The organism is Streptomyces flaveolus (genome assembly GCF_000716535.1).
GTDB classification, from domain to species: Bacteria; Actinomycetota; Actinomycetes; order Streptomycetales; family Streptomycetaceae; genus Streptomyces; species Streptomyces flaveolus_A.
On record NZ_JNWV01000007.1, the window covers coordinates 111,273 to 168,518 of the forward strand.

Here is a 57,246-nt window from a genome sequence, read left to right on the forward strand (position 1 = left end):
CACCGGCTCCTCCGCGGCCGTCGGCATCACGACGGCCCTTCAGTTCCTGCCGATGCTGCTGTTCGGTCTCTACGGCGGCGTCCTCGTGGACCGCCTGCCCAAGCGCCCCGCCCTGCTGGTCACCCAGACCGCGATGGCCGTCACCGGTCTCGCGCTCGCCGCGCTGACCCTCTCCGGCCACGTCCAGGTCTGGCACGTCTACGTCGCCGCCTTCGCCGTCGGCCTCGCCACGGTGGTCGACAACCCGGCCCGGCAGTCCTTCGTCTCCGAGATGGTCGGGCCCGAGCAGCTCCAGAACGCGGTCAGCCTGAACTCGGCGAACTTCCAGTCCGCCCGCCTGGTCGGCCCCGCCGTCGCCGGCCTGATGATCACCGGTGTGGGCACCGGCTGGGCGTTCCTCGCCAACGGCCTGTCCTTCGCCGCGCCGATCGCCGGCCTGCTGCTGATGCGCGCCCGCGAGCTGCACGTGGTCGAGCGCGCACCGCGCGGCAAGGGCCAGCTGCGTGAGGGACTGCGGTACGTGGCGAAGCGGCCGGAGCTGATCTGGCCGATCGTGCTCGTGGGCTTCATCGGCACCTTCGGCTTCAACTTCCCGGTGTGGCTGTCCGCCTACGCGGACGACGTCTTCCACGCCGGAGCCGGTGCCTACAGCCTCTTCAACACCCTGATGGCCGTCGGCTCCCTGGTCGGTGCCCTGCTGGCCGCCAGGCGCGGCACGGCCCGGCTGCGCGTGCTGATCGCCGCCGCGCTGGCCTTCGGCACGCTGGAGACCGTCGCCGCGGTGGCGCCGTCGTACTGGCTGTTCGCGCTGCTCATGGTCCCGATCGGGGTCTTCGGTCTGACGGTGAACGTCACCGCGAACACCGCCGTGCAGATGGGCACCGACCCGGCCATGCGCGGCCGGGTGATGGCCCTGTTCATGATGGTGTTCATGGGCGGTACGCCGCTCGGCGCGCCGGTGGTCGGCTGGATCACCGACACCTACGGCGCCCGGGTCGGCTTCGCGGCCGGCGGTGTGGTGTCGGCGGTGGCGGCCGCGGCGATCGGCCTGGTCCTCGCCCGCATCGGCGGCCTGCGCCTGTCGGTGGGCTGGCACCACGGCCATCCGCGGGTCCGCTTCGTGCCGCGCGAACGGGAGCAGCTCGCGACCGCCGCGTGAGCCTCCCGGCCGCACAGGTGCGGCAGCCGGGCCCGGGCCGGCCTCGACGTCCCCGGTCTGAAGGGCACGCCCGATGGTGCGGGCCTCCTGGGCGAGCCAGGTGCCGCCGACGACGGCCCAGGTGGCCGGCGGAGGTCAGCGCGGCGGAAGCGGTGCGGGACGGGCGTAGGGCGCGTGCGGTCAGCGCGCCGAGGGCGACGGCGCCGCCGGCGCACACGGCGGTGTGCAGGGCACCCCGGCCGCGGTGGTCGTGGTCAGCGTCCGCCCGGAGGGTCCTGGTCGACCCTCCGGGCCAGCACCTGGCCCGGCCAGGCGTCCGGGCCGTGGGTGTAGGTGTGCGTCGGGGTGAAGCCGTTGGCCTCGTAGTAGGCGACGAGCCCGCGGTCGTCGCCCGCGTAGCAGTCCACCCGGAGCAGGCCCACGCCGGCCCGCCGGGTCACCTCGGCGGCGTGCGTGAGCAGCGCGCTGCCCACGCCCCGCCCCTTGAAGCGGCGGTCGGAGGCGAGCCAGTGGATGTACCGCTCGGGTTCCCCGGGCGGCGGGAGGTGGGACAGGTAGGCGCCGGGCCCGTCGGTGAGGGTGAGCGTGGCGGCCGGCACGCCGTCCACCTCGGCGATGTACGTGGTGCCCTCGTCCACGGCGCGTACGACCGCCTCGACGGTCCTGGTGTGCTCCGACAGCGGCTCGGTGCCCCACTGGCCGGTCCGTCCCTGTGAGACGAGCCACTCCACACTGCTGTCGAGCATGCCCAGTATCGCGGGCAGGTCGTCGGGGCCGCCTTCTCGAATGGTGATCGCCATCGGCCCATCATGCCCGCCGGGGTCTGGGATCGTGAGGTGCATGAGACTCTTCGCCGCCGTACTGCCCCCCGGGGACGTCGTGGAGGAACTCGCCGCGGAGGTGGCCCGGTTGAGGCGGCTACCGGGTGCCGACCGGCTGCGCTGGACCGCACGCCCCGGCTGGCACTTCACCCTCGCGTTCTACGGCGAGGTCGCCGAGGACGTCGTACCCGCCCTGTCGGACCGCCTGGCCCGAGCGGCCCACCGTACGGCCCCCTTCCCGCTCGCGCTCGCGGGCGGCGGCCAGTTCGGCCGGGGCCGCGCGCTGTGGACGGGCGCCCGGGGGGACGTGGAGGCGCTGCGGCTGCTGGCCGACCGGGCGGAGGCGGCGGCGCGGAAGGCCGGGGTGCCGATGGGGGAACACCGGCGCTACAAGGCCCATCTGACGCTGGCCCGCAGCCGGGACGCGGTGGACGTACGGCCGTATGTGACGGCCCTCGCGGAGTTCGCCGGCGGGACCTGGACCGTGGCCGACCTGGCGCTGGTGCGCAGCCGTCTGCCGGCGTCCGGGGTGCCGGGCGAGCAGCCGCGGTACGAGGTGGTCGAGCGGTGGGCACTGGGCGGGGCCGGTTAGTCTCGCATACGTGGACCCGAAAACCCGGAACCGGATCATGGCCGGTGCGCTTGTGTTGATGTTCGTGGTGGTGGCCTTGGCGTCGGCTGTCAGGTAGCCGTCGGGGGGTACGCCCGGGGGGCGGCTGCGGGCCGTCCTCGGCCGGTCGCGCCCTCGCGGCGGGGCCGCATGCCGCATGCGGCCCCGCCACCCCCTCGGGGCGCTTACCAGGCGAACGCCTCCGGCGACGGGCCCGTGCCCGGGAAGATCTCGTCCAGGCCGGCCAGCAACTCCTCGCCGAGCTCCAGCTCGACCGCCCTGAGGGCCGACTCGAGCTGTCCGGCGGTGCGCGGGCCGACGATCGGGCCCGTCACGCCGGGGCGGGTCAGCAGCCAGGCCAGGGCCACCTCGCCGGGTTCCAGGCCGTGCTTGTCGACCAGGTCCTCGTAGGCCTGGATCCGCGCGCGGGCCGCCGGGTCCTTGAGGGTGTCCGCGGCCCGGCCGGAGGCGCGGCGACCGCCCTGGACCTCCTTCTTGATGACCCCGCCCAGCAGGCCGCCGTGGAGCGGCGACCAGGGGATGACCCCGAGGCCGTAGTCCTGCGCGGCCGGGATGACCTCCATCTCGGCACGGCGCTCGGCCAGGTTGTACAGGCACTGCTCGCTGACCAGGCCGATGGTGCCGCCGCGGCGGGCGGCGATCTCGTTCGCCTGGGCGATCTTGTAGCCGGGGAAGTTGCTGGAACCGGCGTAGAGGATCTTGCCCTGCTGGACGAGGACGTCGATCGCCTGCCAGATCTCCTCGAACGAGGTGTCCCGGTCGATGTGGTGGAACTGGTACAGGTCGATGTGGTCCGTCTTCAGCCGCCGCAGGCTGGCGTCCACCGAGCGCCGGATGTTCAGCGCGGAGAGCTTGTCGTGGTTGGGCCAGGCCTCGCCGTCGGCGGCCATGTTGCCGTACACCTTGGTGGCGATGACGGTCTTGTCGCGGCGGCCGTCGCCCTTGGCGAACCAGTTGCCGATGATGGACTCGGTCCGGCCCTTGTTCTCGCCCCAGCCGTACACGTTGGCCGTGTCGAAGAAGTTGATGCCCGCGTCCAGCGCCGCGTTCATGATCGCGTGGCTGTCGGCTTCGTCCGTCTGCGGACCGAAGTTCATCGTGCCGAGGACGAGTCGGCTGACCTTGAGTCCCGTGCGTCCGAGCTGCGTGTACTCCATGGTCCACCAGCCAACGGCTTGGAGTGCGCTCGAAGCAAGAGCGCCGGGGCAAGCGCTGTCGGGAACGCGCGCCGGGGCCGGCGAGGGCGTGCCTGCCCCGGCACGCGACGTACGAGCCGTTCAGCTCGACAGGTCGCCGAACATGCCGGGGTCGTAGGAGCCGCCCTGGTTGTGTACGAGCACGCCGAGCCGGTTGGCCGCGTTGATCATGGCGATCAGGTAGACCAGCGCCGTGGTCCGCTCCTCGTCGTAGTGCTTGCGCACCTCGGCCCAGGTCTCGTCGGACACGCCCGGGTGGGCGTCGGCGATCCGGGTGCCCTCCTCGGCGAGGGCCAGCGCGGCTCGCTCGGCCTCGGTGAACACGGTGGAGTGGCGCCAGGCGGCCACCAGGTGGAGGCGGACCGCGGTCTCGCCGGCCGCCGCGGCCTCCTTGGTGTGGAGGTCGACGCAGAAACCGCAGCCGTTGATCTGGCTGGCGCGCAGCATCACCAGTTCCTGGGTGGACCGGGGCAGCGTCGACTGCATGATCCCGAGGCTGACGTCGGCGAACCGCTTGCCGAGCTTCGCGCCCAGGTCGTTCTTCATCAGGTTGAGACGGGGTTCCATGTCGTGGTCCTCATCGGAAGGAGTCGGTACCGCGCCACGTCGTCGGCGCGGCGTCCTGTCGACCACGAGATGCCGGCCGGCCCGCCGGTGTGACAACGGCGGGTGTGTGACCCACGCCACCCCCACCGCCGGGCCGACGTGGTGTCGGAGGGGTGCCGTAGGGTGCGCGCAGCCGCATCACCCCTGGAGAGTCACGTGTCCGTCCCTGCCCGGCTCCGTGCCGTCGTCCCCGCACTCCTGCCGTCCGCGGAGGCGGACGTCCCCGAACTGCTCGGCCCGCCGGGCCGCCGCCTGCTCGCCCAGCGCGGCGACGACGCGCTCTGGGTCCAGCCGCTGGACGACGCCTTCGCGCCGGCGGGGGACCGGGTGCGGCTGCCCGCGCCCTGGCCGCGCCGGCGCGGGACATGGGCGGTGGCGCCGGACGCGAGCCTGGCCGTGTTCGCGGGCGTGCACGCGGTCCGGGCGGTGGAGCCGTCGGGGGCGACGCGCTGGGAGGTCCGGCACGGCTGCTGGTACGGCGCCTGCCGCGAACAGCACACGTCGTACGAGGAGTACGGCGACCGCGCCGACCACCGTTACCCGGAGGGCGGCTCCGCCGGGTTCTCCGTGGACGGGGCGTACGTGTGGGCGCACCTACGCGCGCCGCTGGCGGTGGGGGAGTTGGGCCCGGACGTCGTCGACGAGTGGCTGCTGCTGGACGCGCGGGACGGGCGGGTGCTCGCGCGGGCCGACGCCGAGGCCGCGGCGGCGGGCAGCTTCCATCTGCCGCACCCGGTGGATCCCGGACAGATGGGGCTGAGCATCGGGGAGGGCCAGGACGGGGCGCCGCTGCGCTGGGGCCGCTGGGACGGGACGGAGCTGTCCGTCCGTCACGTCGCGGGCGATCTGACCCTGATGGGCGTGAGCCCCTCGGGCGAGCGGCTGCTGACGGTGACCCACGACCAGGACACCCTGGCGGTCCGCGACACCGACGGCTCGGTGCCGGAGGGCCTGGAGTGGGACGCCGGGACGGCCGTCCCCCGGCACCCCGAGGCCGAGCCGGACAACGACGAGGCGCTTCCCTACTGGGACTGGGCGGGCGGCTTCCTCGACGGGACGACCCTGATCTGCTCGACCGTCGAGGCCGACGAGGAGTGGGGGGAGGGGCGGCACTGGCTCCTCGGCATGGCGGGGGCGCGCACACCGGTGGAGGTCGACTACCCGGTACCGGTCGGCATCCGGCCGCCCATGGCCACCCTGGGCGACGGCAGGTGGGTGACGCCGGCGGACTCGGGGGAGGCGTTGTACGTGTGGGAGCGGGGTTAGTCGCGGGGGAAGTCGGCGGTCCTGAGGGTGAGGCCGAGCGGAGTTGTCGTGAGGTCGGCGTCGGTGCCGTAATCGACGCGCATCTCGCAGGTGTACTCGCCCTTCTTGGGCTCCGTGTACACATGGCACCTGCCCTGGTACGGGTCGGCGACGAGGTATACCGGGACCCCTGCGCGAGCGTACGCGGTCTTTTTGGGCCCGTAGTCGTTGTGGGCCGTCCCCTTCGAGACCACCTCGGCGACGAATTCCACGTCTTCGTGACGCCAGCGCCCGTCGTCGTCCCTCGCCGCGCCTTCGCGCAACTTGGCCACGTCGGGGCAGAAGCCGTTCCCGTTGCCGGGGAAGTCGATGCGGACGTCCGAGAAGACGCGCGCGGAGCGCCTCCCGAAGCGGTCTTCGAGCGCCCAGAGGATCTCGCGGATGGTTTGCCAGTGGACGTCCCGCTGCGGCGTCATGAAGACATCGCCCCCCACGACCTCGACCTTGTAACCGTCGGGGACGGGCATCCGCTCAAGCCGCTCGAACCACTCGTCCAAGCGCGTGGTGTTGGCATCAGCCATCTTGATCTCGATCCTGTCTTCCAGGACGGTCATCGTGGCGCTCCTCCCCGGCCGCTCCCCGGAAGAGTGCGGCCGCGCGGTACAACGATACGTACCCCGGCCGGGACGCGCCGGAATCCGGTCGAAGCGATCAGGCCACGTACACCCCGCCGACCCCCCACGCCTCCCGCATCGCCCCCGCGAACGCCTCCGCGATCAGGTGCTCCCCGCGCGCGTTGGGATGCGTGCCGTCGTAGGTGTCGGTGTGGATGTCGTACCCCTCCGGCGGCGAGGCGAGCAGGAGCGGTGAGCGGGGTTCGTCCAGGTCGGCGACCGCCTTGGCGAGCAGCACGTTGAACCGGTCGACCTGCTCGGCGAAGGGCGCGTCGGCCGCCGCCCGGATGTTCGGGATGACCGGCAGCAGCACCATCCGGATGCGCGGGTCCGCCTCCCGGGCGCCCGCCACGAAGGCCCGTACGTTCTCCGCGGTCTGCTCGGCGTTGGTGTAGAAGCCGAGGTCGATCAGGCCCAGGGAGACCAGGAGGACGTCGGGGCGGTGGGCGCGCACCGCGTCGCCGATCAGCGGGGCCATGTGCAGCCAGCCCTCGCCCCAGCCCGCGAGGTGGGCGCGCGGGAAGCCGGGTTCGGCGTAGGCGAGGGACGTCGGGGCGTCGGCCTGCTTGTCGTACAACGTCTCGCGCGGCCCGACGAAGGTGCACGGGCCGCCGTACGCCACGCACAGGTGCTGCCACAGCCGGTAACGCCATGTGTGTTCGCCCGCGCTCCCGATCGTCATGGAGTCGCCCACGGGCATGAACCTAAGCATCCGGTCATGATGGACGATCTCCGTGACACCTGGGGCCGGTGGTGACTGTGAGGCGGACCACGTCCCCCGGTCCCCGGTGGCCGCGTGTCCTGAACCCCCGGCGGGAATGGCAGGCTTGGGGCATGCGTCGATCGTTCGCCGTCCTCGCCGGGGTGCTGCTCGCCGGTGCCTGCGTGCTGCCCGCCTCCGCCGCCGACGGAACCGCCGACGGGGCGGGCGACCAGGGGTTCACCCTCAAGGACCCACGGATCACCGAGTCCAGCGGGCTCGCCGCCTCCCGGCTGCACCCCGGCATCTACTGGACGCACAACGACAGCGACGACGGGCCCTACCTCTACGCGGTGGACAGCGCGACCGGGAAGACGGTCGCCCGGATCACCCTGCGCGGGATCGGCTCCCCGCGTGACGTCGAGGCCATCTCCATCGGCCCGCACAACGAGATCTACGTCGGTGACATCGGCGACAACTTCGGCGGCAAGTGGCCCTACGTGTGGATCTACCGGCTGCCCGAGCCGAAGAACCTCACGGACCAGACGGTCACGGCCACGCAGTACGTCGTGAAGTACTCCGACGGGCCGCGCGACGCCGAGTCGCTGCTCGTCCACCCGAAGACCGGACGCGTCTACATCATCGACAAGAAGGAGGACGGCGGGCACCTGTACGAGGGCCCGGCCACCCTCTCCACCTCGGGCGCGAACGTCTTCAAGCCCATCGCCGCCGTGGACCTCTGGGCCACCGACGCCGCCTTCTCCCCGGACGGCCGGGACCTCGCCGTGCGCGGCTACTTCGGCGGCATCCACTACCGCTGGAACGGCGGCCGGATCAAGCGCGAGGGGCGTCTGGAGGTCCCGTTGCAGGGGCAGGGGGAGTCCGTGTCGTACTCCGCCGACGGCACCAAGCTGATGTACGGCAGCGAGGGCGCCGACAGCGCCGTACAGGCCGTCGACGCGCCCGACCGGCCCGACGCCGGGTCATCCTCGGCCAAGGGGGGTTCGGACGCCTCGGCGGACAAGGGCGGCGGCGGGAGCCTCAAGGTCGGTGCCGTGATCGTCGTGGTCGGTGTGGCGGCCCTGTTCGGCCTGCGCCGGATGCGCCGCGGCTGAACGGGGGCGAGGCTCGCCCGACGGGCCCGGCAGGGAGACCCGGCAGTGACGGCGAAGGGGCGCCCGGCGGTGCCGGGCGCCCCTTCGGTCAACCGTGTCCGGGACGGTCAGAGCTTCTCGATCACGTAGTCGACGCACTTCGTCAGCGCCTCGACGTCCGCCGGGTCGATCGCCGGGAACATCGCGACGCGCAGCTGGTTGCGGCCGAGCTTGCGGTACGGCTCGGTGTCCACGATGCCGTTCGCGCGCAGCACCTTGGCGACGGCGGCGGCGTCGATCTCGTCGGAGAAGTCGATCGTGCCGATCACCTGCGACCGCTTGGCCGGGTCGGAGACGAACGGGGTGGCGTACTTGGCCTCCTCCGCCCAGGTGTACAGCCGGGTCGAGGAGTCCTTCGTACGGGCCGTGGACCAGGCGAGGCCGCCCTGGCCGTTGAGCCACTCGAGCTGCTCGTTCAGCAGGAACAGGGTGGCGAGGGCCGGGGTGTTGTACGTCTGGTTCTTGCGGGAGTTGTCGATCGCCGTGGGGAGAGAGAAGAACTCCGGGACGTGCCGGCCGGAGGCGTGGATCCGCTCGGCGCGCTCGATCGCGGCCGGGGAGAAGACGCCGATCCACAGGCCGCCGTCGGAGGCGAAGGACTTCTGCGGGGCGAAGTAGTAGACGTCGGTCTCGGCGATGTCGACCGGGAGGCCGCCCGCGCCGGAGGTGGCGTCCACGAGGACGAGCGCGCCCTCGTCGGCGCCGGCCACGCGCCGGATCGGCATGGCGACACCGGTGGAGGTCTCGTTGTGGGTGAAGGCGTAGACGTCGACGCCGGCCTCGGCCCGCGGCTCCGGGTGGGTGCCGGGCTCGGAGGCGATGACCGTGGGCTCGGCCAGCCAGGGCGCCAGCTTCGCGGCCTTGGCGAACTTCGAGGAGAACTCGCCGAAGTTCAGGTGCTGCGACTTGTTCTCGATCAGGCCGTGCGTGGCGATGTCCCAGAAGGCGGTGGAGCCGCCGTTGCCGAGGACGACCTCGTAGCCCTCGGGGAGGGAGAACAGCTCGGAGATGCCCTCGCGGACCTTGCCGACCAGGTTCTTCACCGGCGCCTGCCGGTGGGAGGTGCCCAGCAGGGAGGTACCGGTGGCGGCGAGGGCGTCCAGCGCCTCGGTGCGCACCTTGGAGGGGCCGGCGCCGAAGCGTCCGTCGGCGGGCTTGATGTCTGCGGGAATCTGGATGTCGGCCACGGGACGAGGTTAGCCCGTGGCGGAGAGCGAGGTGGAGACGTGTCCGTTCGATGAGACGAGATCACCGGGACGTGGACTTGTGAGGTTGTACGACGATACGCGCGGGCCTGTGGAAAACATGCGGTGACCGTGCGTGAGCGGATGCATCCTGGACGCATGAGGGATCGAGCGGGTGTCGCGGGGGCCGCCGGAGGTGCCGGGGCTGCGGGCGCGGGCGTCACCGAGCTTGCCGGTGCGCTGCGCGAGGCAGTGCGGGGCGAGGTCGGGTTCGACGCCACCGCCCGGGCGCTGGTCACCATGGACGCCTCCAACTACCGGCGCGTCCCCCTCGGGGTCGTGGCCCCCAGGGACGCGGACGACGTGGCCGCCGTGCTGGAGGTGTGCCGGGCGCGCGGGGTGCCGGTGGTGGCGCGGGGCGGGGGCACGTCGATCGCCGGGCAGGCCACCGGCACCGGCGTCGTGCTGGACTTCACCCGGCACATGACCGGCCTGCTGGAGCTGGACCCGGGCAGCCGCACGGCCGTGGTGCAGCCGGGGCTGGTGCTCGACCGGCTCCAGGAGGCCGCAGCACCGCACGGGCTGCGGTTCGGCCCCGACCCGTCCACGCACAGCAGGTGCACGCTCGGCGGGATGATCGGCAACAACTCGTGCGGCTCCCACTCGGTCGCCTGGGGCACGACCGCGGACAGCGTGCGGGAGCTGTCCGTGATCACCGCGCGCGGGCGGCGGCTGCGGCTCGGGCCGGGCTGGGCGGGCGCCCCGGACGGGCTGCGAGAGCTGGCCGAGGGCGAACTCGCCCGGCTGCGCACGGGTTTCCCGGACCTGCCCCGCCGCATCTCCGGGTTCGCGCTGGACGCGCTGCTGCCGGAGAAGGGCGCGGACGTCGCCCGCTCCTTCTGCGGCTCGGAGGGCACCCTGGGCATCCTCACCGAGGCCGTGGTCGGCCTGGTCGAGGCCCCGCGCGCGCGTGCCCTGGCCGTGCTGGCGTACCCCGACGAGAGCGCGGCCGCCGAGGCCGCCGCCGGCCTGCTGCCGCTGCGGCCGCTCACGGTGGAGGGCATGGCCGCCGACCTGGTGCCGGCCGGCGCGGGGCTGCCCGCGGGAGGCGCCTGGCTGTTCGTGGAGACCGGCGGGCGGACGGCGGCGGAGGCACGCGCGCGTGCGGAGGACGTCGTCCGCGCCGCCGACACCGTGTCCGCGCTGGTCGTCACCGACCCGGCGGACCAGCGGGCCCTGTGGCGCATCCGCGAGGACGCGTCCGGCACGGCCACCCGGATGCCGGACGGCACGGAGGCCTGGCCCGGCTGGGAGGACTGCGCGGTGCCACCGGCCCGGCTCGGCGCCTACCTGCGCGACTTCCGCGCTCTCCTCGCCGCCCACGGCCTGCGGGGCACGCCGTACGGCCACTTCGGCGACGGCTGCATCCACGTCCGCATCGACTTCGACCTGCTCACCGAGGCAGGCGTCGGCCGCTTCCGCCGCTTCTCAGAGGAACTGGCCGACCTGGTGGTGGCCCACGGCGGCTCCCTGTCCGGGGAGCACGGCGACGGGCAGGCCCGCGCGGAACTGCTGCCCCGCATGTACGGCGAGGAGACGGTACGGCTCTTCGAGCGGGCCAAGGCGGTCTGGGACCCCGACGACCTGCTCAACCCCGGCATGCTGGTCCGCCCGGCGCCGCTCGACTCCAACCTCCGCTTCGCCGTCCTGCCGGGCCGCCCGGTCGACGTCGCCTTCGGCTACCCGGCGGACGGGGGCGACTTCGCCGCGGCCGTCCGCCGCTGCGTCGGCGTCGCCAAGTGCCGTACGACCACGGCGGCCGGCCCCGCCGTGATGTGCCCCTCCTTCCGGGCCACCGGCGAGGAGGAGCACTCCACCCGCGGCCGGGCCCGGCTGCTGCACGAGATGCTCGCGGGCGAGCTGATCACCGACGGCTGGCGGTCCCCGGAGGTCCGGGACGCCCTCGACCTGTGCCTGTCCTGCAAGGGCTGCCGCTCGGACTGCCCGGTCGGCGTCGACATGGCCACCTACAAGGCGGAGTTCCTGCACCACCACTACGCCGGCCGCCGCCGCCCCGCCGCCCACCACACCATGGGCCGGCTCCCGGAATGGCTCCGCTGGGCCGCCCGCACGCGGACGGCTCCGCTGCTCAACGCCCTGGCCCGGGTGGGCCCGTTGGCCCGCCTCGGCAAACGGCTGGCCGGGATCACACCGGAACGGGAGATCCCGCGACTGGCGACGCGGACGTTCACGGGGTGGTGGCGCGGCCGGGGGCCTGCTGGAGGCGGGGCTGCCGGAGGGCCGAGGGCTGGGAGCGCGGGGGACCCGCCCGCACCGGGTGCCGGCGGCCTGCCCGAGCCGGGCGCCGGAAACCTGGTCGTTCTCTGGCCGGACACCTTCACCGAGCATTTCGCGCCGTCCGCCGGCCGGGCCGCCGTGCGGGTGCTGGAGGCCGCCGGGCTGCGCGTGGCCCTGCCGCCGACGCTGCTGCTGCGCCGGGGAGCGATCGCCGACGGCAGGACCAGGGCGGCGACCGCGCTGCTCGCGGCCCGCCGGGCCCGGGTCTGCTGCGGACTGACCTACGTCTCCACCGGCCAGCTCGACCGCGCCCGCACGGTTCTGCGCCGCACGCTGGACCTGATGGAACCGGTGCTGCGGGCCGGGGTCCCGGTCGTCGTCCTGGAACCGAGCTGCGCCGCGGCCCTCCGCACCGACCTCCCGGACCTGCTGCCCGACGACCCGCGCGCCGCCCGGCTGTCCGCCGCCGTCCACACCTTCGCCGAGACCCTGGAGCGGCACGCCCCGCACTGGACCCCGCCCGCCGTCGACCGCCCGGTCGCCGGCCAGACCCACTGCCACCAGCACGCGGTGCTCGGCGACACCCCCGACCGCCGGCTGCGCACCGCCGCCGGCCTCACCGGCGACCTGAGCGGAGGCTGCTGCGGACTGGCGGGCAACTTCGGCTTCGAGAAAGGCCACTTCGAGATCTCCCGGGCCTGCGCGGAGGAACAGCTCCTGCCCTCGGTACGGCAGGCCCCGCCGGACACGGTGATCCTGGCGGACGGCTTCTCCTGCCGCACCCAGCTGGGCCAACTCGCCGGAGTCCGGGGCCGGCACCTGGCGGAGGTACTGGCCGAGGCGCTGGACCGGCGTGCGGGGGGTGCGGAGTGAGGCGGGGCTACAGGCGCCGCGGGTTCGCAGTCTTGGTCGGGGGTGCCGAATGACCCAGGAGTACACGCGGTTGGCCGTGCTGTCCGACATCCACGGCGTGCTGCCCGCCCTGGAGGCGGTCCTGGCGGAGCCCGAGGTGGCCGCGGCCGAGCGGATCGTCCTCACCGGGGACATCACGGCGGGCCCCCAGCCGGCCGAGGTGCTGGACCTGCTGCGCGAGCAGGGCGACCGGGTGCTGTGGATCGGCGGCAACGCGGACCGGGAGCTGGTGGAGTACCGGCGGGGCGAGCGCACGGAGATCCCGGACCCGATCGGCCCGTACGCCGCCCGGGCGCTGCGCCCGGACCAGGTCGACTTCCTGGCCGCCCTGCCACGCACTCGCACCCTGCGCGTGCGCGGCCTCGGCCCGGTCCTCTTCTGCCACGCCACCCCGCGCGACGACGAGGAACTGGTCCTGGTCGACTCGCGCCCGGCCCGCTGGACGGAGGTCTTCACCGGCCTGCCGCCCGACGTCGGCACGGTCGTCTGCGGCCACACCCACATGCCGTACGTCCGCCTGGCCCACGGCCGCCTGGTGGTCAACCCCGGCAGCGTCGGCATGCCCTACGGCCGTCCGGGCGCCCACTGGTGCCTCCTCGGCCCCGGGACCGACCTGCGTGTGACGCCGTACGACATTCCGGCGGCGGTGGCCCGGCTGGCCCGGGAGTGCGCCTACCCGGACATCGCCGCCTGGGCCGACCACTTCCTGTACGCCCGGGCGACGGACACGGACGTGCTGGAGGCGTGGGGACCGAAGGACGGGCGGTGCGCTTCGTAGGGTGAGGACACCCGCGATCTTCACGGCCCTCGGCATCGTCATGGGAACCGCCGTCAGGAACGCCGGTGTCGTCGTCGTGGAACCGGCCTCGCCCTTGAAGGAGCCCCGCCCATGTCGCTCACCCTCCGTCCCCTCACCCGTGCCGAGCACCTCGCCTTCGTGGCGGAGCGGCCCTCGGTCAGCCACATGCAGGTGCCGTCGTGGGGGGACGTGAAACCGGACTGGCGGGCCGAGAGCCTGGGATGGTTCGAGGCGGACGGGCGGCTCGTGGGGGCCGGGTTGGTGCTGCTGCGGCCGTTGCCCAGGGTGAAGCGGTATCTGGCCTACCTCCCCGAGGGGCCCGTGATCGACTGGGACGCGCCCGACCTGGAGCGCTGGCTGGAGCCGATGCTGGCCCACCTCAAGGCCCGGGGCGCCTTCTCGGTGAAGATGGGGCCGCCCGTGGTGGCCCGGCGGTGGAGCCCGGAGGCGGTCAAGGCCGCGATCGCCGACCCCGGCGCGCACCGGCTGCGCGACGTGCCGGCGACGTCGTGCGAGCGGGGCCTGGACCTCGCCGAGCGGCTGCGCGGCATGGGCTGGCAGCAGACCGAGCCGGGCGGGGAGGAGGGGTTCGCCGCCGGGCAGCCCCGCTACGTGTGCCAGATCCCGTTCGCGGGCCGGTCCCTGGAGGACATCCACCGCGGGCTCAACCAGCAGTGGCGGCGCAACATCAAGAAGGCCGAGAAGGCGGGCGTGAAGATCGTCCGGGGCGGCCCGGAGGACCTGCCGGTCTTCTACGACCTCTACGCCGAGACCGCCGAGCGCGACCGCTTCATCCCGCGCCCCCTGCCGTACTTCCAGCGCATGTGGACCGCGCTCACCGCGGAGCACCCCGATCGGATGCGGCTCTACCTCGCCCACCACGACGGGGACGTCCTCGCCGCGGCCACCATGCTGATCGTCGGCGGGCACGTCTGGTACTCCTACGGCGCCTCCACCAGCCGCAAGCGCGAGGTGCAGCCCAACAACGCCCTGCAGTGGCGGATGATGTGCGACGCCCATGAACTGGGCGCGCACGTCTACGACTTCCGGGGCATCACCGACACCCTGGAGGAGTCCAACCATCTGCTCGGCCTGCTCCGCTTCAAGGTGGGCGCGGGCGGTGGGGCCGTCGAGTACGCGGGGGAGTGGGACTTCCCGCTGAACCGGCTGCTGCACAAGGCCTTCGACATGTATATGGCCCGCCGCTGAGGTCGCTCTCAGGTTCTTGGCCGAACTCCCAGCTTTCGGGTACGGGAGCGGGCACGCGTACGGGAACGGGGACGCGAAGGGGCATGAGGCGTACGCCCGGGCGTCCTCAGCGACACACCTCCCGGCAGACCCACCGGCATACGCCCCGGCGAACGCCCCGGCGTACGGGAGCGTCGGGTCCGTGCCCTCGGCCCTGCCGGACGGCCGTCCGCTGTTCCGTGACGAGGAGGCGTGGCCGGGGGGCACCTGATCCCAGCATCCGGGACAGTCCCGTCAAGGGTTCACGCACCTGTCCAAGTCCATTACCCTGGACCTGGTAGTACATCGAGATGCACGAACCCGATCAAGCCCAGGACCGCTCGTGACCGCCCCACTCAGCACCACCACGCCGACCCCGACCACCTCCGGAGACGGCAGGCATCCCTCCGCCCCGCGCGGCCCCCTCGGCTCACTCGGACCCGTCGGGCTGGTGCTCGCCGGTGGCATCTCGGTGCAGTTCGGCGGCGCGCTGGCGGTCACGCTGATGCCGAGGGCCGGCGCCCTGGGCGTCGTCACCCTGCGCCTGCTCGCCGCGGCCGTCGTCCTCCTGCTGGTCTGCCGGCCCCGGCTGCGCGGCCACTCCCGGGCCGACTGGGGCACGGTGATCGTCTTCGGTATCACCATGGCCGCGATGAACGGCCTGTTCTACGAAGCGGTCGCCCGCATCCCGCTGGGCCCGGCGGTCACCCTCGAAGTCCTGGGCCCGCTGGCCCTGTCCGTCCTGGCCTCCCGCCGCGCGATCAACGCCCTCTGGGCCGGCTTGGCCCTCGCCGGTGTCTTCCTGCTCGGCGGCGGAGGCTTCGGCAATCTGGACCCCACAGGTGTCGGCTTCGCCCTGGGTGCGGGCACCATGTGGGCGGCCTACATACTCTTCAGCGCCCGTACGGGCCGCCGCTTCCCGCAGGCGGACGGCCTGGCGCTGGCCATGGCGGTCGCGGCCCTCCTCTTCCTCCCCCTGGGCATCGCCGAGGCCGGCTCCCGGCTCCTTGACCCCACCACCGTCGCCCTCGGCTCGGCGGTGGCCCTGCTCTCCTCGGTCCTGCCCTACACCCTCGAACTCCTGGCCCTGCGCCGGCTGCCGGCCCCCACCTTCGCCATCCTCATGAGCCTGGAACCGGCCATCGCGGCCACGGCCGGCTTCCTGATCCTCGGCCAGTCCCTCACCCCCACCGAGGCCGCCGCGATCGCCCTGGTCATAGCGGCGACGATCGGTGCGGTACGCACCCAGACGTCCCGACCGAAGCCCGGCCTGCGGGCACCCGAGGCCTGACGCTCGACGGCCGCCCGCTTCCACGAGATCCGCACCCCGCTCACCCTGCACGTCCCGCTGCGCTCCCGCACACTCCTGTGTGTGGCCTGAAGGGGCGAAGACGGACGGAAGGCGGATCTCGTGACCGACGCTCGTGACACCAACCTCAGCCCGCTGAAGGTCACCGCCCGGGGGCGGGCCGTCCTCGCCGATCCGCGGATCAATCGCGGTACCGCCTTCACCGAGGAGGAGCGTCGCGCCCTCGACCTCGTCGGGCTGGTCCCACCCCGCGTGCTGACCCAGGACGAGCAGGCCGAACGCGCCTACGGCCAGTTCCGGGACCAGTCGGGCGACCTGGCGAAGAGCGTGTACCTGACCGCGCTGCACGACCGCAACGAGGTGCTGTTCTACCGGCTCGTCGGCGACCACCTCGAAGAGATGCTGCCCATCGTGTACACGCCCACCGTGGGCACGGCGATCCGCCGCTACAGCACGGAGTACCGACGCCCGCGCGGTGTCTACCTCTCCGTGGACGCCCCCGGCGACATCGAACGCTCCCTGCGCGCCCACGGCCTCGGCGCTGACGACGTCGACCTGATCGTGGCCACGGACGGCGAGGGCATCCTCGGCATCGGCGACTGGGGCGTCGGCGGCATCGACATCGCCGTCGGCAAGCTCGCCGTCTACACGGCCGCCGCCGGCATCGACCCGCGCCGCACCCTGCCCGTCATGCTCGACGTCGGCACCAACCGCCAGGAACTCCTCGACAACCCCCTGTATCTCGGCAACCGCCACCCCCGCGCCGACCGCGACACCTACGACGCCTTCATCGACGCCTACGTCACCACCGCGTCCCGGCTCTTCCCGCACGCCCTGCTGCACTGGGAGGACTTCGGCACCGCCAACGCCCGCCGCATCCTCGACCGCTACCGCGACCAGGTCTGCACCTTCAACGACGACATCCAGGGCACCGGCGCCGTCAACCTCGCCGCCGTCCTGTCCGGCGTCCGCGCCACCGGTATGCCCCTGCCCGAGCACCGGATCGTCGTCTTCGGCGCCGGCACCGCCGGCATCGGCGTCGCCGACCAGCTGCGCGACGCCCTGATCGCCGAGGGCCTGTCCGCCGAGCAGGCCACCGCCCGCTTCTGGTGCGTGGACCGGTACGGACTGCTCACCACCGACCAGGGCGACCAGCTCCGGGACGTGCAGAAGCAGTACGCCCGCCCCGCCGACGAGGTGGCCGGCTGGCGCCGGGACGAGAGCCTGCGCGGCATCCCGTTGGACGAGGTGGTCCGCCGGGTCCGCCCGACCATCCTGATCGGCACCTCCGGCCAGGGCGGGTCCTTCACGGAGGAGCTCGTCCGCGAGATGGCCCGGCACACCGAACGCCCGATCATCCTGCCGATGTCCAACCCGACCGACCTCGCCGAGGCCACCCCCGTCGACCTGCTCGACTGGACCGGCGGCAGGGCCCTGGTGGCCACCGGCAGCCCCTTCGCCCCGGTTGAGCGGGACGGTACGACGTACGAGATCGGCCAGGCCAACAACGCGCTGGTCTTCCCCGGCCTCGGCCTCGGTGTGATCGTCGCCCGCGCCTCCCGCATCACCGACCGCATGCTCCGCGCGGCGGCCGACGCGGTGGCCCACCGGACCGGTGACACCGAGGTCGCCCACGCCGACGCGCCGGTCCTCCCGCCGATCCGCGACCTGCGCACCACCTCGGAGGCGGTCGCGGTGGCCGTGGCCCGCGCGGCGGTGGACGAGGGCGTCGCCCGGGCCGACCTGGACGACATCGAGACGGCGGTACGCGCGACCCGCTGGGAGCCGGTGTATCCACCGGTGGAAGCGGTGTGACCTCCGGTCGGGTCGGGGTGGTGCGGGTAGTGGTGTGACCTCCGGTCGGGTCGGGGTGGTGCGGGTAGTGGTGTGACCTCCGGTCGGGTCGGGGTGGTGCGGGTAGTGGTGTGGCCTCCGGTCGGGTCGGGGTGGTGCGGGTAGTGGTGTGGCCTCCGGTCGGGGTGGTGCGGGCAGTGGAGTGGCCTTCGGACCGGTCGGGGTCGTGCGGGCAGCGATGTGACCGACCCCCGGTCGAGGCTGCGGGGAGCGGTGTGACCGCCGGTCCTGTCGGGGCCGAGCGCGCTGTGGTGTGACCGCCGGTCGGGCAGCCGTGTGACCGCCGATCGGGCAGCCGTGTGACCGCCGGTCGGGCAGCCGTGTGGCCGCCGGTCGGGCAGCAGTGTCACTTCTCCGGCCCGGGCGTGCCGGTCTGCCCTCATCCGCGCACCAGGCTCCTGTCGGCCGCCAATTCATGCAAGCACGCTTGATTGTTTCTGCCCCCGCTGCCATGCTCCCCTCATGGCCGACCCGACGCCCGTCATCGACGACCTGCGTGCCGAGAGCGGTGAACTCGACCTGCTCGTGGCCGAGTTGAGCCCGGAGCAGTGGGCCCTGCCCACCCCTGCGCCCGGCTGGACCGTTGCCCACCAGATCGCGCACCTCGCCTGGACCGACCGCTCGGCCCTGCTGGCGGTCACCGACGCCGACGCCTTCCAGACGCTGGTCGAGAAGGCGCTCGCCGCACCCGGCTCGTTCGTGGACGAGGGAGCGGAGGAGGGTGCCGTACTCCCGCCCGCCGAACTGCTGGCGGCCTGGCGCGACGGGCGTACCGCCCTCGACCGGGCCCTGCGCGGCGCACCGGCCGGTGCCCGTTTCCCCTGGTACGGCCCGCCCATGTCCGCCGCCTCCATGGCCACGGCCCGGCTGATGGAGACCTGGGCCCACGGGCTGGACATCGCCGACGCCCTGGGTGTGGTGCGCCCACCCACCGACCGGCTCCGGCATGTGGCCCGGCTCGGGGTGCGGACGCGCGACTTCGCCTTCGGGGTGCACGGACTGACCCCGCCGGCCGAGGAGTTCCGGGTGGAACTGACCGCGCCCTCCGGTCAGGTGTGGGCGTACGGCGACGAGCGCGCCGCCCAGCGCGTCACCGGCCCCGCCCTCGACTTCTGCCTCCTGGTCACCCAGCGCGCCCACCGCGGGGACCTCGCGCTGTCGGCGGCCGGCCCGGACGCCGACCGCTGGCTCGACATCGCCCAGGCCTTCGCGGGCCCGCCCGGCACCGGCCGCCCGGCGAAGGGGACCGGCCGGTGAACCCGCTGCGCGTCGGCAACTTCTCCGGCTTCTACGGCGACCGCGCGGGCGCCCTGCGCGAGATGCTCACCGGCGGCGAGGTCGACGTCCTCACCGGTGACTACCTCGCCGAACTCACCATGCTCATCCTCGGCCGCGACCGGCTGAAGGACCCGGCCGCCGGGTACGCCCGCACCTTCCTGCGCCAGGTGGAGGACTGCCTGGGTCTCGCCCACGAACGCGGTGTGCGGATCGTCACCAACGCGGGCGGCCTCAACCCCGCCGGACTCGCCGACGGGATACGGCGGTTGGCGGACCGGCTCGGCATCCCGGCCCGGGTCGCGCACGTCGAGGGCGACGACCTGACCGCCGCCCACCCGGGCGCCCTCGCCGCCCACGCCTATCTCGGCGGCTTCGGCATCGCCGCCTGCCTGCGGGCCGGCGCCGACGTGGTGATCACCGGCCGGGTGACCGACGCGGCGCTCGTCACCGGCCCCGCCGCCGCCCACTACGGGTGGGGGCCGGCCGACCACGACCGCCTCGCCGGTGCCGTCGTCGCCGGGCACGTGCTGGAGTGCGGGACCCAGGCGACGGGCGGCAACTACGCGTTCTTCGGCGAGGGGGACGTACGGCGTCCCGGCTTCCCGCTCGCTGAGATCCACGCCGACGGCACCAGCGTGATCACCAAACACCCGGGCACCGGCGGCCTCGTGGACGTGGGCACGGTCACCGCGCAACTGCTGTACGAGACGGGCGGCGCCCGGTACGCCGGGCCCGACGTCACCGCCCGGCTGGACACCGTACGGCTGAGCCAGGACGGGCCGGACCGGGTGCGGATCGAGGGGGTGCGCGGGGAGGCGCCGCCGCCCACGCTCAAGGTCGGGATCAACCGGCTCGGCGGCTTCCGCAACGAGGTGGTCTTCGTCCTCACCGGACTCGACATCGAGGCCAAGGCGGCCCTGGTGCGCGAGCAGCTCACCGACGCGCTCGCCAAGTCGCCGCCGCGGGAGGTCCGCTGGGACCTGGTGCGCACCGACCGGGCCGACGCGGACACCGAGGAGACGGCCAGCGCGCTGCTGCGGCTCGTCGTACGGGACCCGGACGAGCGGGTCGTGGGGCGGGCGCTCAGCGGGGCCGCTGTTGAGCTGGCCCTCGCCAGCTACCCCGGCTTCCATGTGTTGTCCCCACCTGGAAAAGGCGCCCCCTATGGGGTCTTCGAGGATGTGTACGTGCCCCATGGGGACGCGGACCACAGGGCCGTCCTCCACGACGGACGCCGTGTCCCCGTGCCGCCGCCCCAGGACACCCGGCCCCTGGACGCCGTACCGCCCCCGCCCCTCCCGGAGCCCCTCCCGCCCGGGCCGACCCGCCGGGCGCCCCTCGGTCTGGTCGCCGGGGCACGCAGCGGGGACAAGGGCGGGAACGCCAACGTGGGGGTGTGGGCGCGGTCGGACGAGGCCTGGCGGTGGCTCGCCCACACGCTGACCACCGACGCCTTCCGGCACCTGCTGCCCGAGACCCGCGACCTGCCCGTCACCCGGCACCCGCTCCCGAACCTGCGCGCGCTCAACTTCGTCGTCGAGGGCATCCTCGGCGCCGGCGTCGCCGCGCAGGCCCGCTTCGACCCACAGGCCAAGGCCCTCGGCGAATGGCTGCGCTCCCGCCACCTGGACATCCCGGAGATTTTGCTGTGACGGTTCTGCGGACCGCTCTCGACCCCACCGGCCCCGACTACCAGGCCCACCGCGAGGCCATGCTCGCCAAGCTCGCCGAACTGGAGGCCGAGCACGCCAAGGCGCTCGCGGGCGGCGGCGAGAAGTACGTCCAGCGGCACCGCGAGCGCGGCAAGCTGCTGCCCCGCGAGCGCATCGAGCTGCTGCTGGACCCCGACACCCCGTTCCTGGAACTGTCCCCGCTGGCCGCCTGGGGCAGCGACTACCCCGTCGGCGCCTCCCTCGTCACCGGGATCGGCGTGGTCGAGGGCGTGGAGTGCCTGATCACCGCCAACGACCCGACCGTACGGGGCGGTGCCAGCAACCCGTGGAGCCTGAAGAAGGCCCTCCGCGCGAACGACATCGCGCTCGCCAACCGGCTGCCCTGCATCAGCCTGGTGGAGTCGGGAGGCGCCGATCTGCCCTCGCAGAAGGAGATCTTCATCCCCGGCGGCGCCATCTTCCGCGACCTCACCCGGCTCTCCGCCGCCGGCATCCCGACCATCGCCGTCGTCTTCGGCAACTCCACCGCCGGCGGCGCCTACATCCCCGGCATGTCCGACCACGTGATCATGGTCAAGGAGCGCGCGAAGGTGTTCCTCGGCGGGCCGCCGCTGGTGAAGATGGCGACCGGCGAGGAGAGCGACGACGAGTCGCTGGGCGGCGCCGAGATGCACGCGCGCGTGTCCGGCCTCGCCGACCACTTCGCCCTGGACGAACCGGACGCGCTGCGCCAGGCCCGCCGGGTCGTGGCCCGTCTCAACCACCGCAAGGCCCACCCGGACCCCGGCCCGGCCGAGCCGCCCAAGTACGACCCGGAGGAACTGCTCGGCATCGTCCCCGGCGACCTGAAGGTCCCGTTCGACCCGCGCGAGGTCATCGCCCGGATCGTGGACGGCTCCGACTTCGACGAGTTCAAGCCGCTGTACGGCACCAGCCTGGTCACCGGCTGGGCGGCCCTGCACGGCTATCCCGTCGGCGTCCTGGCCAACGCCCAGGGCGTCCTGTTCAGCGCCGAGTCGCAGAAGGCCGCCCAGTTCATCCAGCTCGCCAACCAGCGCGACATCCCACTGCTGTTCCTGCACAACACCACCGGCTACATGGTGGGCAAGGAGTACGAGCAGGGCGGGATCATCAAGCACGGCGCGATGATGATCAACGCGGTCAGCAACAGCAGGGTCCCGCACCTGTCGGTCCTCATGGGCGCGTCGTACGGCGCCGGGCACTACGGCATGTGCGGCCGCGCCTACGACCCCCGCTTCCTGTTCGCCTGGCCCAGCGCCAAGTCCGCCGTCATGGGCCCGCAGCAGCTCGCCGGCGTGCTGTCGATCGTCGCCCGGCAGTCGGCGGCGGCCAAGGGCCAGCCGTACGACGAGGACGCGGACGCGGCCCTGCGCGCCATGGTGGAGCAGCAGATCGAGTCCGAGTCGCTGCCCATGTTCCTGTCCGGGCGGCTGTACGACGACGGGGTCATCGACCCGCGCGACACCCGCACCGTCCTCGGCCTGTGCCTGTCCGCCCTGCACACCGCGCCCTACGAGGGCGCGCGCGGCGGCTTCGGCATCTTCCGGATGTGAGGGATCCCGTGATTTCCAGTGTGCTCGTCGCCAACCGGGGCGAGATCGCCTGCCGTGTCTTCCGCACCTGCCGTGAGTCGGGAATCCGGACGGTCGCGGTGCACTCCGACGCCGACCGGAACGCGCTCCACGCGCGCGTGGCCGACACGGCGGTACGGCTGCCGGGCGCGGCGCCCGCCGAGACGTACTTGCGCGGCGACCTGATCGTGAAGGCGGCCCTGGCGTCCGGCGCGGACGCCGTGCACCCCGGCTACGGCTTCCTCTCCGAGAACCCCGACTTCGCCCGCGCCGTGATCGACGCCGGCCTGGTCTGGATCGGCCCGCCCCCGGAGGCCATCGAGGCCATGGCGTCCAAGACCCGCGCCAAGCGGCTCATGGGCCTCGCCCCCCTCGACCCGGCCGCCGTCACCGACGCCGACCTGCCCGTCCTGGTGAAGGCCGCGGCCGGCGGCGGGGGGCGCGGGATGCGGATCGTGCGCCGCCTGGACGAGTTGAGGAGCGCGCTGGAGGGGGCGCGCGCCGAGGCCGCGAGCGCCTTCGGTGACGGCGAGGTCTTCGTGGAGCCGTACCTCGAACACGGCCGCCATGTGGAGGTGCAGATCCTCGCCGACGCCCACGGCACGGTCTGGCCGCTCGGCACCCGCGACTGCTCCCTCCAGCGCCGCCACCAGAAGGTCGTCGAGGAGGCCCCGGCGCCCGGACTCACCACGGCGCTCGCGGAGGAGCTGCGCACGCTGGCCGTACGCGCCGCCCGCGCCGTCTCCTACACCGGCGCGGGCACCGTCGAGTTCCTGGTCGCCGACGGCCGCGCCCACTTCCTGGAGATGAACACCCGCCTCCAGGTCGAACACCCCGTCACCGAGGCCGTCTTCGGCCTCGACCTGGTCGCGGAACAGATCCGGATCGCCGAGGGTTACGCCCTGGACGGCGAGCCCCCACGCGCGCGTGGCCACGCCGTCGAGGCCCGCCTCTACGCCGAGGACCCCGCCCGCGGCTGGGCCCCCCAGACCGGCACCCTGCACCGGCTCGCCGTACCCGACGGCGTCCGCCTGGACACCGGCTACACCGACGGCGACACCATCGGCGTCCACTACGACCCGATGCTCGCCAAGGTCGTCGCCCACGCCCCCACGCGCGCGGAGGCGATCCGCAGGCTCGCGGGCGCGCTGGAGTCCGCCGCGGTCCACGGCCCGGTCACCAACCGCGACCTGCTCGTACGCTCCCTGCGCCACCCGGAGTTCACGAGCGGACGCATGGACACCGGCTTCTACGACCGCCACCTCGACGCCCTGACCGAACCCACGCCCGACCCCCACGCCCCCTTGGCCGCCGCCCTCGCCGACGCCCACGGCCGCTCCCGCTTCGGCGGCTGGCGCAACGTCCCGTCCCAGCCGCAGGTGAAGCGGTACGAGATGGGCGGCGAGGAGCACGAGGTCCGGTACTGGCACACGAGGGAGGGCCTGGTCGCCGACGGGGTCCGGGTCGTGCACGCCGACGCGGGTCTGGTGGTGCTCGAAGTGGACGGCGTACGGCGCAAGTTCGAGGTCGCCCGGTACGGCGACCAGGTCCACGTCAACGCCACCCGCCTCACCGCCCTGCCCCGCTTCCCCGACCCGGCGTCCCAGCTCGCGCCGGGCTCGCTCGTGGCCCCGATGCCGGGCACGGTGGTCAGGATCGCCGAGGGCCTGACCGAAGGGGCAACGGTTCAGGCCGGCCAGGGCCTCATATGGCTGGAGGCGATGAAGATGCAGCACCAGATCTCGGCCCCGGCGGCGGGAACGCTCGGCACGCTGAACGCCAAGCCCGGGCAGCAGGTGGAGCCCGGCACGGTGCTGGCGGTGGTGCGGCCGACCTGAGGGGCGTGGGGAACCGCGCGACCAGCCATCCACAACCCGCACGCGGAGGAATCGCATGACCACCCTCGTCGAATCCGAAGAACACAAGGCCCTGCGGTCGGCGGTGGCCGCCCTCGGCAAGCGCTACGGCCGCGACTACCTCACCCGCACCGTCGCGGAGGGCAAGCCCCCCGCCGAACTCTGGAGCGAGGCGGGAAAGCTCGGCTACCTCGGCGTCAACCTCCCGGAGGAGTACGGCGGTGGAGGCGGCGGCATAGCGGAACTGTCCATCGTGCTCGAAGAGCTGGGCGCCGCGGGTTCCCCCCTGCTGATGCTGGTGGTCTCACCGGCGATCTGCGGCACGGTGATCGCCCGCTTCGGCACGGAGGAGCAGAAGCGGGACTGGCTCCCCGGACTCGCCGGGGGAAGCCGCCTCATGGCCTTCGGCATCACCGAGCCCGACGCCGGATCCAACAGCCACCGCATCACCACCACGGCCCGCAGGGACGGTGCCGACTGGCTGCTCACCGGCCGCAAGGTGTTCATCTCCGGGGTCGACATGGCCGACGCCGTGCTGATCGTCGGCCGTACCGAGGACGCCCGCACCGGACGCCTCAAGCCCTGCCTGTTCATCGTCCCGACGGACGCGGAGGGCTTCCAGAAACGTCCGATCGACATGGAACTCAACGCCGCCGAGAAGCAGTTCGAGCTGGTCCTGGACGACGTACGGCTGCCCGCCGACGCGCTGGTCGGTGGGGGTCCCTCCCACGCTTTCGGCAGTGGGGGAGAGGACGCGGGGCTCCTCCAGCTCTTCGCGGGGCTCAACCCCGAGCGCGTCATGACCGCCGCGTTCGCCATCGGCATGGGCCGGTACGCGCTCGCCAAGGCCGTCGAGTACGCCCGCGACCGCACGGTCTGGAAGGCCCCCATCGGCGCCCACCAGGCCATCGCGCACCCCCTGGCGCAGGCCCACATCGACCTGGAGCTGGCCCGGCTGATGATGCAGAAGGCGGCCCATCTCTACGACGCCGGCGACGACATCGGCGCGGGCGAGGCCGCGAACATGGCCAAGTACGCGGCGGGCGAGGCCTGCGTGAAGGCCGTGGACCAGGCCGTGCACACCCTCGGCGGCAACGGGCTCACGCGCGAGTTCGGGCTCGCCTCGCTGATAACGGCCGCGCGCGTGTCTCGTATTGCCCCGGTGAGCCGGGAGATGATTCTCAACTACGTCTCCCACCAGACCCTGGGCCTGCCCAAGTCGTACTAGGCGCCCCGTGCGAGGAGGAACCGTGTTCCGCAGCGAGTACGCAGACGTTCCGCCCGTAGAACTCCCCATCCACGACGCCGTCCTGGGCCGGGCCGCCGCCTTCGGCGACCAGCCGGCCCTCATCGACGGCACGGACGGCACCACCCTCACGTACGAGCAGCTGGACCGGTTCCACCGGCGTCTGGCCGCCGCCCTCGCCGACACGGGCGTCCGCAAGGGCGACGTGCTGGCCCTGCACAGCCCCAACACGATCGCGTTCCCGACCGCGTTCTACGCGGCCACGCGCGCGGGTGCCGCCGTCACCACCGTGCACCCGCTGGCCACCGCCGAGGAGTTCGCCAAGCAGCTCGGCGACAGCGCGGCCCGCTGGATCGTCACCGTCTCCCCGCTGCTGGAGACCGCCCGCCGGGCGGCCGAACTCGCGGGCGGCATACGGGAGATACTCGTGTGCGACAGCGCGCCCGGGCACCGCTCGCTGATGGACCTGCTCGCCGGCACCGCCCCCGAGCCGGAGGCCGGCATCGACCCGGCCGAGGACATCGCCGCGCTGCCGTACTCCTCCGGCACCACCGGCACCCCCAAGGGCGTCATGCTCACCCACCGGCAGATCGCCACCAACCTCGCCCAGCTCGAGCCCGCCGTCCCGGCCGGACCCGGCGACCGCATCCTCGCCGTCCTGCCGTTCTTCCACATCTACGGCCTCACCGCCCTGATGAACGCGCCCCTGCGCAAGGGCGCCACGGTCGTCGTCCTCCCGCGCTTCGAGCTGGAGACCTTCCTCGCGGCGATCGAGAAGCACCGCATCACCGGCCTGTACGTGGCCCCGCCGATCGTCCTCGCCCTCGCCAAGCACCCGGCGGTCAGCCGCTACGACCTCTCCTCGCTGAAGTACGTGATCAGCGCCGCCGCCCCGCTGGACGCCCGGCTCGCCGTCGCCTGCGCCGAGCGCCTGGGCCTGCCCCCGATCGGCCAGGCCTACGGCATGACCGAACTGTCCCCCGGCACCCACGTCGTCCCCCTGGACCGGCTGCGCGAGGCGCCCGCCGGCACGGTCGGACGGCTCATCGCCGGCACCGAGATGCGGATCGTCTCCCTGGACGACCCCGGCAAGGACCTCGGCACCGGCGAGTCCGGCGAGATCCTGATCCGCGGCCCCCAGGTGATGAAGGGCTACCTCGGCCGCCCCGACGCCACCGCCGCACTGATCGACGCCGACGGCTGGCTGCACACCGGGGACGTCGGGTACGTCGACGCCGGCGGCTGGCTGTTCGTGGTCGACCGGGTGAAGGAACTGATCAAGTACAAGGGCTTCCAGGTGGCCCCCGCGGAACTGGAGGCGCTCCTGCTCACCCACCCCGGCATCGCCGACGCGGCCGTCATCGGCGCGTACGACGAGGACGGCAACGAGGTCCCGCACGCCTTCGTCGTACGCCACCCCACCGCCGACGGCCTGACCGAGAACGACGTCCTGCTGCACGTCGCCGAGCGGGTCGCCCCGTACAAGCGCGTCCGCCGGATCACCTTCATCGACACCGTCCCCCGCGCCGCCTCCGGCAAGATCCTGCGCCGAGAGCTCAGGGAGCACACGTGACCGACCCGACCGCACTGATCGGCCGCACGCGCGCGCGTGCCGTCGAGACCCTCAGCCTGGACTCCACCGGCACCCGCAACGCCCTGTCCGCCGCGCTCGTCACGGAACTCGCGAAGGCCCTGGCCGACTGCGGCAAGGACCCGGACGTACGGGCCGTGGTCCTCACCCACACCGGTACGACGTTCTGCGCCGGCGCCGACCTGCGCGACCCGCCCGACCCCGACGCCCTGGTGGCCCTGCTCCGGCAGATCGTGGAGCTGCCCAAACCCGTCGTCGCCCGCGTCACCGGGCACGTCCGCGCCGGCGGTCTCGGCCTGCTCGCCGCCTGCGACATCGCCGCCGCCTCCACCGCCGCCACCTTCGCCTTCACCGAGGTGCGCATCGGTGTGGCCCCCGCCGTGATCTCCCTGCCGGTGATCCCGCGCACCGATCCCCGCGCCCTGGCCCGCTACTACCTCACCGGTGAGCGCTTCGAGGCGGCCGAGGCCGTGCGCCTGGGCCTGCTGACGGTGACGGCGGACGACGTCGACGACGCCCTGGCCCCCGTCCTGGACGGCCTGCGCCGCTCCTCCCCGCAGGCCCTGGCCGAGACGAAACGGCTGCTCACGGCTAGGGTGCTGGAGACATTCGACCGGGACGCGGCCGAGCTGACCGCGCTCTCGGCGCGGCTGTTCTCCTCACCCCGGGCCCGGGAGGGGATGACGGCCTTCCTGGAAAGACGTGATGCGGCATGGGTGGTGTGAGGACGACGGAACGGGAGCGCGTTCCCAAGCAGGACCGCAGCCGGGCCACCCGGCAGCGGCTCCTGGAAGCCGCCGTGGCCTGCCTCGCCGAGCGCGGCTGGGCGGGCTCCACGGTCGCCGTCGTGGCCGAGCGGGCCGGAGTCTCCCGGGGCGCCGCCCAGCACCACTTCCCGACCAGGGAAGACCTCTTCACCGCCGCCGTCGAGTACGTCTCCGAGGAACGCTCCCTCGCGCTGCGGGCCCTGTTCCCGGACGGCGCCGCCGACCGCCGGGCCGTCGTGTCGGCCCTGGTCGACCTCTACACCGGCCCCCTGTTCCGGGCGGCCCTGCACCTGTGGGTCGCCGCCTCCGACGAGGAACAACTGCGCCCACGCGTGACCGAGCTGGAGGCCCGCGTCGGCCGCGAGACCCACCGCATCGCCGTGGACCTCCTGCGCGCCGACGAGTCCCGCCCCGGCGTCCGCGAGACCGTCCAGGGCCTGCTGGACATGGCCCGGGGCCTGGGCCTCGCCAACCTCCTCACCGACGACACCGCCCGCCGCGAACGGGTCGTCGCCCAGTGGGCGGCGCTGCTGGAGGAGGCGCTGGGCTGAGGCCGGGCCCGGCCGTGCCGGATCCGGGATCGTGCCGGGGAGCCACCGTGCGGGCGCGTTACCCTTGGGCCCATGCTTCCGATGCTCGTTCGCCGCCGCCACGTGGACTACGTGCGCGTCACGAGCATGGGCTGTCGGCGCCTCTCCGCCTGACCAGCCCCCTCTTCTCTTCTCTCTCCCTTTTCCGGCACCCGGGGGCCGCCACCACCCCTCGGCGGTCACCCGTGCCCCGTACACCCCGCGGACGCATCATGACCACGCACACAGTGACGTCGTACGACCAGCTCCCGATCATCGACCTGTCGGCCGCCGACCGCGACCCGCAAGCCCGCGCCCTGCTCCACACCCAGTTGCACAGCGCCGCCCACGACGTCGGCTTCTTCCAGCTCGTCGGCCACGGCGTGACCCGGGCCGAGACCGACGCGCTGCTCACCGCCATGCGCGCCTTCTTCGCCCTCCCCCAGGCCGACCGGCTCGCCCTGGACAACGTCGGCTCCCCGCACTTCAGGGGCTACACCCGCACCGGCGACGAGCGCACCGGCGGCGCCCGCGACTGGCGCGACCAGCTCGACATCGGCGCCGAACGCCCCGCCCGTGTCCCGGGCCCCGGCGAGCCGCCGTACTGGTGGCTCCAGGGCCCCAACCAGTGGCCGGCCGCGCTGCCGGGACTGCGCACGGCCGCCCTCGCCTGGATCGACAAGCTGAGCGGGGTCGCCCACCGGCTCCTGCACGAACTGCTGACCGCCATCGGCGCACCGGCCGACTTCTACGACCCGGTCTTCGGCGACCACGCCCACCCGCACCTCAAGCTCGTCCGCTACCCCGGCAGCGCGGACGACGGCACCGGCCAGGGCGTCGGCGCGCACAAGGACTACGGCTTCCTGACCCTGCTCCTCCAGGACACGGTCGGCGGCCTCCAGGTCCAGCGCGAGGACGGCCGCTTCCACGACGTCCCGCCCATCGAGGGCGCGTTCGTCGTCAACCTCGGCGAACTGCTGGAGGTCGCCACCAACGGCTACCTCCTGGCCACCAACCACCGGGTCGTCAGCCCGCCCGGCGCCACCGAGCGCTTCTCGGTCCCGTTCTTCTACAACCCCCGCCTGGACGCGCGGATCGAGCCGCTCCCGTTCCCGCACGCCTCGAAGGCCCCCGGCGTCACGACGGACCCGACGAACCCGCTGTACGCCGAGTACGGCTACAACGAGCTGAAGGGCAAGCTGAGGGCCCACCCGCTGGTGGCGCGGCGGCACCACGGGGACCTGCTGACCCCGGCGTGATCAACCCCCCGGGGCGCGGGGCCGTACCCATACGGGGCTCCGCCGCGACCACGACGCGACCGCAGCCGGCCCCCGCGCCCCGGGCCCCTCTCAGTGGGCGATGTCCGCGTACCCCTCGATGTCCTGAGGCCGGCGCGGCCCCGGCCCCACGTACCGGGCGGAAGGCCGCACCAGCCGCCCCGTCCGCTTCTGCTCGAGGATGTGCGCCGACCACCCGGCCGTACGGGCGCACGTGAACATCGACGTGAACATGTGCGCCGGCACCTCGGCGAAGTCCAGCATGATCGCCGCCCAGAACTCCACGTTGGTGGCGAGCACCCGGTCCGGCCGCCGGTTGTGCAGCTCCTCCAGCGCGGCCTTCTCCAGCGCCTCGGCGACCTCGAACCGCGGCGCCCCCAGCTCCCGCGCCGTCCGCCGCAGCACCCGCGCCCGGGGGTCCTCGGCCCGGTACACCCGGTGCCCGAACCCCATCAGCCGCTCGCCCCGGTCCAGCGCCTGCTTGACGTACGCCTCCGCGTCCCCCGTGCGCTCGATCTCCTCGATCATGCCGAGCACGCGCGAGGGCGCACCGCCGTGCAGCGGCCCGGACATCGCACCCACCGCGCCGGACAGCGCGGCGGCGACGTCCGCGCCGGTGGAGGCGATGACCCGGGCGGTGAAGGTGGACGCGTTCATGCCGTGCTCGGCGGCGGAGGTCCAGTAGGCGTCCACGGCCGCCACGTGCCTGGGGTCCGGCTCGCCCCGCCACCGGATCATGAACCGCTCCACCACCGAGTTCGCCTTGTCGATCTCCCGCTGCGGCACCATCGGCAGCCCCTGGCCGCGCGCGGACTGGGCGACGTACGACAGGGCCATGACGGCGGCCCGCGCCAGGTCCTCCCGGGCCTGCGCCTCGTCGATGTCGAGCAGGGGACGCAGGCCCCACACAGGGGCGAGCATGGCGAGCGCCGACTGGACGTCCACGCGGATGTCACCGGAGTGGACGGGGATCGGGAACGGCTCGGCGGGCGGCAGACCGGGGTTGAAGGCGCCGTCGACCAGCAGCCCCCACACGTTCCCGAAGGAGACGTGACCGACCAGGTCCTCGATGTCGACGCCCCGGTAGCGCAGGGCACCGCCCTCCTTGTCCGGTTCGGCGATCTCCGTCTCGAACGCGACGACTCCTTCGAGCCCGGGTACGAAATCGGACATCAGGCGGCTCCTCGTGGTGTGTGGGCGGCGGTCACCCCGGTGATGCCCCGATCTGCCGGTGGTCACCCGTGGTCAACCCAACCGCAAAGGGAGCAGCACGATAACCCCCGGTGCCACAGTTGGGGAGACCACACGACACTGAGTGCCATACCCGTTCGATACGGCAAGATGACCGCGTGACCGACCGTGACCCGCTCCTGGATCCCGTCCTCGATCCCGCCGCCATGCGCAAGCAGTACCGGGCCGACGGCCTCGCCGAAGAGGATCTCGCCACCCATCCGATGGACCAGTTCACCCGGTGGTTCGAGGACGCCGCCCGGGCGGCCCTGCACGGCACGCTCTACGAGCCCAACGCGATGGTCGTCTCCACGGCGGACGCCGAGGGCCGCCCCAGCTCCCGCACGGTGCTGATGAAGCAGTTCGACACCGAGGGCTTCGTCTTCTTCACCAACTACGACTCCCGCAAGGGCCGCGACCTGGCGGAGAACCCGCACGTCTCGCTGCTCTTCCCCTGGCACCCGCTGGCCCGCCAGGTCATCGTCACCGGCACCGCGCGGCGCACCGGCCGCGACGAGACCGCCGCCTACTTCCGCACCCGCCCGCACGGCTCCCAGCTGGGCGCCTGGGCCAGCGCCCAGTCCACGGTGATCGCCTCCCGCACGGAGCTGGACACGGCCTACGCCGCACTCGAAGCCCGTTACCCGGAGGACGAGCAGGTCCCGGTCCCACCGCACTGGGGCGGCTTCCGCGTCACCCCGGAGACGGTCGAGTTCTGGCAGGGCCGCGAGAACCGCCTCCACGACCGCCTGCGCTACGTCGCCCGGCCGGACGGCACCTGGAAGGTCGAACGCCTCAGCCCCTGACCGGGGCCCGGAGAGGTGTGGGCGGGAAGGCGCGGGAACGCAGACGACCCGCGGGCTGGGTTCCTCCAGGAGGAGCCGGCCGGACGTACCGGCAGCCCGCGGGTCGGGTGACTGCTTGGGATTGGGCCGGCTGCACGCGTTCGCGTGCCGGTCCGGCACCGCACATGGTGTGGTGACGGGCCGCTAGCCCGCAGCCACCTCACGCGTCCGGTTCTCATACATCTGCCGAACCACCTCCCTTCTCGTGTAACCGACACCCTAAGAAGTCGCCGCGGCGGGCTCAACTGTTTTTTTCGGCGGTGCGGTGACTGGTATAGGTGCTCGCGTGACGGATCTTCGAATAGCGCACGTCGACGGCGACGGGATGCTGGAGCAGTGGCGGCACGTCCACAACGTGGTCGTCCCGCCCGCCGCGATGTCCCTGGAGGAGGCGCGGGAGCGGCAGCACCGGTACCGGCTGGCGAACGCCTATCTCGGCGAGGTGCTCGTCGGGTGTTCGACCGTGCGTCCGCCGGCGGGGGAGCGGAGGGTGGCGACCGTCATCGCGCGCGTGCTGCCCGGGTTCCGGCGGCGCGGGTTCGGTACGGCGATCCACGCGGACGCGCTGGCCCACGCGCGCGTGCTCGGCGCCGAAGCCGTCGAGACGTGCGTGCTGGCGGTGAACGAGGACGGGCTGCGGTTCGCCGTGCGGCACGGGTATGCGGAGATCGACCGGTATGTGCTGGACGGGGAGCACGACGAGTGGGTGGACCTGCGGCTCTCCCCGGGCGGCCCGGGGCATTGATCCCCGGAATCTTGCGGGAACAGGGTGTGGGGTGTGTCACGTTCCAGTTGAATGAGGGGCAGTGAGCGAACCGAGCGCCGTGCGTGCGCGGACGCAGTCTCCAGGGGGTCCAGGTGAGTGCTTCGCGGCGGAGTGGGACCACTGATGAACTGGGGCCGGACGAGCCCGGTGAGTCCGGCGGCTCCGACCTGCTCGCCGCGCTGCTCGACGGCATGGACGCGGCGCTGTGCGCGTTCGACGCCGAAGGGGTCGTGACCCACTGGAACCGGGAGGCCGAGCGGATCCTCGGCTGGACGGCCGCCGAGGCCGTCGGGCGGCACGGGTTCGCCGGCTGGGCGGTGCGCAGCGCCGACGCCGAGGAGGTGCAGACCCGGCTGATGTCGGCGATGCGGGCGCCGGGCCGGCAGGTGCACGAGTTCGCGCTGGTCACCAAGGGCGGCGGGCGGGTGCTCGTACGGACGCAGTCGGCCGCCGTGCGCGGACCCGACGGCAAGGCCGCGGGGGTGTACTGCGCGTTCAGCGAGGTGCACGCGCAGATCGACCTGGAGCGGTCGATAGCGCTGAGCGAGGCGCTGTTCGAGGACGCGTCGTGGGGAGTCGTGCTGGTCGACGCCGATCTGCGGCCCGCCGTGGTGAACGCGCACGCGGCACGGGCGCTGGGGGTGGGGCGCACGTCCGTACTGGGGCGTCCGCTGGGCGAGCTGCTCGCGCAGGGCGTGGAGGAGCTGGAGGCCGCGCTGACCCACGTCCTGGCCGAGGGCGCGCCGCCCGCGCCCGCCGAGATGTGGGTGACCGTCCGCACCCCGGAGGGCGAGAAGCGGCGCTGCTGGCGCAGCGGGTTCCTGCGGCTGTCCTCTCCGCTCGCCGAGGAGCCGGTGCCGCTCGGGGTGGGATGGCTGTTCGAGGACGTCACCGAGGCCAAGCAGGGGGAGCAGGAAGCGGCCCTGCTGCGGTTCCGGACGAACCAGCTCCACCGGGCGGCACGGGCCGCGGCCGAGTGCGAGGACCCGGCGGAGGCGGCCACCGTCCACCTGGACTTCGCCCTCGCCGGCTTCGCCGACCACGCCCTCCTCGACCGGATGGCGGACCGCCCGCGCGCGGAGGCCGCGGACGGCCCGGGCCCGGCCCGGCTGGTACGGCTCGCGGCCACGCCCGCCGGGGCGCCGGGCCCGAGCCTGCTCACGGGCGCGGCAGGGCTTCCCGTGCGCTACCCGGAGGGCCACCCGGCGCTCCAGTGCGTGGAGCGGGCCCGCACCGTGCGCGCGGACGCCGGATCGGTCTCCGCCGAGCGGGCGCGGGCGTGGGCGCTGGAGCGCCAGTGGCCCGGCGACGCGGTGCACGCCCTGTGCGCGGTGCTGCGCAGCCGGGGCCGGACGCTGGGCGTCGTGACGTTCCTGCGCGCTTCCGGCCGCAGCCGCTTCACGCGGTCCGACACGGCGTACGCGGAGGACGTGGCCACCCGGATCGCGACGGCACTGGACCTGGCGGAGGCGGTGCGGGAACGACCGGAGGAGTAGCCGCCTCGACGCGCGCGTGCGGGGCGCGTGGCGGTCGGACCCTCGCGGCGCGGACGGCTGTCAGTGCCGGTAGAAGATCCGGTCGCCGTACTCCGTCATCACCCGGCCGTTCCACTCGTGTCCGCCGTCGACGTTGCCGGAACGCAGCAGCGGGGGTTCGATGCCGCGGTCGGCGAGAGTGGCGGCGGTGGTCGCCATGACGGCCTGCATCAGGGCGCTGGTGACGACCGTGGACGCCGGGGCGAACGGCGCCGGGATGGTGTCGAGGGTGAGTTCCGCGTCCCCGACGGCGATCTTCGAGTCGAGCACGACGTCGCAGTGGTCCTTGAGGAAGGTGCCGGAGGCGTGCCGGGACGTCGTCTCCGAGGCGTACGCCACCGAGGTGACGCCGATGACCTTCACGCCGAGGGAGCGGGCGGTGAGGGCCATCTCCACGGGCAGCGCGTTGCGGCCGGAGAGGGAGATGACCACGAGGGCGTCGCCGGCGCGCAGCGGCGAGGTCTCCAGGACGGCGCTCGCGAGGCCGTCGACGCGTTCGAGGGCGGAGCCGAGGGTGGCCGGGACGACGTCGACGCCGACGACACCGGGGACGGCGAGCAGGTTCATCAGGGCCAGGCCGCCCGCGCGGTAGACGACGTCCTGGGCGGCAAGGGAGGAGTGCCCGGCGCCGAAGGCGAACAGGCGGCCGCCGGCCGCGACGGTGTCGGCGAGCAGGGTGCCGGCCGCGGTGATCGCCCCGGCCTCCTCGTCGCGGACCCGTCGCAGCAGGCCGATGGCGGCGTCGAGGAACAGGTCGGCAGGCGTGCCGTCGCTCATGCGGTGCCCCTTCACAGCGTCTGTGTCGCGGATCACCGTGCGGTCTGGACCAGTGCGGTGTCAATACGGCCGGGCGGGAGCGCCCCGCACCCCGGAACGCGCCGCACCCCCAGACGGCACCCGTTTTCCCGGTGCCGCCCGCTTGTCAGTGGGATCCGGCAGAATTGATGCCAGGGCCAGCGCACGCGGCCGGCCGCCGGCAGAGGTAATCGAGGGGCACGTATGTCCGGACTGATCGACACCACGGAGATGTATCTCCGCACCATCCTCGAACTCGAAGAGGAAGGCGTCGTCCCCATGCGCGCCCGCATCGCGGAGCGGCTGGACCAGAGCGGGCCGACGGTGAGCCAGACGGTGGCGCGCATGGAGCGCGACGGCCTGGTCTCCGTGGCCAGCGACCGCCACCTGGAGCTGACCGACGAGGGTCGCCGGCTGGCGACGCGCGTGATGCGCAAGCACCGCCTGGCCGAGTGCCTGCTCGTCGACGTGATCGGGCTGGAGTGGGAGCAGGTGCACGCGGAGGCGTGCCGCTGGGAGCACGTGATGAGCGAGGCCGTGGAGCGCCGCGTGCTGGAGCTGCTGCGGCACCCCACCGAGTCGCCGTACGGCAACCCCATCCCGGGCCTGGAGGAGCTGGGCGAGAAGGACGGCGCGGACCCGTTCCTGGACGAGAGCATGGTGTCGCTGGCCGATCTGGACCCGGGCTCGGACGGCAAGACGGTCGTCGTCCGCCGCATCGGGGAGCCGATCCAGACGGACGCGCAGCTGATGTACACGCTGCGGCGCGCGGGCGTGCAGCCCGGTTCGGTGGTCAGCGTGACGGAGTCGCCCGGTGGCGTGCTGGTGGGCAGCGGCGGCGAGGCGGCGGAGCTGGAGGCGGACACCGCCTCCCACGTGTTCGTCGCCAAGCGCTGAGACGGAGAGGGCCCCGGCGCTTGCGCGCCGGGGCCTGTCCTCCCCTGTGCTGACCCGGAGCCCCGAGCTCTCAGGGTCATCCCCCTCGGACCGGCTTTTCCCCGAGCGGTCCGCCTCCCGCCAGAAACATCCCCTCGGCTGAGGCGATCATTCCTTGAGGGGTGTCACTCAAATGAGGGGTGTTGTCCGCAGATACGCAATTTTCGAATAGGCATTCGATAGCCTGAAGTGGCTGGACGACGAGGACGGCGGAGCTGGGGGGTGCCAGGCCGATGGCACGGCGTATCGATGTGACGGGAGCGGGCGGGGTGCGCCTGGCCGCCTGGGAGTTCGCCGACCCTCCGAAACCGGAGGCGGAGCCGGACGCCGAAGGCGAGGCGGGGCCCGGCGCTCCGGGCGTGCTCTTACTTCACGGTCTGATGGGCCGCGCCTCCCACTGGGCGCCCACCGCCCGCTGGCTCGCCGGCCGCCACCGCGCCGTGGCGCTCGACCAGCGCGGCCACGGCCAGAGCGAGAAGCCCCCGCGCCCCGCGTACACCCGCGAGGCCTACGTCGAGGACGCGGAGGCCGCCGTGGAACAGCTCGGCCTAGCCCCCGTCCTCCTCATCGGCCACGCCATGGGCGCGCTGACCGCCTGGCAGCTCGCCGCCAAGCGCCCCGATCTGGTGCGCGGCCTGATCATCTGCGACATGCGGGCCTCCGCCCTCGGCGCGGCCTCCCAGCGCGAGTGGGCCGACTGGTTCCGCTCCTGGCCCGTCCCCTTCGCCAGCCTGGCCGACGTCCGCAAGTGGTTCGGCGAGGACGACCCCTGGGTGGAGCGGCCGAGCCCCGCACGCGGGGCCTTCTACGCCGAGGTGATGCACGAGTGCGAGGACGGCTGGCGGCCGGTCTTCGACCCCGAACAGATGCTCAGCTCCCGTGAGACATGGGTCTACGACGCCCACTGGGAGGAACTGGCCCAGGTCCGGTGCCCGACGCTGGTGGTGCGCGGCGTGGACGGCGAGCTGGGGCGGGCGGAGGCCCAGGAGATGGTGCGGGTGCTGCCGCGCGGGGAGTACGCGGAGGTCCCGGACGCGGGGCACCTGGCCCACTACGACCTGCCGGTGGCTTGGCGGGGCGCCGTCTCGCCGTTCCTCGACGGCTTGCCCGTGGGGTGAGTGCCTACGCGTCTGCCGGGTTCGTGGCGTCGGCGGGCGCGGGCCGGTGGTGCGTGCTCGCGCAGTTCCCCGCGCCCCCTCAGGGGCGCGGGGAACTGCGCGACCAGCCACGACGAACCGGTAGCCGCCAAGTCACCGGCACCCGGCGGACGAATGGGCGCCGGCTACCGATCCCTCCCGCACGCATAGGCCAACGGTGAGAGCAACTCCTCCGCGTCCGGCAGCCACCGGTTCGCGGGCGTCGGCCGGCACGCCCACTGCACGGCCCCCCGGGACCCGAACCGCGTGGGCGGCGCCGCCACGTACGCGCCCTCGCCCAGGGTCATGAGGTCCAGTGACGCCGGCGACCAGCCCAGCTTCCGTACCAGCTCCGGCACCTTCGCGGTCGCACCGGGCAGGACGAAGAACTGCATGCGCCGGTCCGGGGTCAGCGTGACCGGACCGAGCGTCAGCTCCATCCGCTCCATACGGGCGAGCGCCAGGAACCCCGCGCTCTCCGGGACGGACAACGCGTCGAACGTCCGGCCCGTCGGCAGCAGGATCGACGCCGTCGGCTGCTTCTGCCACATCCGGCGCGCGACGGTCGCACTGCCGGTCGCCTGGGTCGCCCAGTCGGGGCGCGCGGGGTGCGCACCCGGCGCAGGGCAGGAGGCGTCGCCGCACGAGCAGCGCTGCCTGCCGTCGACGGCTTCCAGCCAGGTGCCCGGGAACACGTCCCAGTGCCGCTCCTCGGCGTAGCGTACGGCGGTCTCCAGCAGCGACTCCCCGCGCTGCTGCGGGATGTGACCTGCCATCTGAGTGTCTTGGGCGCCCGCGATCGTCTCTTCCACGTTCCACTCAACTCCCGCGCCCACCTGGAGTTACGGCCGTAACGCGCGCGGGGGAGGAGCATCGATTCGGCAGTCGGGGCGCATGGGTGCACGGGCGGGGGCGCGCGGGAGGGGGCGGGGCGTGAGATGGGTAGCCAGGGATGGGGGGAACCGTCTTTACCCCGGCAATCCGCATATGTCACGCATTGACGTTATGTCAGCTGGGCAGTGATCTTCCCGGCCGGATCTTTGTGCTCCGGAGGATCGCAACACGCTCCAGGGGATCGCAACGCAGGGGGTAGCACATGGCCGCAAGGCCTCTCGTGGCGAGGCAGCCGAACGAACGGCTGCAGGCACTCATCCAGGAAGCGGGGTGCTCGAACGCCGGGCTGGCCCGGCGGGTCAACATGTGCGGCGCCGAGCACGGCCTCGACCTGCGCTACGACAAGACGTCCGTGGCCCGCTGGCTGCGCGGCCAGCAGCCGCGTGGGCGGGCCCCGGCGATCATCGCCGAGGCGCTCGGGCGCAAGCTCGGCCGGACGGTCACGATCGACGAGATCGGCATGGCCAACGGCAAGAACCTCGCCTCGGGGGTCGGTCTCCAGTTCTCGCCGACGGTACTGGGGGCCATCGAGCAGGTCTGCGAGCTGTGGCGCAGCGACGTGGGGCGCCGGGACTTCCTGTCCGGCTCCTCCGTCGCCGCCTCCGCGCTGGTCGAGCCGAGCCGCGACTGGCTGATCTCGGCGCCGGACCCCCAGGTGGCCCGGCAGGCGGGCCCGCGCGTGGGCCAGTCCGACGTGGCGGCCGTGCGGTCCATGACCCAGGCGCTGGTGGACCTCGACCACCAGTACGGCAGCGGGCATGTGCGGCCGGTCGTCGTGCACTACCTCAACAGCGTCGTCTCCGGGCTGCTCGCGGGTTCCTACCGGGAGGCGGTGGGCCGGGAACTCTTCGCCGTCGTCGCCCGCTTGACCGAGCTGGCCGGGTACATGGCCGTCGACACCGGCCAACCGGGGCTCGCCCAGCGGTACTACATCCAGTCGCTGCGGCTCGCGCAGGCCGCCGGTGACCGTGGGTACGGCGGGTACGTGCTCGCCGCGTCCATGAGCCACCTCGCCGCGCAGCTCGGAAACCCGCGCGAGATCGCGCAGTTGGCGCGGGCGGCGCAGGAGGGGGCGCGCGGGCATGTGACCCCGCGCGCGGAGGCGATGTTCCATGCCGCCGAGGCGCGCGGGCACGCCCTGCTCGGTGACGCGCGCGCGGCGCAGGCCGCCGGCGGACGGGCGGTGACGGCGATGGAACGGGCGGACGACTCCGCCGGGGACGACCCGGCGTGGATCGCGCACTTCGACGAGGCCTACCTGGCCGACGAGTTGGCGCACTGCCACCGCGACCTCGGACAGGCCGACCAGGCCGCGCGGTATGCCGAGCAGTCGCTGGCCGGGCACCCGGAGTCCCGGGCCCGCCGGCGCGCCATCGGCTATGTGCTGCTCGCCACGGCCCAAGTGCAGCAGCGCGAGATCGAGCAGGCCTGCACCACGGGGACGAAGGCGGTGGAGCTGCTGGAGACGCTCCGCTCCAACCGGGGCGCCGAGTACCTGGACGACCTCCAGCAACGGCTGGAGCCCTTCCGGGACGAGGCGGTGGTACGGGAGTTCGGGGCGCGGCTCGACCTCCAGCAGGCCGCGTGAACATCAGCCCCGCCGGGGCGTGAACGAACGGCGAACGGCACCCGGGTGTGCGCCGGGTGCCGTCAACGGTTTCGCGCAGCGGTGGTGTTACCGCCGTCACAGGGAGGAGGTCGCGTCCCGCGCTGCGTGGCACGGGGCTCGGGGGAGCCGGTAGCGTGAGCCGACGATTCACAAGGTCCCCCATTAGTAGGAGTCCCGGTGACGCAGAGTGGACAGGGCGAGGAGCCCTCGGCGCGGACCGCGCGCGAAGGCATCGTGCTGCCCTCCGACGGAGGAGAGCCCCTGCTGCCGGGCATGACCGGGACGCCCGCCCCCGCCCACCCGGCCGGCGGACAGGCCTGGGGCGGTTCCTGGGGCCCCGAGCAGCAGGCGCCCCAGCCGGGCCAGGGCTGGCCCGCGGCGGCGGCCTCGCAGTGGGACGCCCCCGACGGCCCCGACCAGCGGCCCCCGTCCGCCACGAACCCCGGCCCGCTGCCCCCGGAGGGCGCCCCGGCCCCGTCGTACGGCGGCCAGGCCCCGGCCTACGGCGGCCCGGCGGCTTCCTACGGCGGCCAGGAGCCGCAGTACGGCGGCCAGGAGTCGCAGTACGGCGGCCAGGCCGGTCACGGCGCCGGTGCCTACGGCGCGGCCCAGCAGCCCGCGTACGGCGCGCCCGACCCCTACCAGCAGCAGGCGCAGCAGCAGCCGTACCCGGCGCAGTCCCCGGGGGCCCCGCTGCCGCCGAGCGCGGACGGCGCGACCCAGTACCTCCCGCCGGTCCCCGCCGCCACCGGCGACGAGGGCGCCACCCAGTACATACCGCCGGTCCCCGCCGGGGGCGGCGTTCACGAGGCGGCCACGCAGTACATACCGCCGGTCGCGCCCGGCGCGCTGCCGCCGGAGTCGGCCGGTGATCAGATGCGGTACCTCGGCCAGGCGCCCCGGCAGGCGGCGCCCGCGCCCTCGGACGCGGAGGCCACGCAGTACATCCCGCCGTACGCGGCCCAGGCGCAGGGGGCGGACCGGCAGCCGCCCGCCGAGTTCGACAACCTCTTCCGCGGCGGCCCCGGGGGCGACAGCCCGGCCGGGTCCACCCAGCAGTTGCCGCGCGTGCAGCAGCCGGACGCCTATCCCGGCCCGGCGCAGTCGTCGTACCGCCCGGCGCAGCCGTCGTACGACGCCGGTCCGGACGACGACGGCGGCAGGCGCCGCGGCCGGTCGCGGGTGCCGCTGATCGCCGCGATCGGCGTCGGCATCGTCGTGCTCGGCGTCGGCGCCGGCGCGCTGCTCAGCGGCGGGGGCGACAAGGACCAGGGCGGGGACGACAAGACGGTCGCCGCCGCCTCCCCGGCCACCCAGGACTCCGCCTCGCCCGCTGCCGACCCGGCCCGGCAGCAGGCCGTCGAGCTGGACAAGCTGCTCGCGGACAGCGGCAGCAGCCGTGCCTCGGTGATCCAGGCGGTGGCGGACGTCAAGCAGTGCGACAACCTCGACCAGGCCGCCTCCAACCTGCGGGACGCCGCTCGGCAGCGCGGCCAGCTCGTCACGCGGCTCGGCAAGCTGTCCGTGGACAAACTGCCCGGCAACGCCGACCTGACGGCCGCGCTGACCAAGGCCTGGCAGGCGTCGGCCGCGGCCGACAACCACTACGCGGCCTGGGCCGACCAGGCCAAGGGCCACAAGGTCTGCCGCAAGGGGCACGCCCGCACCACCGGCGAGACCCAGGCCGGCAACCGGGAGAGCGGCACCGCCAGCGCCCAGAAGGCGAAGGCGGCGGCGCTGTGGAACGCGATCGCGACGAAGTACGGCCTGACCCAGCGCCAGCCGACCCAGCTCTGACCGCCGGCCGTCAGGGCACGTCGGCGTTCTCCAGGGTCGAGGTCATGTCGGCGATCCCGTTGGCGCCGCCGATGCCCTTGCGGGCCGCGACCAGCTTGCCGTCCTGGACCACCTGGAGGGTGACGTCGGCGTTGACCAGGCGAGGGAAGCCGACCGCGGCGAGCTTGCTCTCGTAGGGCCAGTGCAGGGTCGGGGTGAGGCCGCCGGTGGATACCCGCAGGCCGTCGTTGAGGGTGCGCCGCACGGTGTCGGCGCTCACCTCGCCGTCGCCGATCCTCTCCAGGACGGCCTTGAGCACGGTGTAGGCGATCCACGTGGTCTGCACGCCGGCGTCCGCGGGGTCGATGCGGTTGTCGCCGAAGGCCTCCTCGTTGATCACCTTCTTCATCGGGTCCCAGCGGGGGTCGGAGGCGACCGGGTACCAGCCGGTGATGTACGCCCCCTCGTACGGCCCGGACGCCCCGCCGGTGGCGTTGATCACGGACTGGTCGACGCTGCCGAGCACGGTCGCCGTGCGCACGGCCGGGAAGTTCTCGCGGGCCCGCCGGAAGGAGTCCATGAAGGTGTCCGTGCGGTCCCCGAGCGCGGGCACCACACAGCCCTTCCTCGTGACGTCCTTGGTCGCGTGGCGCAGCGCCTGCTCGGCCTGGCCGCCGTACTCGGTGGCGTCGTCGGCGGCGAGCTGGTCGCCGGCGTCCGCGTGACCGCCCGCCTCGAGACCGGCGTCGAGCATCGCGGGGAGCTGGTCGCCGGCGATGCTGTCCGGGCGGACCAGGGCGACGTTGCCGCAGCCCTCCGCGAGGGCCTTGCCGAGGCCGGCCAGGAGGGCGGGCTGCCCGCCGTTGACCGGGTAGGACATGGCGCCGGTGAACTCGTCGTTGGTGACGCCGTAGCCGCCGATGTAGGGGATGCCGGCGCCCTCCAGGGGGGCGAGGTAGGAGTCGCCGAACTGGCTGTAGGAGCCGACGACCGCGACCACGTTCTCGGTCGCCGCGCGCCGGGCGCACTTCGCGGCGCCCACGCCGTCGTTGTGGTCGTTGCAGGTGAGCACCTCGAGCCTGCGGCCGTTGATGCCACCCTGAGAGTTGATCCACTTGGCGTAGGCGCGGGCCATCGCGGGCATGCCGGGCTTGTTGGTCGCGTCGGTGTCCTGCGGGGCCCAGGTCATCACCTTGACCGGGTCGTCCCCGGAGCCCCCCGTGGCACCGGGGATGACCCCGCACGCGGCGGTGAGCGACGCACAGAGGGCCACCGCGCCCGCCGCGAGGGCGGTGGCTCTGACGGGGCGGGGAAGGACGGGAAGAGGGGTGCTGCACGTGCGTCGCCTGCCGGTCATGCACACACACGATTCCCTCACAGCACTAACCCAGGAGTGACCCTTGGTCAACGAAGGGTGACGCGGAGGTGAATTACGGGGGCCTTTGAGGCTGATGGGACGGGGAACGTACGATCGATGACCGTGCAAGGTTCGGAGAACTCTTCCCGTCGCGGCCGTCGCTCCTCCACCATGGGCGGCATGCCCTTGAACGACATGCCGTGGTGGCGGTGGCGCAGCAATGTGCGCTCAGCGCTGCACATGCTCTCCGACCCGGTGTTCCAGCGGGACGTCTGGCTGGCCGGTACGGACGGCTACGGTGACGTCACGGACGCCGTGTACCGGCTGGTGGAGGACACCTGGCTGGACAACTGGTCGGCCGAGAAGTACGTCGGCACCATATTCCGGGACTCGCAGGAGGCGGCGCTCGTCGACACCGCCGTGCTGCGGGTGCTGCGGATCATGCACCAGGTCGGCCCGGACGCGCCGGTCGCCGCCTACCTGGACCACTCCGGCTGGCCGGACGCGGTGCGGGCGGCCCGGGACGCGCACGTGCGGATGTCGGTGAGCGACGGGGACGACCCGGACACGCCGCCGAAGAGCCTGGAAGTGCTGCGGATCATGACCCGGTCCGCGTAGCGGACGGCCGCCCCGCCGCGGGTGGCCGGTGTGGGACCCTGTGGTGCATGACCGAACAGTCCGCCCCTTCCGCCGCCGCCCCGGCCGACCAGTACATCCTCACGCTCTTCTGCCCGGACAAAAAGGGCATCGTGCACGCCGTGTCCAGCTATCTCTTCATGACCGGCTGCAACATCGAGGACAGCCAGCAGTTCGGCGACCACGACACGGGACTGTTCTTCATGCGCGTCCACTTCTCGGCCGAGGCGCCGGTGACGGTGGACAAGCTGCGGGCGAGCTTCGCCGCGATCGGCGACTCCTTCCACATGGACTGGCAGATCCACCGGGCCGACGAGAAGATGCGCATCCTGCTGATGGTCAGCAAGTTCGGGCACTGCCTGAACGACCTGCTGTTCCGGGCGCGGATCGGCGCGCTGCCGGTGGAGATCGTGGGTGTGGTGTCCAACCACACGGACTTCGAGGAGCTGGTGGGCTCCTACAACGTCCCCTTCCACCACATTCCGGTGACGAAGGACACCAAGTCGGAGGCCGAGGCGCGGCTGCTGGAGATCGTGCGCGAGGAGAAGGTCGAGCTGGTCGTCCTCGCCCGCTACATGCAGGTCCTCTCCGACGACCTGTGCAAGCAGCTCAGCGGCCGGATCATCAACATCCACCACTCCTTCCTGCCGAGCTTCAAGGGCGCGAAGCCGTATCACCAGGCGCACGCGCGGGGTGTGAAGCTGATCGGTGCGACGGCGCACTACGTCACCGCGGACCTGGACGAGGGGCCGATCATCGAGCAGGAGGTCGAGCGGGTCGGGCACGACGTGACGCCGGACCAGCTCGTGGCCATCGGCCGGGACGTGGAGTGCCAGGCGCTGGCGCGGGCCGTGAAGTGGCATGCGGAGCGCAGGATCCTGCTCAACGGGCGCCGCACGGTGGTGTTCGCCTAGCCGGGGCGCTCCGGCCCTCTCGTACGTGGCTACATCCGGCTCAGCGACGCGACCGCGAACAGCACGTCCCTGATCGCCTCCCGGTCGCCCAGCTGATCGGCCGCCGCTTCCTCCGGAGGCACATGGCCTGCCGCCAGCTTGCAGAACTCCACGCCGTCCAGGGCCACGTGGGCCACCTCGAGGTCGGCGGAGCCCACCGCGGCCGGTGAGTCGAGGGGGATCAGCCACTCGCCGCCGGCCGCGCCCTCGATCTCCAGGCGCAGGCTGCGGCCGGGCGCGCCGGCCGGGACCAGGTGCGGGGTCCGGCGGCCCGGCGCGGACAGTCCCGCCCGGCGGCGCGCGGCGAGTACCGTCGGCAGCAGACGGGCCGCGAGGTCGATCATCCGGTTGAGGTGCCGCGGGGCCGGCGCCGCGTACGGATAGTCCACCGCCTCGGCGATGTCCTCGGCGTGCACCCAGCACTCGAAGGCGCGGTCCAGCATCGCGTCGTGCAGGGGCAGCGCGAAGTCGCCGTACGGCACCGTGAGTCCGCCCGCGTGGCTGCCGGTGAAGGACACCGTCCGCACCAGGCCGTGGCTCTGCTCCCGCCACGGCCCCCGCACCGAGCGCGTCGGCGGGAAGTGGGAGGCCCGCCAGAACGCCTCCGTGCGGCCCGCCGGACCCACGGCGTCCTTGTCGGCGTCGGCGACCTCGGCCAGCGGGTCCTCCAGGCCGAGCGCCGTCGCGACCAGCCCGTCCACCGACAGCAGGTGGGCGATCACCCCGGCGACGGTGGTACGACGGCTCGTCGGCGCGTCGTCCTCGAACCAGCGCAGCCGCACCGGTGCGTGCCACTCCGCGTCCCCGAAGTCCTGGAGCAGCGCGTCCAGCCGCGCGGTCTCGGCGTCGTACGGCGCCGCCCAGTCGGGCACCGGGATGCGCGGCGGCCGGCGGTTCAGGCAGGCGGCCAGGACCCGGGTGCGCAGTGCCGGGCTCAGGTCCAGGCTCTCCGGCTGGTGCAGCAGGCCGACCGCCTCGCGCAGCCGGCGGGCCTCGTCGGCGCAGGCGCCGCAGTCGCCCAGGTGCTCCTCGACGGCCGCCGTCTCCGCCGCCGAGCAGGCGGCCAGCGCCCAGGCGCCGAGCAGCGACTTCAGGACGTCGTGCGACAGGTCGAGCGGCACGGGTGAAAGATCCCCCAGATCGGCGAGGTCGGGCAGCGGGAGCCCGCTGTCCTCCACGGACGCGCGGGGCGTGGGTATCCGCGGAGCCGGGGCGGGCTCGGACCCACCGGCACCGGGCGGCACATCCCCCGAGCCGCCACCGCGCCCACCGGAACCCCCGGCACCGGTACGTTCGGGCGCCCCGCTGTCGTCATCGCCGCGCGGGCCGGCACCACGACCCTCGTCCGCGGACCCACGCCCGCCCGGGCCGGCGTCCCCCCTGGGCCGTTCCCCGCGCGCGTCACCGCCGTGGCCGGCGTGTCCGCCGTACTCCCCGTGCTCGTCGTACTCGCCGTGCTCGTCGTGCGCCCCGAAGCCGCCCGTCCCCTTCACACCGCACCCCGGTATCCCGGCGGTGTGCCGGTGTCGTGGGCGGTGGAGAGGAGCTGGAGGCCGAGGCGGAGCCGGCGGCGGGCCTCGTCCTCGGTGACGCCGAGGTCGGCCGCGGTCTGGCGGTAGTCGCGGCGCTGGAAGTAGGCCAGGTCGAGGGCGGCGCGCAGCGGGGCCGGCATGGAGTGCACGATGTAGTCGGCGCGGGCGGCGACCGAGGCGCGGCGGACCTCGCTCTCCAGCTCCTCGCGGCGCGGCTGCTCCCGTTCCTCCCGGTCGCGCAGCCGCTGCACGGCGACCCGGTGGGTGACGGCGGCGATCCAGGAGCGCAGGGGGCCCTGCTTGGGGTCGTAGGTCTCGGGGTGTTCCCAGACGTGGGCGAAGACCTCGCGGGTGACGGCGTCGGCGTCCCGCTCGTCGGCGAGGACGCGGTGGGCGAGGCTGTGCACGAGGGAGGCGAAGCGGTCGTACAGCTCGCCGAGGGCGGCCGCCTCACCGCGCGCGAGCCGCTGCTGCATCTTGCGGTCCCAGCGGGGCGGTACGTCCTTCCTGGCCATGCGGTCCCCTCCCCTCACCCTGTCCGGTCCGTCCAGCCTGTCGGTCCTGCCCTCTCGAATGTAGTCGGCACGGCTGACGGTGCACGCCCCTTTGTGTCAATGTGCGCCCCTTGAAGGGCCGCAGGTGATAGTGCCCCCTTCACACATCCTTCACACAAGGCGCGTACACCTCTGATCGAACAGGATCGATAGTGACCGAAACAAGCCCCTAGTCGATCGACTGCCGTTTGTCGCGTCACGTTTCAGGGAACGGCCGCTGGGCAGCCGCGCGAAAGGAAACGTAGGAACTGCTTCCGTTTCCGGGCGGTTCCGGGAGATCCGGCGAGCGGAGGGCAGGGCCGTGGCATTCAACGTGACCGGCGTCGAACAGGGCGAGTGGGCCGTCCTCCGGGTGTCCGGGGAACTGGACCTGGTGACCTCGCCGGTGCTGCGCCAGCGGGTGCACGACGTCGTCGCCGAGGGCCACCACAGCCTCGTCGTCGACCTCTCCGACGTGTTCTTCTGCGACTCCAGCGGGGTCGGCGTCCTCATCGCCGCCCGGCGGCTGATCCGCTCCTGCCAGGGCCGGCTGCGGCTGATCCTGCCGGACCGCGGCGCCGAGGACGGCTCGCACGTCAACCGCGTCCTCGGCGCGCTCGGGGTGCGCCGCCTCTTCGACGTCCGCGCCGACCTCGACTCCGCGACCACGGACGAGGCCGGGCCGCTCTCCGCCTGAGCGGCCGTCACGGCGTCGCGACACGGCCACACCGTTTGTCGCGGAATTCCCCCGGTCTTGGCACAACCGTCGGTTTCCCGCCGTTCGCAGGCCGTCCGCGTCGTACGCTCCCTGCCAGGTCACCCCCACCCACGGGCAGGACCACCCGTACGACCCTCATGTAAGGCGGCCCGAACAGACATGGTCAGCACCGAGTACGAGCGCAGGATCGCCGCCCGGTTCGCCACCTTCGACCAGGACGGCAACGGCTACATCGACCGCGAGGACTTCAACGCGGCGGCCAAGGCACTGCTCACCGAGTTCGGCGTGCCCGCCCGCTCCGACAAGGGGCAGGCGCTGTACGCGGGCGCGGAGGCGTTCTGGCAGGGCATGGCCGGCATCGCCGACCGGGACGGCGACCAGCGCATCACCCGCCAGGAGTTCGTCACCGGCGCGGTCAAGCGACTGCGCGACAACCCCGACGGCTTCGCCGAGATCGCCCGCCCCTTCCTGCACGCGGCGCTCGCGGTGGCCGACACGGACGCCGACGGCCGGATCGGCACCGCCGACACCGCGCGCGTGCTGCGCGTGTTCCACGTCCCGGAGGAGACCGCCCGCCGGGCCGCCGCCGCCCTCGACACCGACGGTGACGGCAGGGTCGGCGAGGCGGAGATCGTACCGGCGTTCGCGCGCTACTTCACGGTCCCCGAATAGCGGGGCGCCGCGGCTCGGTCCGGCGGCGGCCCGCCCGCCGTCACCCGAACCGCTCCCGCAGCTTGTACTTCAGTACCTTCCGCAGTGTCTCGTTGCGCGGAAGGGCGTCCACCACCTCCAGCCGCTCCGGGAGCTTGTGCACGGACAGCCCTTGCGCGCGGAGGAAGGACACGACGTCCGGGAGCATCAACCCGGCTGATCCGGGCCGCCGTTCGACCACCGCGCAGACCAGTTCGCCGCGTTCGGCGTCCGGCAGGCCGATCACCGCCGCGTCGCCCACCGCGGGATGCGCGGCCAGCAGGTCCTCGATCTCCTTGGCGGAGATGTTCTCGCCCTTGCGGATGATCACGTCCTTGAGCCGGCCGGTGAGGACGAGGTGGCCCGACTCCGTCAGGTGCCCGAGGTCGCCGGTGCGCAGGAAGCCGTCGGCGTCGAAGGCGGAGTCCGTCTGCGCGGGGTCCAGATAGCCCCGGCAGACGGCCTCGCCGCGCAGCCGTATCTCGCCGTCGACGATCCGGACCTCCATGCCCTCCGGGGGCCGCCCCTCGGTCGTGGCCAGGTTCCCGGGCGTGTCCTCGGGGTCGCCCATGGTGATACAAGCACGGCGTCGCCTCGCTGGACGTCGTCGGCCGCGACAACGCCACCTTCGAGACCGACTACCCGCACGTCGACTCCACCTTCCCGCACACCAAGGAGGTCGCCCTCGACCATGTGCGGGGCCTGGACGACGAGACCGTCCACAAGCTGATGCGGGGCAACGCCATCCGCATGCTCGGCCTGGACCTGGACCGGTGATGGACCTCTCCTGCACACCCGGGGAGGAGGAGTTCCGGACCCGGCTGCGGGCGTGGCTCGCCACCGTGCTGCCCACCCTGCCGGCCAAGCCGTCCCCGGACGACTGGCCCGGCCGCCGCGCCTACGACCTGCGCTGGCAGCGGACGCTGTACGACGCCGGGTACGCCGACGTGCACTGGGACGCCTCCCCGACCATCCGGATGATCTTCCTGGAGGAGACCGAGAAGGCGGGCGCGCCCTACGTGGGCGCCAACTTCGTGGGACTGCTGCACGCCGGGCCGACGATCGCCGCCGAGGGCACCGCCGAACAACGGGCCCGCTGGCTGCCGCCGATCCTGCGCGGCGAACAGGTGTGGTGCCAGGGGTTCAGCGAACCGGACGCCGGCTCCGACCTCGCGTCCCTGCGCACCCGCGCGCGCAGGGACGGCGATCACTACGTGGTGACCGGGTCCAAGATCTGGACCTCGCACGCGGAAGTCGCCGACTGGTGCGAGCTGCTGGTCCGCACCGATCCGGCCGCGCCCCGGCACCGGGGCATCACCTGGCTGGCCCTGCCGATGGACGCCGAGGGCGTCACCGTACGCCCGCTGCGCACGCTCGCCGGGTCCGCGGAGTTCGCCGAGGTGTTCCTGGACGAGGTGCGGGTGCCGGTCGCCAACCGGGTCGGCGAGGAGAACGACGGCTGGCGCGTGACCATGGTGACCCTCTCCTTCGAGCGCGGTACGGCCTTCGTCGGCGAGGTCGTCGCCTGCCGCCGGGTGCTGGGCGAGCTCGCGCGCGCCGCACGGGAGAACGGCCGCTGGGACGATCCCGTGCTGCGGCGCCGGCTCGGCCGGCTGGACGCTCAGTTCCGCGCGCTGTGGCGGCTGACCCAGTGGAACGTGAGCGAGGCGGAGGCGAACGGCGGGGTGCCCGGCGTCGGCGGCTCGGTCTTCAAGCTCCGCTACTCGCACGCCCGGCAGGAGCTGTACGACACCGCGGCCGAGGTCCTCGGCCCCGACTGCCTGGATCTGGACCGCCCCTGGGTGCTCGACCGGCTGTCCTCGCTGTCGTACACGATCGCCGCCGGGACCTCGCAGATCCAGCGCGGCATCGTGGCCGAGCGCATCCTCGGCCTGCCCAGGGGGAGGTGAGCGTGCGTCCTCGGCTCACGCGGGACCGCGCGGGGTGCGCGGAGGGGAGGTCCGGTGCGTTTCCGGCTCACCGATGACCAGCGGGCCCTGCGGACGGGTGTGCGGGGCCTGCTGGAACGCCGCTTCGGGCGGGAGGCGCTGCGCGCGGCCGTCGCCACGCCGGGCCGGCTCGACCGGACGCTGTGGCGGGCGCTCGGGGAGGCCGGGTTCTTCGCCCTGCGGCTGCCCGAGGCGGACGGCGGGGTCGGACTGGGGCTGCCCGAGGCCGTGCTGGCCTTCGAGGAGGCCGGGCGGGCGCTGCTGCCCGGCCCGCTGGTGGCCACCCATCTCGCGGCCGGCGGTGTGCCCGGCGCCGCGCGCGGGGAGACGGTCGTGGCGGCCGTCGACGGCGAGCTGGTGGAGTGGCTGGACGCGGCGGACGTCGTCCGCGGGGACGCCTCCGGTGCCGTGCCGCTGCGGTCGGTGGACCCGCTCACCCCGCTGCACCGGGTGCCCGCTCCCGGCCCCCCGGACCCGGTCGCCGTGCTGCTGACCGCCGCCGAGCAGCTCGGCACCGCCGGACGGGTGTGCGAACTGGCCGTGCAACACGCCCGGACCCGAAAGCAGTTCGGGCGGCCGATCGGCGCCTTCCAGGCCGTCCAGCACCTGTGCGCGGACCTGCTGGTGCGGGCCGAGACCGCGCGCGCCGCCGTCTACGCCGCCGCCGTCACGGCCGACCCCGCCGACATCGCCGCCGCCCGGCTGCTCGCCGACGAGGCCGCCGTGCGGGGGGCCCGCGACTGCCTCCAGGTGCACGGCGGCATGGGGTTCACCTGGGAGGCCGACGTGCATCTGCACCTGAAGCGGGCGTGGGTGCGGGCCCGGCGCGCCGGGGGGAGCGCCGAGAGCGAGGAGCTGCTCGCCGCCGCGCTGGCGGGCTGAGCCGCCGGCGGCGTCCCGGGCCGCCGCACCCGGGAAGCCGTGGCCCGCGATGTAGCGGATCGTGGCCTGCCGGGGTAACGGAGCGTTGATACCGGGTTGTGTCCTTCGCGGGACTCGTCACGGCCCGGAGTCGGGTGTCCGCTCGGGTACCTTGTGTGAGATGCGAGTGGCTGCGCGTACGAGCCGGGCCGGCGGTGCCCCTGGGGCGGTGCCGGGTCGTGCGGTGCGCGCCGCAGCTCGCGGGGCGGTCAGGTGCGTTGTCCCCGTCTGTTCGACTCCCCGGCACGAGCGTCGCACAGTATGCCCTACGCGTACTCCTTCGCGCGGGAATATGCCCGAAGCGCTTGTTGGGGTGACTGTACGTCAACCATGCTGTCTCGCAAGGGAGTCACGGTCCGTGATCCTTGCTCTGGCCGTTGTTCTGGCCATGCAGAAAATGGCTAGGATCGTGGCCCTCGTGATCGCCGCCGCGGCTGAGACCGCGGAGCGCGGTTGGCGTGGGGTCATGGATCCGCCGGTTCGGATGGTGTGAGCGGTGCAGGTGCTTCAAGTGCAGCTGGAGATCCGGCCCGACCCCGCGGAGGTGGGGCGGGCCAGGAGGTGGGCCCGCTCGCGGCTCGCAGGATCGGGTATAACGGCCGACGAGCCGCTGGCCGAGACCCTGATCCTGCTCGTCTCCGAGCTGGTGACCAATGCCGTGGTGCACACCGGCCGGCCGGCCGTGCTACGGCTGTGTCTGCCGGGTCCGGCGGCCGAGAAGTGCCCGTCGGCCACGGTGCGCATCGAGGTGGCCGACCGCAGCTCGCGTGCGCCCGTGCCCCGCTGCGCCGACGACGACGCCACCGGCGGCCGGGGTCTGGCCCTCGTGAACTGTCTCGCCGACCGCTGGGGCTGGAGCCCCGAGGACGCCGGCAAGAGCATCTGGTGCGAACTGGACCGCTGTTCACAGCCCCGGGAGAGCGCGGCGATGGCGTACGGGGGCGGACTGTCCGCGTACGAGGATCTCGCCTTCGAAGCGGTGTAGCGGCCCGGAGCGGTGGTGCGCCGGGGGTGCGCCCGTGCGCGGGTGCCGTGAGCGGGGCTGCCGCAACACAGGCCCGTAGCGGCGTTGACGTTCCCTGGGTGCCTGATCAGGCTGGGGTGCGTCGATCCGCCGCGAGGGGACGGCGAGGGCCCGGGCGACGGCGGTCCTCGCCGAGTGCGGGTCGCGTCGGACGGCGGCGCGTGCGCGTGACGGTGGGGGGAGGCACGCGCCGCCGACCGCGGCCGCGCTGCCGTCGCACGGCAGTCGTGCCGCCGTCGTGCCGCGTTGTACGGCCGTCGTGCCGCCGTCGCTCACAGGATCGCCACCGGGGCCACCGGTGACCCCGTCGCGCCCGCGAACGGCTCGGGCGTCGCCGACAGCAGGAACGTGTACCGGCCTGTTTCTCCACAGGCTGTGGACAACTCTTCGAGATTCCAGTTCTGGCCCTGGAGCATCCCCATCTCCACCAGGTGCAGCGCGGATCTGGACCTCGCTCGCCCATGAGGCCGACTGGTGCTTCGTGCTCGCCCGGACCGACCCGGACGCCCGCCGCCACCACGGCCTCAGCTTCCTGCTCGTGCCCATGGACCAGCCCGGCCGCGTCGAGGTCCGCCCCATCCGGCAGCTCACCGGCACGAGCGACTTCAACGAGGTCTTCTTCGACGGGGCACGCGCGCGCGTGGAGCACGTCGTCGGGGGAGAGGGGCAGGGCTGGCGGGTGGCGATGAGCCTGCTCGGATTCGAGCGCGGGGTCTCCACCCTGGCCCAGCAGATCGGCTTCGCCCAGGAGTTGGCGGGGGTCGTCGCGGCCGCCGTGGAGACCGGTGCCGTGCGCGACCCGGTGCTGCGCGCCCGGCTCGCCCGCCAGTGGGCCGAACTGCGCGCCATGCGCTGGAACGCCCTGCGCACCCTCGGCGGCCCCGCCGGCCCGGGCGCGTCCAGCGTGGCCAAGCTGCTGTGGGCGAACTGGCACCAGCGGCTGGGCGAACTCGCCGTCCAGGTCAGGGGCGCGTCGGCCGCCGTGGGTCCCGCGGACTGGTCGCCCGTCGCGCCGTACGCGCTCGACGCGGACCAGCACCTGTTCCTGTTCTCCCGGGCCGACACCATCTACGGCGGCTCGGACCAGATCCAGCGCACCATCATCGCCGAGCGCGTGCTCGGTCTGCCGGGTGAGCCGAAGGGGGCCGTGTGATGCGGGGTGTGGTGTTCGACGGCAGGCAGGTCCGGGTCGTCGACGATCTGACGGTACGGGAACCGGGCCCCGGCGAGGTGCTGGTCGCCATCGCGGCGGCCGGGCTGTGCCACAGCGACCTGTCGGTGGTGGACGGCACCATCCCCTTCCCGGTACCGGTGGTGCTGGGCCATGAGGGTGCCGGAGTCGTGGAGGCGGTGGGCGCCGGCGTCACCCATGTCGCGCCCGGTGACCACGTGGCCCTGTCCACGCTCGCCAACTGCGGGACGTGCGCGGAGTGCGACCGGGGACGGCCGACCATGTGCCGGCAGGCGATCGGGCGCCCGGCGCGGCCGTTCACGCGGGGCACGCGGCCGGTGCACCAGTTCGCCGCCAACTCGGCCTTCGCGGAACGCACGGTCGTCAAGGCCGTGCAGGCCGTGCGCATCCCCCGGGACGTCCCGCTGTCCTCCGCCGCGCTGATCGGGTGCGGGGTGCTCACCGGGGTCGGCGCGGTCCTGAACCGGGCCCGGGTGGACCAGGGGGACAGCGTGGTCGTCATCGGCACGGGCGGGATCGGGCTGAACGTCATCCAGGGCGCGCGGCTCGCGGGCGCCCTCGCCGTCGTGGCCGTGGACACCAATCCGGCCAAGGAGGAGGTGGCCCGGCGGTTCGGCGCGACCGACTCCTGACCTCGGCGGACGGCGTGCGGGACGTGCTGCCCACGGGGGCCGACCACGTCTTCGAGTGCGTGGGCCGGGTGGAGCTGATCCGCCAGGCCGTCGACCTGCTCGACCGGGCCGGACAGGCGATCCTGCTCGGCGTGCCCCCCGCCACGGCCGAGGCGTCCTTCCTGGTCTCCTCCCTCTACCTGGACAAGTCCGTCCTCGGCTGCCGGTACGGCTCCTCGCGCCCCAAGCGGGACATCGCGCTGTACGCCGAGCTGTACCGCCGGGGGCGGCTGCTGCTGGACGAGTTGGTGACGGAGGTCTATCCGGTGGAGGACTGCGACAAGGCCCGGGCGGAGGCGGAGGCGGGCCGGGTGGCACGGGCGGTGCTGACGTTCTGACCGCGCTGAGTCCCCGTCAGGCGCCGGTGGCCGAACTTGTCCACAGGTAAAGGGAAAGGGGGCGGCGGTTGTCGGTGGTGGCCCCTACCGTCGAGGCATGAGCTACCGCGATGTCGTCTCCCGGCGGGTCCTGACCTGGGCCCTGGTGGCCGTCGGCGCCCGCATGCCAGTGGCCATGGCCCCGCTGTCCCTGGTCTTCCTGGTCCGCGAACGCCCCGGCGGCTACTCCCTGGGCGCGGCCCTCGCCGCCGCCTACGTCATCGGCGAGATCCTCGGCGCTCCCGTGCTCGGCATGCGCCTGGACCCCCGGCGGGCCCGCCCGCACCTGGCCGCCGGGCTCGCCGCGGGTGCCGCCGGATTCGCCGGCCTCGGCGCGTTCCCCGGCGCGCCCGCCGCGATACTCACCGCCTTCGCCTTCCTCGCCGGGGCCGGGCCCGCCGCCGCGCCCGGCGGACTGCGCACCCTGCTCACCTCCCTGGTGCCGGAGCACGCGGCGGCCCAGGCGCTGTCCGCCGAGTCGGTGCTCACGTTCGGCGTCTGGGCCGTCTCCCCGGCCACCGTCACGGGGCTCGCCCTCGGCGCCGACCCCCGCCTCCCGCCGCTGCTCGCCGCCGTCCTGATGGCGTCGTCCGCCGCGGGCCTGTGGTTGCTCCCCGCCGGCTGGGCGACGGACGAGCCCGACGGACCGGCCGGGCGGGACGGCGAGGGCGTGTCCAAGCCGCGCCTGCTGGCCCGGGCCTGGCCGGTGTACGTCACGGGCGCGGCCAGCCTCTCCCTGCTGGCCCTCGCCGAACTCGTCCTGCCCGCCCTGCTCGAACAGCGCGGCATCGGGGTGGGCTGGGCGGGCCCGCTGCTCACGGTGATGGCGGTGGCCTCCGCCGTCGGCGCCTTCCTGTACGGCTCGCGGTCCTGGCCGGGGCTGCTCCGCACGCGCAGCGCGGTCCTGATGACCGGCATGTCGGCCGCGGTGGCCGTGCTCGCCCTGATACCCGGCACGCCGGGCATCGCGGCGGCGCTGGCCGTGGCCGGGCTGCTCCAGTCCGGCGCGATGCTCACCCGGAACCTGTCCCTGCGCGAGGTGCTCCCGCCGGACGTCCTGGCCGCCGGCTACTCGGTGATGTACGCCGCCGTCGGCGCCGGTTACGCGGCGACCGGTTCACTCGCGGGCGCCCTGCTGCCGCGCACCGCGCCCTCCACGGCGATCCTGGCCGGGGTGGCCCTCACCCTGCTGCTGACGGCGGTCGGCTGGTGGGGCGAGAGACGGGCCGGCCGGTCAGCGCGGGGTGCCGACGCCGTCCTGCCGCTCGGCGCCGCCGCCGGTGCGGAAGGCGCGCCGGTAGGCGGTGGGCGTGACCCCGAGGGCGGCCTGTAGGTGCTGGCGCATCGACTGGGCCGTGTTGAAGCCGGACTCCCGGGCCACCTGGTCCATCGACAGGTCCGTGGACTCCAGCAGGTGCCGGGCGCGCTCCACGCGCTGCTGGGTGAGCCACTGCCCGGGGCTGATGCCGACCTCCTCGCGGAAGCGGCGGGTGAAGGTGCGTACCGACATGGCCTCCTGCTCGGCCAGGTCCCGGAGCTGGATCGGCTCGTGCAGCCGGCCCAGCGCCCAGGTCCGGGCGGCGGTCGTCGTGGCGACCTGGGGGTCGGGGACCGGGCGGTGGATGTACTGGGCCTGGCCGCCGTCGCGGTGCGGCGGTACGACCGTGCGGCGGGCCACGTCGTTGGCGACGGCCGTGCCGAAGTCGCGGCGGACCATGTGCAGGCACAGGTCGATCCCGGCGGCGACCCCGGCCGAGGTCAGCACGTCCCCGTCGTCGACGAACAGCACGTCCGCGTCCACCCTGACCTTCGGGAACATCCGCTGGAAGTGCTCGGCGTCGGCCCAGTGGGTGGTCGCCGGGCGCCCGTCGAGGTGGCCGGCGGCGGCGAGGACGTAGGCGCCGGTGCAGATGGAGGCCAGCCGGGTGCCGGGACGGATCAGGGCGAGGGCGGCGGCCAGCTCGTCGGTGAGCCGGCCCTCCTCGTAGAGCGGGCCGAGTTCGTACGACGCCGGGACGATCACCGTGTCGGCCGTCGCCAGCGCCTCCGGGCCGTGCGCGACCTGCACGGCGAAGTCGGCGTCGGTCTCGACCGTGCCGGGCGGCCGGGCCGAGCAGGTCACGACCTCGTACAGACGCCGCCCCTGGGCGTCCCGGGGGCGGCCGAAGATCCGGTGCGGGATGCCCAGCTCGAAGGGCAGCAGGCCGTCCAGGGCGAGGACGGCGACCCGGTGCGGCCGGAATTCCCCTGCGGCTGCGCTCGTCATGGCCCGATCATAGCGAAGGCTGTCCAGCGGGCCACTCGATGCGTGAGCATGCGCACGGGAGGGTGGGGGACGTGACTCAGACAACTCCAGCCGCCGCTCCCGTCCAGGTCCCGCCCGCCCGGCGCGGCCGTGTGCACCGTGCCTGGTTCGTCGCCGCCGTCACCTTCGTCACGATCACCGGCGCGGCGGCCTTCCGATCCCTGCCCGGCCTGCTCATCGACCCGCTGCACCAGGAGTTCGGCTGGTCGCGCGGCACGATCGGCGCCGCCGTCTCCGTCAACCTCGCGCTCTACGGCCTCACCGCGCCCTTCGCCGCCGCGCTGATGGACCGCTTCGGCATCCGCCGGGTGGTCGCCGCCGCGCTCACCGTGATCGCGCTCGGCTCCGGTCTGACCGTGTGGATGACGGCGGCCTGGCAGCTACTGCTGTGCTGGGGCCTGCTGGTGGGGCTCGGCACCGGCTCCATGGCGCTGGCCTTCGCGGCGACGGTGACCAACCGCTGGTTCACCGAGCGGCGCGGTCTGGTCACCGGCATCCTCACCGCCGCCTCCGCCTCCGGCCAGCTGGTCTTCCTGCCGCTGCTGTCCTGGATCGTCGAGCGCCACGACTGGCGGCCCGCCGCGGTCACGGTCGCCCTGGCCGCGTTCGCCGTCGTCCCCTTCGTCTGGCTCCTGCTGCGCGACCACCCGGCCGACGTGGGCGTGGCGCCGTACGGGGCACGGGAGTTCGTGCCCAAGCCGCCGCCCGTCACCGGCGCCGCCCGCCGCACGCTCGGCGTCCTCGCCTCCTCCGCCCGCACCGGCACGTTCTGGCTGCTCGCCGGCACCTTCGCGATATGCGGCGCCTCCACCAACGGCCTGGTCCAGACGCACTTCGTGCCCGCCGAACACGACCACGGCATGCCCGTGACGACGGCGGCCTCGCTGCTCGCGGTGATCGGCGTCTTCGACGTCGTCGGCACGATCGCCTCCGGCTGGTTCACCGACCGCTTCGAACCGCGCCGCCTGCTCGCCGTCTACTACGCCCTGCGCGGCCTGTCCCTGCTGTTCCTGCCGATGCTGCTGGGCCCCGCCGTCCACCCGCCGATGCTCTTCTTCATCGTCTTCTACGGCCTCGACTGGGTCGCCACCGTCCCGCCCACCCTGGCCCTGTGCCGCGAGCAGTTCGGCGAGGACAGCGCCATCGTCTTCGGCTGGGTGCTCGCCTCCCACCAGGTCGGCGCGGCCCTCGTCGCCTATCTCGGCGGAGTCGCCCGGGACGTCTTCGGCTCCTACGACGTCGTCTGGT

General features: G+C 73.5%; 47 protein-coding genes and 6 pseudogenes (2 of these 53 running past the window's edge). 37 read left to right on the forward strand and 16 right to left on the reverse strand.

The features are described from left to right. Positions 1 to 1,159: the 3' portion of an MFS transporter gene (locus tag OO52_RS09285; protein ID WP_030642979.1), read on the forward strand. Its footprint begins 113 nt before the window's first position; only the last 1,159 of its 1,272 coding nucleotides appear in the window; its start codon lies off the left edge, out of view; its stop codon occupies positions 1,157 to 1,159. Here the strand turns inward: OO52_RS09285 and OO52_RS52550 are convergent. After that, positions 1,153 to 1,409: pseudogene (locus OO52_RS52550) on the reverse strand (cobalamin biosynthesis protein); the annotation flags it as partial. The gene OO52_RS09285 and the pseudogene OO52_RS52550 sit on opposite strands and share 7 nt — an antisense overlap. Before the next feature lie 4 nt (positions 1,410 to 1,413). Further along, positions 1,414 to 1,959 carry a GNAT family N-acetyltransferase gene (locus OO52_RS09290; RefSeq protein ID WP_030642978.1) on the reverse strand — a complete coding sequence of 182 codons (546 nt, stop codon included), beginning with the start codon at positions 1,957 to 1,959 and terminating at the stop codon, positions 1,414 to 1,416. Positions 1,960 to 1,999: 40 nt separating this feature from the next. Between OO52_RS09290 and thpR the strand changes: the two genes are divergently transcribed. Then, positions 2,000 to 2,572, forward strand: a complete 573-nt coding sequence (thpR, locus tag OO52_RS09295) for an RNA 2',3'-cyclic phosphodiesterase (RefSeq protein ID WP_030642977.1) — start codon at positions 2,000 to 2,002, stop codon at positions 2,570 to 2,572. A gap of 203 nt (positions 2,573 to 2,775) precedes the next feature. Here the strand turns inward: thpR and OO52_RS09300 are convergent, their stop codons facing one another. Both OO52_RS09300 and OO52_RS09305 read right to left on the reverse strand, forming a co-directional pair. Next, positions 2,776 to 3,768: an aldo/keto reductase gene (locus tag OO52_RS09300; RefSeq protein ID WP_030642976.1), complete on the reverse strand. Its 993-nt coding sequence runs from the start codon at positions 3,766 to 3,768 to the stop codon at positions 2,776 to 2,778. Between the two features lie 120 nt (positions 3,769 to 3,888). Then, complete coding sequence (locus tag OO52_RS09305) at positions 3,889 to 4,374, reverse strand: carboxymuconolactone decarboxylase family protein (protein WP_030642975.1); 486 nt, start codon at positions 4,372 to 4,374, stop codon at positions 3,889 to 3,891. A gap of 195 nt (positions 4,375 to 4,569) precedes the next feature. On the opposite strand from OO52_RS09305, the gene OO52_RS09310 reads away from it, so the two are divergent. Continuing rightward, entirely contained in the window at positions 4,570 to 5,679 is a 1,110-nt protein-coding gene (locus OO52_RS09310) for a hypothetical protein (RefSeq protein WP_030642974.1), read from the forward strand. Here OO52_RS09310 and OO52_RS09315 read toward each other — a convergent pair. Further along, the gene (locus OO52_RS09315) at positions 5,676 to 6,272 is read right to left on the reverse strand and encodes a Uma2 family endonuclease (protein ID WP_030642973.1); all 597 of its coding nucleotides are present in this window, start codon (positions 6,270 to 6,272) and stop codon (positions 5,676 to 5,678) included. The two genes, OO52_RS09310 and OO52_RS09315, sit on opposite strands and share 4 nt — an antisense overlap. Positions 6,273 to 6,369: 97 nt before the next feature. Next, positions 6,370 to 7,044 carry an SGNH/GDSL hydrolase family protein gene (locus tag OO52_RS09320; protein WP_030642971.1) on the reverse strand — a complete coding sequence of 225 codons (675 nt, stop codon included), beginning with the start codon at positions 7,042 to 7,044 and terminating at the stop codon, positions 6,370 to 6,372. 122 nt (positions 7,045 to 7,166) lie between these two features. On the opposite strand from OO52_RS09320, the gene OO52_RS09325 reads away from it, so the two are divergent. Next, positions 7,167 to 8,147, forward strand: coding sequence for a hypothetical protein (locus OO52_RS09325; RefSeq protein WP_030642969.1), 981 nt, complete (start codon positions 7,167 to 7,169; stop codon positions 8,145 to 8,147). Positions 8,148 to 8,254: 107 nt separating this feature from the next. Here OO52_RS09325 and serC read toward each other — a convergent pair whose 3' ends face one another. Continuing rightward, positions 8,255 to 9,373, reverse strand: coding sequence for a phosphoserine transaminase (serC, locus tag OO52_RS09330; RefSeq protein WP_030642967.1), 1,119 nt, complete (start codon positions 9,371 to 9,373; stop codon positions 8,255 to 8,257). Between the two features lie 156 nt (positions 9,374 to 9,529). Here serC and OO52_RS09335 point away from each other — a divergent pair, with 156 nt between their 5' ends. The 14 genes from OO52_RS09335 (at position 9,530) to OO52_RS09400 (ending at position 29,600) form a co-directional block, all read left to right on the forward strand. Beyond that, complete coding sequence (locus tag OO52_RS09335) at positions 9,530 to 12,541, forward strand: FAD-binding and (Fe-S)-binding domain-containing protein (protein WP_051818310.1); 3,012 nt, start codon at positions 9,530 to 9,532, stop codon at positions 12,539 to 12,541. 49 nt (positions 12,542 to 12,590) lie between these two features. Beyond that, positions 12,591 to 13,358, forward strand: coding sequence for a metallophosphoesterase family protein (locus tag OO52_RS09340; protein ID WP_030642963.1), 768 nt, complete (start codon positions 12,591 to 12,593; stop codon positions 13,356 to 13,358). Positions 13,359 to 13,469: 111 nt separating this feature from the next. Beyond that, entirely contained in the window at positions 13,470 to 14,588 is a 1,119-nt protein-coding gene (locus tag OO52_RS09345) for a lipid II:glycine glycyltransferase FemX (RefSeq protein WP_030642961.1), read from the forward strand. 361 nt (positions 14,589 to 14,949) lie between these two features. Continuing rightward, positions 14,950 to 15,897, forward strand: a complete 948-nt coding sequence (locus OO52_RS09350; protein WP_030642958.1) for an EamA family transporter — start codon at positions 14,950 to 14,952, stop codon at positions 15,895 to 15,897. A gap of 120 nt (positions 15,898 to 16,017) precedes the next feature. Then, positions 16,018 to 17,730, forward strand: a complete 1,713-nt coding sequence (locus tag OO52_RS09355; protein ID WP_030642956.1) for an NAD-dependent malic enzyme — start codon at positions 16,018 to 16,020, stop codon at positions 17,728 to 17,730. A 501-nt stretch (positions 17,731 to 18,231) separates the two neighbouring features. Next, the gene (locus OO52_RS09360) at positions 18,232 to 19,026 is read left to right on the forward strand and encodes a TIGR03084 family metal-binding protein (RefSeq protein WP_030642953.1); all 795 of its coding nucleotides are present in this window, start codon (positions 18,232 to 18,234) and stop codon (positions 19,024 to 19,026) included. After that, positions 19,023 to 20,699 carry an acyclic terpene utilization AtuA family protein gene (locus OO52_RS09365; protein WP_030642951.1) on the forward strand — a complete coding sequence of 559 codons (1,677 nt, stop codon included), beginning with the start codon at positions 19,023 to 19,025 and terminating at the stop codon, positions 20,697 to 20,699. The genes OO52_RS09360 and OO52_RS09365 overlap by 4 nt, the downstream gene beginning before the upstream one ends. Beyond that, a complete protein-coding gene (locus OO52_RS09370) occupies positions 20,696 to 22,294 on the forward strand; it encodes an acyl-CoA carboxylase subunit beta (protein ID WP_030642949.1) in 1,599 nt (532 codons plus the stop codon). Before OO52_RS09365 ends, OO52_RS09370 begins: the two co-directional genes overlap by 4 nt. A gap of 8 nt (positions 22,295 to 22,302) precedes the next feature. After that, positions 22,303 to 24,150, forward strand: coding sequence for an acetyl/propionyl/methylcrotonyl-CoA carboxylase subunit alpha (locus tag OO52_RS09375; RefSeq protein WP_030642947.1), 1,848 nt, complete (start codon positions 22,303 to 22,305; stop codon positions 24,148 to 24,150). 55 nt (positions 24,151 to 24,205) lie between these two features. Continuing rightward, positions 24,206 to 25,396 (forward strand): acyl-CoA dehydrogenase family protein, encoded by a 1,191-nt coding sequence (locus tag OO52_RS09380; RefSeq protein WP_030642945.1) that lies wholly within the window; start codon positions 24,206 to 24,208, stop codon positions 25,394 to 25,396. Positions 25,397 to 25,418: 22 nt separating this feature from the next. Beyond that, entirely contained in the window at positions 25,419 to 26,987 is a 1,569-nt protein-coding gene (locus OO52_RS09385) for a 4-coumarate--CoA ligase family protein (protein ID WP_030642942.1), read from the forward strand. Beyond that, positions 26,984 to 27,730 (forward strand): enoyl-CoA hydratase family protein, encoded by a 747-nt coding sequence (locus tag OO52_RS09390; protein ID WP_030642940.1) that lies wholly within the window; start codon positions 26,984 to 26,986, stop codon positions 27,728 to 27,730. Before OO52_RS09385 ends, OO52_RS09390 begins: the two co-directional genes overlap by 4 nt. Further along, the gene (locus OO52_RS09395) at positions 27,718 to 28,323 is read left to right on the forward strand and encodes a TetR/AcrR family transcriptional regulator (RefSeq protein ID WP_030642938.1); all 606 of its coding nucleotides are present in this window, start codon (positions 27,718 to 27,720) and stop codon (positions 28,321 to 28,323) included. Before OO52_RS09390 ends, OO52_RS09395 begins: the two co-directional genes overlap by 13 nt. Before the next feature lie 251 nt (positions 28,324 to 28,574). Beyond that, positions 28,575 to 29,600: an isopenicillin N synthase family dioxygenase gene (locus OO52_RS09400; RefSeq protein WP_030642936.1), complete on the forward strand. Its 1,026-nt coding sequence runs from the start codon at positions 28,575 to 28,577 to the stop codon at positions 29,598 to 29,600. 90 nt (positions 29,601 to 29,690) lie between these two features. Here OO52_RS09400 and OO52_RS09405 read toward each other — a convergent pair whose 3' ends face one another. Then, positions 29,691 to 30,791 (reverse strand): citrate synthase 2, encoded by a 1,101-nt coding sequence (locus OO52_RS09405; RefSeq protein WP_030642934.1) that lies wholly within the window; start codon positions 30,789 to 30,791, stop codon positions 29,691 to 29,693. 176 nt (positions 30,792 to 30,967) lie between these two features. Between OO52_RS09405 and pdxH the strand changes: the two genes are divergently transcribed. The 3 genes from pdxH (at position 30,968) to OO52_RS09420 (ending at position 33,955) form a co-directional block, all read left to right on the forward strand. Beyond that, entirely contained in the window at positions 30,968 to 31,654 is a 687-nt protein-coding gene (gene pdxH, locus OO52_RS09410; RefSeq protein WP_030642932.1) for a pyridoxamine 5'-phosphate oxidase, read from the forward strand. A gap of 364 nt (positions 31,655 to 32,018) precedes the next feature. Further along, positions 32,019 to 32,438: a GNAT family N-acetyltransferase gene (locus OO52_RS09415; RefSeq protein ID WP_048910572.1), complete on the forward strand. Its 420-nt coding sequence runs from the start codon at positions 32,019 to 32,021 to the stop codon at positions 32,436 to 32,438. A 113-nt stretch (positions 32,439 to 32,551) separates the two neighbouring features. Next, the gene (locus OO52_RS09420) at positions 32,552 to 33,955 is read left to right on the forward strand and encodes a PAS domain-containing protein (RefSeq protein WP_030642929.1); all 1,404 of its coding nucleotides are present in this window, start codon (positions 32,552 to 32,554) and stop codon (positions 33,953 to 33,955) included. A 60-nt stretch (positions 33,956 to 34,015) separates the two neighbouring features. On the opposite strand, the gene OO52_RS09425 is transcribed toward OO52_RS09420, so the two are convergent. Next, a complete protein-coding gene (locus OO52_RS09425) occupies positions 34,016 to 34,771 on the reverse strand; it encodes an SIS domain-containing protein (protein ID WP_030642928.1) in 756 nt (251 codons plus the stop codon). 222 nt (positions 34,772 to 34,993) lie between these two features. On the opposite strand from OO52_RS09425, the gene OO52_RS09430 reads away from it, so the two are divergent. Further along, a complete protein-coding gene (locus tag OO52_RS09430) occupies positions 34,994 to 35,686 on the forward strand; it encodes a metal-dependent transcriptional regulator (RefSeq protein ID WP_014673345.1) in 693 nt (230 codons plus the stop codon). Positions 35,687 to 35,958: 272 nt separating this feature from the next. Next, positions 35,959 to 36,843, forward strand: a complete 885-nt coding sequence (locus OO52_RS09435; protein WP_030642927.1) for an alpha/beta fold hydrolase — start codon at positions 35,959 to 35,961, stop codon at positions 36,841 to 36,843. A 164-nt stretch (positions 36,844 to 37,007) separates the two neighbouring features. Here the strand turns inward: OO52_RS09435 and OO52_RS09440 are convergent, their stop codons facing one another. Next, positions 37,008 to 37,673: a bifunctional DNA primase/polymerase gene (locus OO52_RS09440; RefSeq protein ID WP_030642926.1), complete on the reverse strand. Its 666-nt coding sequence runs from the start codon at positions 37,671 to 37,673 to the stop codon at positions 37,008 to 37,010. 284 nt (positions 37,674 to 37,957) lie between these two features. On the opposite strand from OO52_RS09440, the gene OO52_RS09445 reads away from it, so the two are divergent. Both OO52_RS09445 and OO52_RS09450 read left to right on the forward strand, forming a co-directional pair. After that, the gene (locus OO52_RS09445) at positions 37,958 to 39,343 is read left to right on the forward strand and encodes a hypothetical protein (RefSeq protein WP_030642925.1); all 1,386 of its coding nucleotides are present in this window, start codon (positions 37,958 to 37,960) and stop codon (positions 39,341 to 39,343) included. A 198-nt stretch (positions 39,344 to 39,541) separates the two neighbouring features. Beyond that, positions 39,542 to 41,161: a hypothetical protein gene (locus OO52_RS09450; protein WP_030642923.1), complete on the forward strand. Its 1,620-nt coding sequence runs from the start codon at positions 39,542 to 39,544 to the stop codon at positions 41,159 to 41,161. 10 nt (positions 41,162 to 41,171) lie between these two features. Here the strand turns inward: OO52_RS09450 and OO52_RS09455 are convergent, their stop codons facing one another. Further along, positions 41,172 to 42,497 (reverse strand): ABC transporter substrate-binding protein, encoded by a 1,326-nt coding sequence (locus OO52_RS09455; protein ID WP_030642921.1) that lies wholly within the window; start codon positions 42,495 to 42,497, stop codon positions 41,172 to 41,174. Positions 42,498 to 42,614: 117 nt separating this feature from the next. Here OO52_RS09455 and OO52_RS09460 point away from each other — a divergent pair, with 117 nt between their 5' ends. Next, positions 42,615 to 43,115 carry an SCO4402 family protein gene (locus OO52_RS09460; protein ID WP_030642919.1) on the forward strand — a complete coding sequence of 167 codons (501 nt, stop codon included), beginning with the start codon at positions 42,615 to 42,617 and terminating at the stop codon, positions 43,113 to 43,115. A gap of 47 nt (positions 43,116 to 43,162) precedes the next feature. Further along, positions 43,163 to 44,047, forward strand: a complete 885-nt coding sequence (gene purU / locus OO52_RS09465; RefSeq protein ID WP_030642918.1) for a formyltetrahydrofolate deformylase — start codon at positions 43,163 to 43,165, stop codon at positions 44,045 to 44,047. Positions 44,048 to 44,076: 29 nt separating this feature from the next. Here the strand turns inward: purU and OO52_RS09470 are convergent, their stop codons facing one another. After that, positions 44,077 to 45,579, reverse strand: coding sequence for a zf-HC2 domain-containing protein (locus OO52_RS09470; protein WP_420711372.1), 1,503 nt, complete (start codon positions 45,577 to 45,579; stop codon positions 44,077 to 44,079). Next, positions 45,576 to 46,133: a sigma-70 family RNA polymerase sigma factor gene (locus OO52_RS09475; protein ID WP_030642913.1), complete on the reverse strand. Its 558-nt coding sequence runs from the start codon at positions 46,131 to 46,133 to the stop codon at positions 45,576 to 45,578. Before OO52_RS09475 ends, OO52_RS09470 begins: the two co-directional genes overlap by 4 nt. 340 nt (positions 46,134 to 46,473) lie before the next feature. Between OO52_RS09475 and OO52_RS09480 the strand changes: the two genes are divergently transcribed. Together OO52_RS09480 and OO52_RS09485 are read left to right on the forward strand one after the other, a co-directional pair. Then, on the forward strand, positions 46,474 to 46,848 hold the full coding sequence (locus OO52_RS09480) for an STAS domain-containing protein (RefSeq protein ID WP_030642911.1): 375 nt from the start codon (positions 46,474 to 46,476) through the stop codon (positions 46,846 to 46,848). Positions 46,849 to 47,028: 180 nt separating this feature from the next. Beyond that, a complete protein-coding gene (locus OO52_RS09485; RefSeq protein ID WP_030642909.1) occupies positions 47,029 to 47,541 on the forward strand; it encodes an EF-hand domain-containing protein in 513 nt (170 codons plus the stop codon). A 40-nt stretch (positions 47,542 to 47,581) separates the two neighbouring features. Here OO52_RS09485 and OO52_RS09490 read toward each other — a convergent pair. Next, a pseudogene (locus OO52_RS09490) lies at positions 47,582 to 48,136 on the reverse strand (class I adenylate-forming enzyme family protein); the annotation flags it as partial. A gap of 2 nt (positions 48,137 to 48,138) precedes the next feature. Here OO52_RS09490 and OO52_RS46995 point away from each other — a divergent pair. From OO52_RS46995 to OO52_RS09505, 4 genes and pseudogenes are all read left to right on the forward strand, one after another. Next, positions 48,139 to 48,336: pseudogene (locus tag OO52_RS46995) on the forward strand (amidohydrolase family protein); the annotation flags it as partial. Next, positions 48,336 to 49,469: an acyl-CoA dehydrogenase family protein gene (locus tag OO52_RS09495; protein ID WP_030642905.1), complete on the forward strand. Its 1,134-nt coding sequence runs from the start codon at positions 48,336 to 48,338 to the stop codon at positions 49,467 to 49,469. The pseudogene OO52_RS46995 and the gene OO52_RS09495, both read left to right, overlap by 1 nt. 54 nt (positions 49,470 to 49,523) lie before the next feature. After that, a complete protein-coding gene (locus tag OO52_RS09500; RefSeq protein ID WP_030642903.1) occupies positions 49,524 to 50,390 on the forward strand; it encodes an acyl-CoA dehydrogenase family protein in 867 nt (288 codons plus the stop codon). A 550-nt stretch (positions 50,391 to 50,940) separates the two neighbouring features. After that, positions 50,941 to 51,414 (forward strand): ATP-binding protein, encoded by a 474-nt coding sequence (locus tag OO52_RS09505; RefSeq protein WP_030642902.1) that lies wholly within the window; start codon positions 50,941 to 50,943, stop codon positions 51,412 to 51,414. A 311-nt stretch (positions 51,415 to 51,725) separates the two neighbouring features. On the opposite strand, the pseudogene OO52_RS47005 reads toward OO52_RS09505, so the two are convergent. Beyond that, a pseudogene (locus tag OO52_RS47005) lies at positions 51,726 to 51,893 on the reverse strand (cyclase family protein); the annotation flags it as partial. On the opposite strand from OO52_RS47005, the pseudogene OO52_RS09510 reads away from it, so the two are divergent. From OO52_RS09510 to OO52_RS09520, 3 genes and pseudogenes are all read left to right on the forward strand, one after another. Then, positions 51,893 to 52,606: pseudogene (locus OO52_RS09510) on the forward strand (acyl-CoA dehydrogenase family protein); the annotation flags it as partial. The pseudogenes OO52_RS47005 and OO52_RS09510 overlap by 1 nt on opposite strands. Then, a pseudogene (locus OO52_RS09515) lies at positions 52,606 to 53,654 on the forward strand (Zn-dependent alcohol dehydrogenase). The pseudogenes OO52_RS09510 and OO52_RS09515, both read left to right, overlap by 1 nt. Before the next feature lie 97 nt (positions 53,655 to 53,751). Further along, on the forward strand, positions 53,752 to 55,026 hold the full coding sequence (locus OO52_RS09520) for a hypothetical protein (RefSeq protein WP_030642900.1): 1,275 nt from the start codon (positions 53,752 to 53,754) through the stop codon (positions 55,024 to 55,026). Here OO52_RS09520 and OO52_RS09525 read toward each other — a convergent pair. Further along, complete coding sequence (locus tag OO52_RS09525; RefSeq protein ID WP_030642899.1) at positions 54,928 to 55,959, reverse strand: GlxA family transcriptional regulator; 1,032 nt, start codon at positions 55,957 to 55,959, stop codon at positions 54,928 to 54,930. The genes OO52_RS09520 and OO52_RS09525 overlap by 99 nt on opposite strands. 38 nt (positions 55,960 to 55,997) lie before the next feature. Between OO52_RS09525 and OO52_RS09530 the strand changes: the two genes are divergently transcribed. Continuing rightward, a protein-coding gene (locus OO52_RS09530) for an MFS transporter (protein WP_420711373.1) crosses the window boundary here: on the forward strand, positions 55,998 to 57,246 show its 5' portion. Its footprint extends 92 nt past the window's final position; 1,249 of the gene's 1,341 nt are visible here — the first part of the coding sequence; its start codon is at positions 55,998 to 56,000; its stop codon lies beyond the right edge, outside the window.

Coding starts and splice junctions, on each gene's coding strand:
- OO52_RS09395 (WP_030642938.1), top strand. CDS start 27,718: ATGGGTGGTGTGAGGACGACGGAACGGGAGCGCGTTCCCAAGCAGGAC.
- OO52_RS09290 (WP_030642978.1), bottom strand. CDS start 1,959: ATGGCGATCACCATTCGAGAAGGCGGCCCCGACGACCTGCCCGCGATA.
- OO52_RS09460 (WP_030642919.1), top strand. CDS start 42,615: ATGACCGTGCAAGGTTCGGAGAACTCTTCCCGTCGCGGCCGTCGCTCC.
- OO52_RS09485 (WP_030642909.1), top strand. CDS start 47,029: ATGGTCAGCACCGAGTACGAGCGCAGGATCGCCGCCCGGTTCGCCACC.
- OO52_RS09495 (WP_030642905.1), top strand. CDS start 48,336: ATGGACCTCTCCTGCACACCCGGGGAGGAGGAGTTCCGGACCCGGCTG.
- thpR (WP_030642977.1), top strand. CDS start 2,000: ATGAGACTCTTCGCCGCCGTACTGCCCCCCGGGGACGTCGTGGAGGAA.
- purU (WP_030642918.1), top strand. CDS start 43,163: ATGACCGAACAGTCCGCCCCTTCCGCCGCCGCCCCGGCCGACCAGTAC.
- OO52_RS09335 (WP_051818310.1), top strand. CDS start 9,530: ATGAGGGATCGAGCGGGTGTCGCGGGGGCCGCCGGAGGTGCCGGGGCT.
- OO52_RS09405 (WP_030642934.1), bottom strand. CDS start 30,791: ATGTCCGATTTCGTACCCGGGCTCGAAGGAGTCGTCGCGTTCGAGACG.
- OO52_RS09305 (WP_030642975.1), bottom strand. CDS start 4,374: ATGGAACCCCGTCTCAACCTGATGAAGAACGACCTGGGCGCGAAGCTC.
- OO52_RS09425 (WP_030642928.1), bottom strand. CDS start 34,771: ATGAGCGACGGCACGCCTGCCGACCTGTTCCTCGACGCCGCCATCGGC.
- OO52_RS09525 (WP_030642899.1), bottom strand. CDS start 55,959: ATGACGAGCGCAGCCGCAGGGGAATTCCGGCCGCACCGGGTCGCCGTC.
- OO52_RS09360 (WP_030642953.1), top strand. CDS start 18,232: ATGGCCGACCCGACGCCCGTCATCGACGACCTGCGTGCCGAGAGCGGT.
- OO52_RS09415 (WP_048910572.1), top strand. CDS start 32,019: ATGCTGGAGCAGTGGCGGCACGTCCACAACGTGGTCGTCCCGCCCGCC.
- OO52_RS09315 (WP_030642973.1), bottom strand. CDS start 6,272: ATGACCGTCCTGGAAGACAGGATCGAGATCAAGATGGCTGATGCCAAC.
- OO52_RS09455 (WP_030642921.1), bottom strand. CDS start 42,497: ATGACCGGCAGGCGACGCACGTGCAGCACCCCTCTTCCCGTCCTTCCC.
- OO52_RS09520 (WP_030642900.1), top strand. CDS start 53,752: ATGAGCTACCGCGATGTCGTCTCCCGGCGGGTCCTGACCTGGGCCCTG.
- OO52_RS09340 (WP_030642963.1), top strand. CDS start 12,591: ATGACCCAGGAGTACACGCGGTTGGCCGTGCTGTCCGACATCCACGGC.
- OO52_RS09445 (WP_030642925.1), top strand. CDS start 37,958: ATGGCCGCAAGGCCTCTCGTGGCGAGGCAGCCGAACGAACGGCTGCAG.
- OO52_RS09325 (WP_030642969.1), top strand. CDS start 7,167: ATGCGTCGATCGTTCGCCGTCCTCGCCGGGGTGCTGCTCGCCGGTGCC.
- OO52_RS09430 (WP_014673345.1), top strand. CDS start 34,994: ATGTCCGGACTGATCGACACCACGGAGATGTATCTCCGCACCATCCTC.
- OO52_RS09475 (WP_030642913.1), bottom strand. CDS start 46,133: ATGGCCAGGAAGGACGTACCGCCCCGCTGGGACCGCAAGATGCAGCAG.
- OO52_RS09400 (WP_030642936.1), top strand. CDS start 28,575: ATGACCACGCACACAGTGACGTCGTACGACCAGCTCCCGATCATCGAC.
- OO52_RS09435 (WP_030642927.1), top strand. CDS start 35,959: ATGGCACGGCGTATCGATGTGACGGGAGCGGGCGGGGTGCGCCTGGCC.
- OO52_RS09320 (WP_030642971.1), bottom strand. CDS start 7,044: ATGCTTAGGTTCATGCCCGTGGGCGACTCCATGACGATCGGGAGCGCG.
- OO52_RS09345 (WP_030642961.1), top strand. CDS start 13,470: ATGTCGCTCACCCTCCGTCCCCTCACCCGTGCCGAGCACCTCGCCTTC.
- OO52_RS09380 (WP_030642945.1), top strand. CDS start 24,206: ATGACCACCCTCGTCGAATCCGAAGAACACAAGGCCCTGCGGTCGGCG.
- OO52_RS09300 (WP_030642976.1), bottom strand. CDS start 3,768: ATGGAGTACACGCAGCTCGGACGCACGGGACTCAAGGTCAGCCGACTC.